The sequence below is a fragment of the Pseudomonas sp. LSJ-87 genome (assembly GCF_032971465.1).
Classification (GTDB): domain Bacteria; phylum Pseudomonadota; class Gammaproteobacteria; order Pseudomonadales; family Pseudomonadaceae; genus Aquipseudomonas; species Aquipseudomonas putida_Z.
This window is the reverse complement of sequence record NZ_JAWJYQ010000012.1, coordinates 1-56,887: the sequence shown is the minus strand read 5'-3', so window position 1 is coordinate 56,887 and position 56,887 is coordinate 1. Positions and strand designations below refer to the sequence as shown.

Genomic DNA, 56,887 nt, shown 5'->3' with positions numbered 1-56,887 from the left:
TCACGCGGGAACGACCACATCAGCATGGTCACCGGGCCGGTCAGCATGCCCTTCATCACCTTGCTGGTCAGGCCCTGGGCGTACTTTATCCATTCCACGGTCATGGCCTTCGGCCGGCTCAGGTCGCCAACGATCACCGCAGGCTTCACGCAGCGCGAACCATAGCTCTGCACCCAGCCGAAGCGGGTGAACACATAGCCATCGATCTGCTCGGCGAAGTACTCGACCATGTCGTTGCGCTCAGCCTCGCCGTGCACCAGCACATCCAGGCCCAGGTCCTCCTGGGTTTTCACCGCATGGCGGATCTCGCTGTGCATGGCCTCGACGTAATCGGCCTCGGTCAGCTTGCCCTGCCTGTAGGCCTGGCGTGCCAGGCGAATCGCCGAGGTCTGCGGGAACGAACCGATGGTGGTGGTCGGGAACGCCGGCAGGTCGAGCCCCGCACGTTGCTTGACGATACGTTGGGCAAACGCCGACTGACGCTGGCTATCAGCGGGCTTGATGGCCGCCAGGCGGGCCTGCACGGCCGGCTTGTGAATACGCGGCGAAGCGGCGCGGCTGGCCTGCACAGCCTGGCTCTGGGCCAATGCGGCGGCCACGTCGTCGGCTTGTGGGGCATTGATGGCCTTGGCCAGCAGCGCTACTTCCTGGCATTTCTGCACGGCGAAGGCAAGCCAGCTGTGCAGTTCGGCATCGAGCTGGTCTTCACGGTCCAGGTCCACCGGGCTGTGCAGCAGCGAGCAGGATGGCGCCACCCACAGCCGCTCACCCAGGCGCTCATGGGCATGGCGCAGTACCTCCAGCGCCGTTTCCAGGTCGCAGCGCCAGACGTTGCGGCCGTTGACCAGGCCCAGCGACAGCACCTTGTAGGCCGGCAGGCGGTCGAGGATGGTCGGGTACTGCTCAGGCGCACGTACCAGGTCGATGTGCAGGCCATCGACCGGCAGGTTGGCGGCCAGGCCCAGGTTGTCTTCCAGGCCGCCGAAGTAGGTGGCGATCAGCTTCTTCAGTGGCGCCCGCTGAAGGATGTTGTAGACGCGCTCGTAGGCATTCTTCCAGTCCTGAGGCAGGTCCAGGGCCAGGATCGGCTCATCGATCTGCACCCATTCCACGCCTTGGGCAGCCAGGCGGTTGAGGATCTGGTCATACAGCGGCAGCAGGCGGTCGAGCAGCTCCAGCTTGTCGAAATCGTCACCCTTGGCCTTGCCCAGCCACAGGTAGGTCAGCGGGCCGATAACCACCGGCTTGACCGCGTGGCCCAGGGCCTGGGCTTCTGCCACTTCTTCGAACAGCTGCTCCCAGCTCAGGGCGAACTGCTGGTCGGCGGTGAATTCGGGGACCAGGTAGTGGTAGTTGGTGTCGAACCACTTGGTCATTTCCTGGGCGTGCGCGCCGCCGCAGCAGCTGTCACCCACAGCGCCACGGGCCATGGCGAACAGGGTCTGCAGGGTGGGCCCGGCAGCGTCGTGGCTGCGAAAGCGCTGCGGGATCACGCCGAAGGTCAGCGAGTGGGTCAGCACCTGGTCGTACCAGGCGAAGTCGCCGACCGGCAGCAGTTCGATGCCGGCGTCTTTCTGCACCTGCCAGTGGCGGGCACGCAGCTCGCGGCCGACGGCACGCAGGCCGGCTTCGTCGAGTTCACCCTTCCAGAAGGCTTCCTGGGCCTTTTTCAGCTCGCGGTCGCGGCCGATACGTGGAAAGCCCAGGTTGTGTGCCAGTGCCATGTCTTGTCCCTCAGCATGCATAAATGAATGAGGGGATTTTCCGGGCGCTGGCATCTTGAGACAAACTCATTAAATTTGAGATGAACTCAAGGTTTTCTCATGTTCATGTTGTTGTGCTGCCTGTGCCGGCCCTTTCGCGGCTAAAGCCGCTCCTACAGGTACCGCGCCACCCTGTGGGAGCGGCTTTAGCCGCGAAAGGGCCGGCACAGGCAAACCCGGATGTCTCATTCAGAGCACCACCCTGCGCATCCGGACATGACCCCACCCGTCTTCTGCCGCACAATGCCACCCTGACCAAACCAGGTACCCGGCCCCATGAGCCTGCTGAAAACCGCGCTGCGCGAAAACACCTTCGTCTGCGTCATGGAGTTCGTTCCCAAGCCCTCCGCAGAACGCTTCGCCGCCATGGACGCGATCCTGGCCCGTGCGCACCTGTGTGGCTGGCCGATGACCGTGGCCATCGGCGACCGCGTCGGCAGCCCGCTGGACATGTCGCCACTGGACGCCCTCGCATCGTTCAGCAACCGGGTACCCGCCCTGCCGCACTTCTCCGGCAAGGACCGCGAACGCCACCACCTGCTCGCCCAACTGCAACGCATGGATGCCGCCGGCCTCGACCAGCTGTTGCTGCTCACCGGTGACCGCCTGCCGGGCCACCAGCCCGGCCAGCGGCCGGTGCGCTACCTGGAATCGGTCGCAGCCCTGCAGATCGCCCGCCAGGCCTGCCCGCACTGGCTGCTTGGCGCTGCGCTCAACCCGTTCAAGTACTGCGAGGAAGAAGGCGGCGCGCAATACTTCAAGGCCGAGAAAAAACTGGCGGCGGGCGCCGACTTCCTCACCCTGCAACTGGGTTTCGATGCCAGCAAACACCAGGAAGCCATGCACTGGATGAACCGCCAGGCCGCGCCCAGGCCGATGCTGGCCTGCCTGATGAGCCTCACCCACGGGCGTGCGACGATGCTCGAACACGTGGCCGGCGTGACCGTCACGCCGTCCATGCGCGACATGCTGGAAGCGGAAGCGGCGCAGTCCAAGGCCTTTGCCCAGGCGCGCAGCGTCGACCGCCTGGCCTTGCAGATCATCGGCGTGAAGCTGATGGGCTACGCCGGCGTGCATCTGTCGGGGGTTCACGAACTCAAGCAACTGCTGGCCCTGGAGGCACGCATCGAGCATTGGCAGGCGCAAATCCACACACTGGAACAATGGGAGCCGGCCTGGCAGGCCAGCTGGCAGATGCCCGGCCTGCCGGCAGTCAGCTTCCATCCGCCGCAGGCAAGCTGGCGCCAGGGCGAGTCACGGGTCGATGCCTCGTTCAAGGAGAAAGCGCGCTATCACCTGATGCACGGCATGCATTCGCTGCTGTTCAGCCGCCGCAATGGCCTGAGCAAGGCATTTGGCTGGGCCGTGCGCCAACCGATGTGGGCTACCCGCCTTGGCGCGCAGGTGCTGCACAAGGTGGAGCACGCGGTGAAGCACCCGCTGGTAGGCTGCGACACCTGCGGCCGCTGCCGCCTCGAAGACACCCTGTACATCTGCCCGGAAACCTGCCCCAAGGGCCTGGCCAACGGCCCCTGCGGCGGCACCGCGCTGAACCGCTGCGAGTTCGGCGACCGTGAGTGCATCCACAGCGTCAAGTACCGCACCGCCAAGGCGGTGCAGCAGACGGCGCTGCTGACCGAGCGCCTGATCCCGTGCATCGAACTCGAGACACGCCACCGCAGCTCATGGCCGCAGTGGTTCCAGGCCCAGACGCCGCGTCAGCTCAGCCCGCAGCCAGCGCCTCGAACCCAGCCCGAATCGTAGCTTCGGGCAGTTCGTCGGCGATGAACACCATCACGCTCTCGCGGGTTTCACCCTCGGCCCATTCGGCGTCCCAGTCGAAGCCATAGAGTTTGAGCACACCCTGGAACACCAGCTTGCGCGCTTCACCGGCAATGTTCAGCACGCCCTTGTAGCGCAGCAGCTGCTTGCCGTGGGTTTCCAGCAGTTCGTTCATGAAGTCGCTGAGGCGGTCGATGTCCAGCGCGCTTTCCGTGCGCAGCACCAAGGTGGAGATCCGGTCCGGAATAGCGGGCTTGAGCAGCGGGCGTAGCGCTGGCTTCAGGTTCGCGCCCAGATCGGGGTTGAGGTTGAAACCACGCACATCCAGCAACTCGGCCAGGTCGATGCGACCATGCTCGACCACGCGGATCGCAGCCCGGCCATTGATGCGGGCCAGGCGCTCGCGCAGGGCCTCGACCGCAGCGGGCTCGACCAGGTCGGTCTTGCTCAGCAGCAGGCGATCGGCAAAGCCGACCTGGGCCTGGGCGATGGTCTGGGTCAGGTGCAGCTCGGCGTGGGCGGCATCGACCAGGGTGATGATGCCGTCGAGGATGTAGCGCTCACGCAGCTCTTCGTCGATGAAGAAGGTCTGTGCCACTGGCGCCGGGTCGGCCAGGCCGGTGCATTCGATTACCAGGCGGTCGAAGGCGATCTCGCCGGCATCCAGGCGTTCGAGCAGCAGGTACAAGGCGCGGGTCAGGTCGCCGTGGATGCTGCAGCACACGCAGCCATTGGCCAGGGTCATCACCTGCACCGGCTCGTCGCCCAGCAGCTGGCTGTCGATGCCGGCCTCGCTGAATTCGTTTTCGATCACGGCGATCTTCAGGCCGTGCTCGGCCTTGAGCATGTGCTTGAGCAAGGTCGTCTTGCCGGCACCGAGGAAGCCAGTGAGTACGGTTACGGGAATAGGCGTCTGCACGCAGAACATCTCCTGTGCGGAAAAAACACTGGCCTCATCGCCGGCAAGCCAGCTCCCACAGGTACCGCACAGACCTTGAGGCCTGTGGAGTACCTGTGGGAGCCGGCTTGCCGGCGATGAGGCCGGGACAGGTTAACGCTTGAGGCTCAACAGCACTTGGGCCCGGACTTGCCGCCATAACGCGCTTCCTGGCGTTCGCGGAAGAACTCCTCGTACGTCATGACCGGCTTGTCCGGGTGCTTGGTCTGCATGTGCTCGACGTAGTTGTCGTAGTCGGGCATGCCGATCATCAGGCGGGCTGCCTGCCCCAGGTATTTACCCAGTCGACCCAGGTCGTTGAACATCGCAGCAGTCCTCTCAAGCGTCAGGCAGGGCCTGGAACGGGGTTTCCTTGTCGGTGCGCTCCTTGCGGCCGAGGGCGGCGAAACCGACCTTGACAGCGAAGAACAGCACGCTGAACACCACCACCAGGAACAGCACGGTCAGGCCGGCGTTGGTGTAGGCGTTGAAGATCACGTGCTGCATCTGCCCGATGTCCTTGGCCGGGGCCAGTACCTGGCCGGCGTCCAGCGCGGTGCTGTACTTCTTGGCCAGGGCCAGGAAGCCGACTGCCGGGTTCGGGTCGAACAGCTTGATCAAGCCTGCGGTGGTGGTGCAGATCAGCAGCCACACGGCCGGCAGCAGGGTGACCCAGACGTAGCGCTGACGCTTCATCTTGATCAGCACCACGGTGCCGAGCATCAGGGCGATACCGGCCAGCATCTGGTTGGAGATACCGAACAGCGGCCACAGGGTGTTGATGCCACCCAGCGGGTCGATCACGCCCTGGTACAGCAGGTAGCCCCACAGGGCCACGCAGCCGGCAGTACCGATCAGGTTGGCAGTCCACGACTCGGTGCGCTTGAGCGCCGGCACGAAGCTGCCCAGCAGGTCCTGCAGCATGAAGCGCCCGGCACGGGTGCCGGCGTCTACCGCGGTGAGGATGAACAGCGCCTCGAACAGGATCGCGAAGTGGTACCAGAAGGCCATGGTGTTTTCACCCGGCAGCACCTGGTGCAGGATCTGCGCGATACCCACGGCCAGGGTCGGCGCACCACCGGCACGGGCCAGCACGGTGTGCTCGCCAATGTCGCGGGCGGTGGCCTCGAGCTGCTCAGGGGTGATCAGGAAGCCCCAGCTGCTCACCGTTTGCGCAACCGACGCCACGTCTGCACCGACCACTGCGGCCGGGCTGTTCATGGCGAAGTACACGCCTGGCTCGATCACCGAGGCGGCGACCATGGCCATGATGGCAACGAACGATTCCATCAGCATGCCGCCGTAGCCGATGTAGCGGGCGTTGGTTTCGTTGTCCAGCAGCTTCGGCGTGGTCCCCGAGGAGATCAACGCGTGGAAGCCGGACACCGCGCCACAGGCAATGGTGATGAACAGGAACGGGAACAGGGTGCCCTTCCACACCGGGCCGGTGCCGTCGGTGAACTGGGTCAGCGCCGGCATCTTCAGCTCGGGCGCGATGATCAGGATACCGATGGCCAGGCCGACGATGGTGCCGATCTTGAGGAAGGTCGACAGGTAGTCACGTGGCGCCAGTACCAGCCATACCGGCAGTACCGCGGCGACAAAGCCATAGCCCACCAGCATCCAGGTGATCTGCACGCCGGTGAAGGTGAACGCCGGGCCCCAGGTCGGGTCTGCGGCAATCTGGCCCCCCAGCCAGATCGAAGCCAGCAGCAGCACCACGCCGATGACCGAGATCTCACCGATATGGCCCGGGCGGATGTAGCGCATGTAGATGCCCATGAACATCGCGATCGGGATGGTCGCCATCACCGTGAACATGCCCCACGGGCTTTCGGCCAGGGCCTTGACCACGATCAGCGCCAGCACCGCGAGGATGATGATCATGATCAGGAAGCAGCCGAACAGGGCGATGGTACCCGGGATGCGGCCCATCTCCTCGCGCACCATGTCGCCCAGCGAACGGCCGTTGCGGCGGGTGGACAGGAACAGGACCATGAAGTCCTGCACCGCACCAGCCAGCACCACGCCGGCGATCAGCCACAGCGTACCGGGCAGGTAGCCCATCTGCGCGGCGAGTACCGGGCCGACCAAGGGCCCTGCACCAGCGATGGCGGCGAAGTGGTGACCGAAGAGGATGTGTTTGTTGGTCGGGACGTAGTCCAGGCCGTCGTTGTTGAGCACCGCCGGGGTGGCACGGCGTGGGTCGAGCTGCATCACCTTGGTGGCGATGAACAGGCTGTAGTAGCGATAGGCGACCAGGTAGATGGCCACTGCCGCGACCACGATCCACAAGGCATTGATCGCCTCGCCGCGACGCAGGGCAACCACACCCAGCGCACAGGCTCCTATGACTGCCAGCGCCAACCACGGAATGTGGCGTAGCAGGCTATTATTGTTGTTCATGGTTTGCTTCCAGCTGGTGGATTGGAAAAGACCGCCCATCGAGTCTAGGGCGAGTCATCGCGCATTGCCACACTTGCTTTGGTCTAGAGCCTCTGCGGCCAGATTGCGGTACCTGATGTACATACCACTCTAACTATAGTCAGGATGTCACCTGAGGACCTATGCGAGGATCTACCCCATGAGCGATCACGACGAACGCCGCCGTTTCCAGCGCATCCAGTTCGACGCCCCGACAAAGCTGTGCCAGGGCGAACGTTGCTGGGAGGTGAAACTGCTCGATCTGTCCCTCAAAGGCCTGTTGGTCGAATGCCCCGAACCTTGGGATGCCGATCTGACCCAGGATTTCGAAGCGTACATCCTGCTCAACGACGAAGTGACCGAGGTACAGATGCAGGTCGAACTGCGCCACGAAGAACCCCACCGCCTGGGCTTCATCTGCCTGTACATCGACCTTGAGTCGATGAGCCATTTGCACCGTCTTGTGGAATTGAACGTGGCCGACAGCACCGAAATGATGCGTGAGCTGCGCGAACTCATCGAATAATGAAATCTCTTAGCTAGCTAATGGCTTCCCCACCTTGTGTTTCCTGTCTACCCAGACAGCTTTAAGCCTGGGTAGCAGCGTTTTGTACACACCCCTCTAGCACAGCCTCTGACGAGTTGGTACGCCTTCTGCATTGGGTTCTCGCACACCTTGCGGGCGCTCTTGTGCGCGCTCCGATCAAAATATTGTATACAATTCTTGTGGCAATCATTTGTAGGAAGTGTCTACAGTAGCACCACAACAATAAACAGAGAGCCTGCTCCATGACTACGTCCCCTAGCACGTCTCCCGCCAAGCGCCCCGAGGATGAAAACCTCGGCCTTGGTGCCAACCTGGCCTATGGTCTGCAGCATGTGCTGACCATGTACGGGGGGATCGTCGCGGTACCCCTGATCCTGGGGCAGGCCGCGGGCCTGAACGGTGCCGAAATCGGCATGCTGATCGCCGCTTCGTTGTTTGCCGGTGGCCTGGCCACCCTGCTGCAAACCCTCGGCCTGCCGTTCTTCGGCTGCCAGTTGCCGCTGGTGCAGGGCGTGTCGTTCGCCGGTGTGGCAACCATGGGTGCAATCCTCAGCAGCGAGGGCGGCGGTGGCCTGCCGGGCGTGCTCGGCGCGGTCATGGCGGCGTCGCTGATCGGCTTTCTGATCACCCCGGTGTTCTCGCGCATCACCAAGTTCTTCCCGCCGCTGGTAACCGGCATCGTCATCACCACCATCGGCCTGACCCTGATGCCCGTGGCCGCTCGCTGGGTGATGGGTGGCAACAGCGCCTCGCCGGAATTCGGCAGCGTGGCCAACATCGGCCTGGCAGCCCTGACCTTCGCCATCGTGCTGCTGCTGAGCAAGCTGGGCAGCGCGACGATCTCGCGCCTGTCGATCCTGCTGGCCATGGTGGTCGGCACCCTGATCGCCTGGGCGCTGGGCATGGCCGACTTCAGCAAGGTCACCGAGGGCCCGATGCTCGCCTTCCCCACGCCGTTCCATTTCGGCATGCCGGAATTCCACATCGCCGCGATCCTGTCGATGTGCATCGTGATCATGGTGACCCTGGTGGAAACCTCGGCCGACATCCTCGCCGTGGGTGAGATCATCGATACCAAGGTCGACTCAAAGCGCCTGGGCAACGGCCTGCGCGCCGACATGGCCTCGAGCATCCTGGCGCCGATCTTCGGCTCGTTCACCCAGAGCGCGTTCGCCCAGAACGTCGGCCTGGTAGCCGTGACCGGGGTCAAGAGCCGCTACGTGGTGGCCACAGGTGGCGTGATCCTGGTGGTGCTCGGCCTGCTGCCGATCATGGGCCGGGTGATTGCCGCAGTCCCTACTCCGGTACTGGGTGGCGCGGGCATCGTGCTGTTCGGCACCGTGGCGGCCAGCGGTATCCGCACCCTGTCCAAGGTCAGCTACAAGAACAACGTCAACCTGATCATCGTCGCCGCCTCGCTGGGCTTCGGCATGATCCCGATTGCCGCACCGACCTTCTACCACCACTTCCCGAACTGGTTCGAGACCATCTTCCACTCGGGCATCAGCTCGGCGGCGATCATGGCCATCCTGCTGAACCTGATCTTCAACCACTTCACCGCCGGCAACTCGGACCAGCAGTCGGTGTTTGCCGCCGCGTACGAGCGCACCATCCAGTACTCGGACATTTCAGCGCTGCGTGATGGCGACTACTTCAAGGATGGCAAGCTGTTCGATGCCGAGGGTAATGAAGTGCCGATGCTGGAACTGGACGAGCATGGCAATGAAACGGTCAGGCGCAGTGCGGTTGCCGAGCATTGACTGCTGACTGAGCGGTGAGGTGGGGGGCCGACGCGCATCGTCGGCCCCTTTTTCATTTTGCCTGTGCCGGCCCTTTCGCGGGTAAACCCGCTCCCACAGGGTTTGCGCAATCCTGAAGCTGATGCGGTACCTGTGGGAGCGGGTTTACCCGCGAAGAGGCCGGTACAGGCCACGAATTATTCGAACAGCGCATCCAGGGCCTGCTCCAGCCGGGTAACGGCAATCACCTGCAACCCTGCCGGAGCCTCTTTCGGCGCATTGCCCTTGGGCACGATGGCCCGCTTGAAACCATGCTTGGCGGCTTCCTTCAAACGCTCCTGGCCACTGGGCACCGGCCGCACCTCGCCCGACAGGCCGATCTCGCCAAACACCAGCAGGCCATGGGCCAGAGGCCGGTTGCGCAGACTGGACATCACCGCCGCCAGCAGCGCCAGGTCCGAGGCGGTTTCCAGCACCTTCACCCCGCCCACCACGTTGAGGAACACATCCTGGTCATGGGTGGGAATACCGCCGTGGCGGTGCAGCACTGCCAGCAACATGGCCAGGCGGTTCTGGTCCAGGCCCAGGGTCACCCGGCGCGGGTTGGCCAGGTGGCTGTCGTCGACCAGCGCCTGCACCTCCACCAGCATCGGCCGGGTGCCCTCCCAGGTCGCCATCACCACGCTGCCCGGTACTTCCTCCTGGGTGCGGTTGAGGAAGATCGCCGAGGGGTTGGACACCTCCTTCAGGCCGCGGTCGGTCATGCCGAACACACCCAGCTCGTTGACCGCGCCAAAGCGGTTCTTCACCGCCCGCAGCAGGCGCAGGCGGCCATCGGACTCGCCCTCGAAATACAGCACGGTGTCCACCATGTGCTCGAGTACCCGCGGGCCGGCCAGCGAGCCTTCCTTGGTCACGTGGCCGACCAGGAAGATCGCCGTGCCGCTCTGCTTGGCGTAGCGCACCAGCAACGCCGTGCTTTCGCGCACCTGGGCCACGCCGCCGGGTGCCGATTGCAGCTGCTCGGTGAAAATGGTCTGGATCGAGTCGATCACCATGACCCGCGGTTTCTCGACGCGGGCCGTGGCGATGATGGTCTCGATGCAGGTTTCGGTCATGACCTTGAGCTGGTCCTGGGGCAGGCCCAGGCGCCGGGAGCGCATGGCCACCTGCTGCTGCGACTCCTCGCCGGTGACATACAGCGCCGGCATGCCCACGGCAATGTTGCACAAGGTCTGCAGCAGGATGGTCGACTTGCCGATGCCGGGGTCACCACCGATCAACACCACCGAGCCATCCACCAGGCCACCGCCCAGCACGCGGTCCAGTTCGGTGCTGCTGGTGGTGAAGCGCGGGATTTCCTCGACGCTGACTTCAGCCAGGGTCTTGATCTGCGCCTGCTGCCCGGTCCAGCCGGCACGGCCGCTACTGGGTGCAGCTGCGCCGCCGCTTTCGATCATGGTCTCGACCAAGGTGTTCCAGGCGCCGCATTCGCCACACTGGCCGGCCCATTTGGGGAAGGTCGCACCGCACTCGGTGCAGCCATACAAGCGCTTGGCCTTGGCCATGGCTGGGGTCTCCTGGAAAAAAACCGCCATGATAGCCGAGCCGGACGTGCCTCGAACGCCTCGGGATGCGACAAAACTATTCGTTCTAACAGCAGTCTGTGGCCCTGAGCACAACGCATGAAGCGTTTGAGTGGCTTACACTGCGTAAACCTTACCTTTTGTTACAAGGAACCAAACATGGGCATGATCAGTGAATTCAAGGCCTTCGCGGTCAAAGGCAATGTCGTCGACATGGCGGTTGGTATCATCATCGGTGCGGCCTTCGGCAAGATCGTCTCGTCTTTCGTCGGTGACGTGGTCATGCCGCCACTGGGCCTGTTGATCGGTGGCGTGGACTTCAGCGACCTGGCAATTACTCTGAAGGCTGCCGAAGGTGACATTCCGGCCGTGGTGCTGGCGTATGGCAAGTTCATCCAGACCGTGATCGACTTCGTGATCGTGGCCTTTGCCATCTTCATGGGGGTGAAGGCGATCAACCAGCTCAAGCGTGAAGAGGCCGTGGCGCCGACTGCACCGCCTGTGCCGACTGCAGAAGAGACCTTGCTGACCGAGATCCGCGACTTGCTCAAGGCGCAGAACCAGAACCGCTTGCCCTGAGGCTGTATAGGGAACGCTGTGGGAGCGGCCTTGTGTCGCGAAAGGGCCGCAACGCGGCCCCAGGATTGATGCGCAACAGGGATATTTCTGGGGCTGCTTTGCAGCCCTTTCGCGACACAAGGCCGCTCCCACAGATACAGCGACAATTTCGAAATCAACGCTGTACCTGTGGGCTTGTGTCGCGATGGGCCGCAAAGCGGCCCCAACGGCCTTACCAGTAGTTCTCCACAGCCACCTGCCCCGGCCGCTTGCTCAGGCTCAATTGCAGGTCGCGCGCCTTCAGTACCTTGCGCGTTTCATCAATCATCTCCGGGTTGCCACACAGCATCACCCGCGAATGTTCCGGCGACAGCTCCAGCCCCGCCGCCTTCTCCAGCCCGCCATTCTCGATCAGCGTGGTAATCCGCTGGTTCAACGCCCCAGGGTGCGGTTCACGGGTCACCACCGGAATGAACTGCAACTTGCCGGCGAATTCGGCCAGGTAATCGCGCTGCTCCAGCCCGGCGATCTCATCCACATAGGCCAGCTCTTTAGCTTCGCGCACTGAGTACACCAGCTTGATGTTGTCGAAACGCTCCCAGGCCTCGAAGTCCTGCAGGATCGACATGAACGGCGCAATGCCAGTACCGGTCGCCAGCAACCACAGGTCGCGGCCACCAACGAAGCGGTCGAGGGTAAGGAAGCCGAAGGCCTGGCGGTCGATCAGCAGGGTATCGCCTGCCCCCAACCGGCTCAGCTCACTGGTGAACTCCCCACCTGGCACCACGATGGAGAAGAAGTCGAGGTGCTCGTCATGCGGCGCGCTGACCATGGAATAGGCGCGCCACACCACGCTGCCATCGGCCTTGGTCACGCCAAGGCGGGCAAACTGGCCGGAACGGAAGCGGAACCCCGCATCGCGCGTAACCCGCAGGCTGAAGAGGTTCGGCGTGAGTGGCTGAACATCGAGCAGGGTCTGGCGGGTGAACTTTTCGGCGCTAGCGGTCATATCGGGCTCCAGGTTTGGCGTGCGCACAGTGTCGCGCAAAGTGGCGCGGATAAAAACCACTGCTTTGTAGGGCCTCATCTGCGGCGATCCTGCCGAAGTCGCATCGTATCCTGACCGCTATAACAAAAAAATCTCAGCACATTGGTAGGTCTTTTCCTACAATCATGCGGGCACCCAAACGGACTGGACCTGAGGCTCAAGGAGTATTTCAGATGCGCCACTGGAAACCCGAGTATCTTCGTGCGTTCGCCGACGAACGCTGCCCACAGGAGCTGTTCGGCATGGCCGTGCATATGGCGCAGGATCTGGGCATGGAGTACCTGGGGCTGAACATTCGCATCCAGATCGCTACGCAAACACCCCATCTGTTCATGTACAGCAATTACCCCCAGGAATGGATCGAGCGCTACCAGCGCGATGACCTCTACAAGCAGGATTCAGCCGCCAATGCGAGCCACGGCTCGACCATGCCAGTGCTGTGGACCGATGATCTTTATCGCGAGGCTCCGCAATTTCGTAAAGCTGCCTGCCAGAGCGGTTTGCGCCATGGCTGGACGCAGTCATTGCACGACCAGCAGCACAACGAAAGCCAGATAAGCGTGGCCAGGTCCACCAAGCCCATCAGTATTGTCGAACTCTACAGAAAGGCCGGCAGTGTGCAGTGGCTGAGTCACACACTGCATGAGGTGATCAGCGCACATCACCTCACTGCACTATGCCCGCCGCAGCCGAAAATGAGCGAGCGGGAGCTGGAAGTGCTGAAATGGTCGGCCGCCGGCAAGACCGCCGCCGACGTTGCCTGCATCCTGTCACTGTCGCAAAGCACGGTAAACTTCCATATCCGCAGTGTCATCACCAAGACCAACGCCGCCAACAAGGCCGCCGCCATCGCCATCGCCGTCATGCGTGGCTGGATCTGACCTTCAAACCTGCGACCTTGGGCAAAGCCCTGTAGAATCGCCCGGCAAAGCCCGGGGCGAACCGCAACGGGCAGTTTCGTACCCGAGCCAGACGCCATGCCCCTGTTGACCACCCCCTACGCCGAACTCGACCTGATCCGCCAGCCGGAACAGGCCAACGACCCGCTGCAGGCTTTCGATGCCGCCGATGAGTACCTGCTTGCGCAGCTGCACGAACAGGCCCCAGGGGCCAACTGCCGGGTGCTGGTGCTCAATGACAGCTTCGGCGCCCTGGCCGCCAGCCTGGCGGGCAAGCTGCAGGTAGTCAGCAGTGGCGATTCGCACCTGGCGCACCTGGCCCTGGAAAAGAACCTGGCACGCAACGGCCTGCCATTTGACAGTGTGCCGTTCGTGCCGGCCAGCGAGCAGTGGCAAGGCCCGTTCGACCGGGTACTGGTGCGCGTGCCCAAGACCCTGGCCCTGCTCGAAGAACAACTGATCCGCCTGCAAGGTCACCTGGCGCCCGGTGCGCAGGTGATTGCAGGGGCGATGATCAAGCACCTGCCACGGGCGGCCGGTGACCTGATGGAGAAGTACATCGGCCCGGTGCAGGCCTCGCTGGCGCAGAAAAAGGCCCGCTTGCTGACCGCGACGGTGGCCGAACGGCCGGTCGCCCGCTCGCCCTACCCTAGCCGCTACCGCCTCGACGCGCCGGCGCTGGAGCTGCTCAACCACGCCAACGTGTTCTGCCGAGAGGGGCTGGATATCGGCACGCGGGCGTTCCTGCCGCACCTGCCCCGCGAACTGGGCCGCGCGCGGGTGGCGGACCTGGGCTGTGGCAACGGCGTGCTGGCGATCGCCAGCGCCCTGGCCAACCCGGATGCCCAGTACACCCTGGTCGACGAGTCGTACATGGCGGTGCAATCGGCGCGGGAGAACTGGCAGGCCGCGCTGGGCGAGCGCCCGGCGGTGTTCGAGGCAGCCGATGGGTTGGCGGGGGTAGAGAAGCAGTCGCTGGACGTGGTGCTGTGCAATCCGCCGTTCCACCAGCAGCAGGTGGTGGGCGATTTCCTCGCCTGGCGCATGTTCCAGCAGGCGCGTGAAGCGTTGGTGGTGGGCGGGGCGCTGTATATCGTGGGCAACCGACACCTGGGCTATCACAGCAAGCTGGCGCGGTTGTTCCGGGGGGTGGAGCAGGTGGCGGCAACGCCCAAGTTCGTTATCCTGAAAGCCCGCAAGTAAGCCTGTACCGGCCCTATCGCCGGCAAGCCAGCTCCCACAGGTACTCCACTGCATTCAAGGGCAGTGACTTACCTGTGGGAGCTGGCTTGCCGGCGATAGGGCCAGAGCAGGCTTACCTCAATGGGTGGTCAGCCCCGCAGCCCCCATGAACAGGCGCATCACGTAGGCCGCCACGCCCAGGGCCGCCACGCTCATCGCCCAGATCAGCAGCAGCCAGCCCAGCCGCTGCCACAGGGGTTTCTTCTCGTCGAAGCCATGCTTGCCGGTCATCATGCACCCCTCCTAGTGATAGCCGTCTTCATGGGTCACCTTGCCGCGGAACACGTAGTAGCTCCAGAAGGTATACATGAGGATGAACGGCAGGATGAACAGTGTGCCCACCAGCATGAAGCCCTGGCTCTGCGGAGGCGCCGCGGCATCCCAGATCGAAATCGACGGCGGGATGATGTTCGGCCACAGGCTGATGCCCAGGCCGCTGTAACCGAGGAAGATCAGCACCAACGTCAGCAGGAACGGCGTGTAGTGCGCATTGCGCGCCACCGCCTTGAGCAACCCGTAGAAGGTCACCAGCACCAGGATCGGCACCGGCATGAACCAGACCAGGTTAGGCATGCTGAACCAGCGGTCGGCGATCTGCGGGTAGGCGATCGGTGTCCACAGGCTGACGATGCCGATCACTACCAGCAGCACCAGCGCCAGCGGCCGGGCGATGTCGTGCATCTTCTGCTGCAGCGACCCTTCGGTCTTCATGATCAGCCAGGTGCAGCCCAGCAGGGTGTAGGCAACGATCAGCCCCAGGCCACAGAACAGGCTGAACGGGGTCAGCCAGTCAAGGGTGCCACCGGCGAAATGCCGGTCGACCACCTTGAAGCCTTCGAGGAAGGCACCCAGCGCCACGCCCTGGAAGAAAGTGGCGATCAACGAACCCCAGATGAACGCCTTGTCCCAGATGTGGCGCTTGTCGGCCTTGGCCTTGAAGCGGAACTCGAAGGCCACGCCGCGGAAGATCAGGCCGATCAGCATCAGGATCAATGGCAGGTACAGGGCCTCCAGCACTACCGAGTAAGCCATCGGGAACGCCCCGAACAGCCCGGCACCGCCCAGCACCAGCCAGGTCTCGTTACCGTCCCACACGGGGGCGACGGTGTTCATCATCACATCTCGGTCCTGCTCGCCCTTGACGAACGGGAAGAGCATGCCGATCCCCAGGTCGAAACCATCCATCACCACGTACATCATGACGCCGAAGATGATGATCACGGCCCAGATCAGCGAAAGGTCGATACCCATGGCTCAGTTCCCCTTGCTCAGGCTGGCGGAGTTGGCCTCTCGGCCATCATCGGCGGCGGACAGCGGCCGCGCCGGAGTGCGTTTGGTGCCAGGGCCACCAGGTTTGTGCTCGTCACCCTCACCGGTCTGCGGCCCTTTGCGCACCAGGCGCATCATGTAGCCAAGGCCGGTGCCGAACAGGGCGAAGTACACCACCACGAAGGCCACCAGGGTGAAGCCGAGCTGGGCGTAACTGTGGTTGGACACACCGTCTGCCGTGCGCATCAGGCCATACACCACCCAGGGCTGGCGGCCGATTTCGGTGGTGAACCAGCCGGCCAGCAGCGCGATCAGCCCGGAAGGGCCCATCCACAGGGCCAGGTACAGGAACGGCCGCGAGGTGTAGAGCGTGCCGCGCTTGCGCAGCCAGAGGCTCCACAGGCCGACGAAGATCATCAGGAAGCCCAGCCCGACCATGATCCGGAACGACCAGAAGACGATGGTCGAGTTGGGCCGGTCTTCGGGCGGGAACTCCTTCATCGCCGGCACCTGCTTGTCCAGGCTGTGGGTCAGGATCAGGCTGCCGAGCGCCGGGATCTCGAGCTTGAAGCGGGTGGTTTCGGCCTGCATGTCGGGAATGCCGAACAAGATCAGCGGGGTCGGCTCACCGGGCACGTTCTCCCAGTGGCCTTCGATCGCGGCGATTTTCACCGGCTGGTGCTTGAGCGTGTTGAGGCCATGGAAGTCACCGATCACCGCCTGGATCGGGGCGACGATCAGCGCCATCCACATGGCCATCGACAGCATCTTGCGCACCGCCGGGTTGTCACGCCCGCGCAGCAGGTGCCAGGCCGCCGAGGCACCGACGAAGAACGCGGTGGCAACGAACGCGGCCGTGGCCATGTGCATCAGGCGGTAAGGGAACGAGGGGTTGAATACCACCGCCAGCCAGTCCACCGGCACCACCCGGCCATCGATGATCTCGTGGCCTTGCGGGGTCTGCATCCAACTGTTGGAGGCGAGGATCCAGAAGGTCGAGACCAGGGTGCCGAGCGCCACCATCACCGTGGAAAAGAAGTGCAGGCCACGGCCGACGCGGTTCCAGCCAAACAGCATGACCCCCAGGAAGCCAGCCTCGAGGAAGAACGCGGTCAGCACCTCGTAGGTGAGCAGCGGACCGGTAATGGCGCCGGCGAAGTCCGAGAAGCGGCTCCAGTTGGTACCGAACTGGTAGGCCATGACCAGGCCGGAAACCACCCCCATGCCGAAGTTGACGGCGAAGATTTTCGACCAGAAGTGATAAAGGTCACGGTAGACCTGGTTGTTGGTCCGCAGCCAGAGGCCTTCGAGGACTGCCAGGTAGCTCGCCAGGCCAATGGTGATGGCCGGGAACAGGATATGGAACGACACGGTAAAGGCGAACTGCATTCGGGCGAGCTCTAAGGCCTCTATTCCGAACATGGTGCTTCCTCTTCAGATAATCCGGCGTCCGGGCCGCTGGCCCCGTCGCCCACTGCCCCCACGGTAGTCGAGTGCGGCGCGTTGGAATTGTTCTGTTCGATCGCAGGGATTTCGGCCCAAGGGCCCGATCGTTACATCTGGAACGATTGACCCAGATCAACGATTGCTAGGAAGCATAGTCCTGAATGGCCCGCCGGGCCGTGTGGTTGATTGCCGCGTGACCGGTTGCCCCACCCCCTTTCATGACGCGCGAAAAAGTGCCGACCCCGGCAAACAGTAACCGTTTGTTACAAACAGATGATACGCTGCGCACCCCTCTACTGCGCCGAGGCCCCTGGTTTCCGATGTCCGATTCCGCACCGCAGTTGTTGCGTCACCACCGCCCTTTCCTGGCCTTCTGGCTGGCCCGCGTGTTCACCGCCAGCGGCTTCCAGATGCTCACCGTGGCCATTGGCTGGCACCTCTACCAATTGACCGGCAATGTGCTGGACCTGGGCCTGGTCGGCCTGGTCGAGTTCGCCCCAAGGGTGCTGTTCATGCTGCACACCGGGCATGTCGCCGACCGCTATGACCGGCGCAAGGTCGCTGCGCTGTGCCAGAGCCTGCAGGGGCTGATAGCCCTGGCACTGGCGCTGGGCAGTGCCACCGACAACGTCACCCGCGAGCTGATCTTCGCCCTCGCCTTCCTGCTCGGTGCCACGCGTTCGTTCGAAATGCCGGCGACCCAGGCGCTGCTGCCCAACGTGGTACCGGCCGGGCTGTTCCCACGCGCGGTGGCGGCTTCGGCCTCGGCCACCCAGTCGGCAACCATTGTGGCGCCGGCGGTGGGCGGCTTCCTGTATGCCTTCGGCAGCATCTGGGTATACGGCCCCACCGTGGCCCTGTACGCCATCGCCTGCGTGCTGACCCTGAGCCTGCAGGCACGCGGCCAGGTGGCCCAGCGCGGGCGCGCCAGCATCGAATCGCTGCTGGCCGGCATCCGCTTCATTCGCAGCCGGCCGGACATCCTCGGCGCCATCTCGCTGGACCTGTTCGCCGTATTGCTGGGTGGGGCCACCGCGCTGCTGCCGGTGTTCGCCAAGGACATCCTGCTGACCGGCCCGCTGGGCCTCGGCCTGCTGCGCTCGGCGCCAGCGGTGGGGGCGTTGCTGATGTCGCTGTGGCTGGCGCGCTTCCCGTTCGAGCGCAACGTGGGGCGGACCATGTTCACGGCAGTGGGCGTGTTCGGCGTGGCGACCATCGCCTTCGGCCTGTCGACCTCGTTCTGGTTCTCGCTGGCAGTGCTGGTGGTGCTGGGTGCGGCAGACATGATCAGCATGGTCATCCGCGGCGCCTTCGTGCAGCTGGAGACGCCGGATGAAATGCGCGGGCGGGTGAGTGCGGTGAACGGCTTGTTCATTGGTGCCTCGAATCAGCTCGGCGAGTTCGAATCGGGGGTGACCGCGCACTGGTTTGGCACAGTGCCGGCGGTGGTGCTGGGTGGGGTGGGTACGTTGGTGGTGACTGGGGTGTGGATAAAGCTGTTCCCGACACTGGCCAAGCGGGACCGGTTGCATAACGGTTGATCTGTAGCCTGTACCGGCCCTTTCGCGGGTAAACCCGCTCCCACAAGGACCGCGCCGCCATCAGGCCTGGTGGAGTACCTGTGGGAGCGGGTTCACCCGCGAAGAGGCCGGCACAGGGAAAAAATTACCATTCCCCAACGGCCATAGGCCCCCGCCAAGCATGCTGGTATGATGCGCGGCTTTTTTCCGCCCCACACAAAACCACGGCAACCGGTACGGTCTGTGCTTTGCTGATGGGGTCGATACATTCATGGCGCCGGGGGCGCCTCGGGGAGCGGGCATGCTGGAAAGGCTGTTTCAACTAAAAGCACACAACACCAATGTGCGCACCGAGATTCTCGCGGGCGTCACCACCTTCCTGGCCATGGCCTACATCCTGTTCGTCAACCCGAGCATCCTCGGCGAGACCGGCATGGACAAGGGCGCGATCTTCGTCGCCACCTGCCTGGCCGCGGCCATCGGCTCGGTGACCATGGGCCTGATCGCCAACTACCCGATCGCCCTGGCGCCGGGCATGGGCCTGAACGCGTTCTTCACCTACACCGTGGTCCTGCACATGGGCCACACCTGGCAGGTGGCACTGGGTGCGGTGTTCCTGTCGGCGGTGATGTTCTTCCTGCTGTCGATCTTCCGCATCCGCGAATGGATCGTGAACAGCATCCCGCTGCCGCTGCGTTCGGCCATTGCCGCGGGTATCGGCCTGTTCCTGGCACTGATCGCCCTGCATAACGCAGGCATCGTAGTCGATAACCCGGCCACCCTGGTGGGCCTGGGCGACCTCAAGCAGCCGGCACCGATCCTCGCCACCCTGGGCTTCTTCCTGATCGTCGGCCTCGAGTCGCTGAAAGTGCGCGGCGCCGTGCTGATCGGCATTCTCGCCGTAACCATCGCCTCGATCCTGATGGGCGTGACGCCCTTCGGCGGCGTGGTCTCGATGCCGCCATCGCTGGCCCCGACCTTCCTGCAGCTGGACATCGCCGGCGCGCTGGACGTGGGCCTGGTCAGCGTGATCTTCGCCTTCCTGTTCGTCGACCTGTTCGACAACTCCGGCACCCTGATCGGCGTGGCCAAGCGCGCCGGGCTGATGGGCAAGGACGGCCACATGCCGAAGATGGGCCGTGCCCTGATCGCCGACAGTACCGCAGCCATGGCCGGCTCCCTGCTGGGCACCTCGACCACCACCAGCTACATCGAATCCGCCGCCGGCGTGAGCGCCGGTGGCCGCACCGGCCTCACCGCCATCGTGGTCGCCGTGCTGTTCCTGCTGGCGCTGTTCTTCGCCCCGCTGGCCGGTAGCGTGCCGGCCTTCGCCACCGCCCCGGCGCTGCTGTTCGTCGCGGTGCTGATGGCCTCGGGCCTGGCAGAAATAAACTGGGACGACGTCACCGAAGCCGCACCGGTGGTAGTGACCGCCCTGGCCATGCCGCTGACCTACTCGATCGCCAACGGCATCGCCTTCGGCTTCATTTCCTGGACCGCCGTCAAGCTGATCTCCGGCCGCCACCGCGACCTGAACCCGGCCCTGGTGATCCTTTCCATCCTGTTCGTCATCAAGCTGGGCTGGTTCAACGCATGAGTGCTGCTTTCGACCCCTCCTCCTACACCACCCAGCTGGACGCCAAGGTGGCCCGGCTGCGCGAGCTGCTGGCGCCGTTCGGCGCGCCGGAGCCGGCTGTTTTCGACTCGCCGCGCGAGCATTACCGCCTGCGCGCCGAATTCCGCCTGTGGCGCGAGGATGGCCAGCGCCACTACGCCATGTTCGCCCCGGGCGAGAAGCACAAGGCGATCCTGATCGACGACTTCCCCATCGCCAGCCAGCGCATCAATGCACTGATGCCGCGCCTGAAGGCGGCCTGGCAGGCCAGCGAGGAACTGGGCAACCGCCTGTTCCAGGTGGAATTCCTCACCACCCTGGCTGGCGATGCCATGGTCACCCTGTGCTACCACCGCCCGCTGGACGAGGCCTGGGAAACGGCCGCACGGCAGCTGGCCGAGGACCTGGGCGTGAGCATCATCGGCCGCTCCAAGGGCAAGCGACTGGTCATCGGCCGTGACTACGCGGTGGAAAAACTCGACGTCGCTGGCCGTGTGTTCAGCTACCGCCAGCCGGAAGGCGCGTTCACCCAGCCCAACGGCGCGGTGAACCAGAAGATGCTGAGCTGGGCCTTCGAGGCCATCGGCGAGCGCGACGACGACCTGCTGGAGCTGTACTGCGGCAACGGCAACTTCACCCTGCCGCTGGCCACCCGCGTGCGCCAGGTGCTGGCCACGGAAATCAGCAAGACCTCGGTCAATGCCGCGCTGAGCAACCTCGACGAGAACGCTGTGGATAACGTGCGGCTGGTACGCCTGTCGGCAGAAGAGCTGACCCAGGCGCTGAATGAGGTGCGGCCATTCCGCCGGCTGGAAGGCATCGACCTGAAGAGCTACGAGTTCGGTACGGTGTTCGTCGACCCGCCGCGGGCGGGGATGGACCCGGATACCTGCGAGCTGACCCGGCGTTTCGAGCGGATCCTGTACATCTCGTGCAACCCGGAGACGCTGGCGGCGAACATTGCCCAGCTGCAGGACACCCACCGCATCGAACGGTGTGCGTTGTTTGACCAGTTCCCGTATACCCACCATATGGAGAGTGGGGTTTTGCTGGTTCGGCGCTGACGGTTGAAAGTGACTGGGGCCGCTCTGCGGCCCTTTCGCGACACAAGGCCGCTCCCACAAAGACCTGCGTACACCGATCAATGTGGGAGCGGCCTTGCGTCGCGATGGGCTGCAAAGCAGCCCCCAGACTCGACTCAGAAGTCGAAGAACACTGTCTCCCCTTCCCCCTGAATACGGATATCGAAGCGATACGCCGTCTTCCCGTCCACCTCGCAACGCTTGGCCACCAGGGTCTCGCGCCGCTGCGGCTGCTCGATCAGGTTGAGCACCGGGCACTTGGCATTGGCCTCGGCCTCGTCATCGAAATACAGCCGCGTGTGCAGGTGGATGTTGATCCCCCGGGCAGACAGGCTGATGTTGATGTGCGGCGCCATCGGCACGCCCGCAGCGTTGTTCACCACGCCCGGCTTGACCGTGTGCAGGGTCCACTCACCGGCATCGAAGGTGGTGGCGGTGCGGCCGAAGCTGTTGAAGGCGTTTTCCAGGTTGTAGGCATCCTGGTACTCGCCGTTGGCATCGGCTTGCCACACTTCCAGGAACGAGTCGCGCACCAGGTGGCCGTTACCGTCATACACCTGGCCGATCAGCAGGATGTGCTCGCCCGGCGCGTCCGGCTTGGCCAGGCGGTTCCAGATTTCCTGGTCGCGGGTCGGGTTGCCGGCCGCTTCCAGGGCCAGGCCGATGTGCACGTAGGGGCCGGCGGTCTGCGAAGGGGTTTCCGGCAGCAGTTCGATTGGCATGGCGGGGTCCTCAGCAGTTTTCGAAGTGGGTCTTGCGCTGGCCGCGCAGCACGATGTCGAAGCGATAGGCCAGGCAGTCCATCGGGTTGGCGTTGCTCATGTCGAGCTTGGCGATCAACTGCTGCACGGCTTGCGGGTTGGCGATCGACTTGACGATCGGGCACATCGGGATCAGCGGGTCACCCTCGAAGTACAGCTGGGTGATCAGCTTGGTGGCGATCGACGGGCCGCTGATGGCGAAGTGGATGTGCGCCGGGCGCCAGTCGTTCGGGCCGTTGCGCCATGGGTAAGGGCCCGGCTTGATGGTGCGGAAGCTGTAGTAGCCATCACGGTCGGTCAGGCAACGGCCGACGCCACCGAAGTTCGGGTCCAGCGGCGCCAGGTAGCGGTCGTTCTTGTGACGGTAACGGCCGCCGGCGTTGGCCTGCCACATTTCCACCAGGGTATTCGGCACAGGCTTGCCGTACTGGTCGACGACACGGCCGGCGACGATGATGCGCTCGCCGATCGGCAAGCCGCCGTTGTTGAAGTTCAGCAGCAGGTCATGGTCATGGGCGCCGAAGCCCAGGTGGGAAAAGTCCGGGCCGGTGGTTTCGCTGATCGACTGCGGGATGCTGACCAGTGCCTGGCGTGGCGAGCGGGCAATGGACGTCTTGTAGTCAGGCGTAAGGGCTTTCGGGTGCCAGTTGCGATCACGGATCACGAAGCGGCTGTTGTCCTGGGCGGGCATGCCGGTTTCCTCTCTTGGAATTATGGAAATGCGCGGGGGGTTATTTGAAACCCTGTCGCGGGCAAGCCCGCTCCCACATGCAGTTTCAGGCAGGTAGCGTGCAATGAATATTGAAATCAGCCACATCAAACATAACCATGTGGTTATGCATAAGCACCTTGGCCTGACACTCGCCGCCGTCGTGGACTAATCTTTGTCTTCTTGTTTCACGCTCCGGAGAGCATTCATGGATTGGCGAAAAGGCCGACGCAGCGACAATGTGGTCGATGCCCGAGGCGAAGGTGGTGGCGGCGGCATGCGTTTCGGCGGCGGCAAGGGGCTGGGGCTTGGAGCGGTGCTGCTGATTGTCGGCATCGGCTGGCTCACCGGCCAGGACCCGTTGCAGATTCTTGGCCAGCTCGCCGGCCAGATGGAGCAGCAACAACAGCAGGCACCCAGCAGCGCGGGCGGCAAGGCCCCGCCGGCCAACGACCAGCAGGCCGAGTTCGTCGCCTCGATCCTGGGCGACACCGAAGACACCTGGAAAGCCCTGTTCGCCGAGGGCGGCAAGCAGTACCGCGACCCCAAGCTGGTGCTGTTCAGCGGCCAGGTCAATTCGGCCTGTGGCTTTGCCTCGGCGGCGGTGGGGCCCTTCTACTGCCCGGCAGACCAGCGGGTCTACCTGGACATGTCGTTCTTCCGCGAAATGGAAACCCGCTTCGCCGCAGCCGGCGACTTTGCCCAGGCCTACGTGATTGCCCACGAAATCGGCCATCACGTACAGACCCTGCTGGGCGTGTCGGCCAAGGTCGATGCCGCGCGTCGTAGTGGCCAGCGCATGGAAGGCGACAATGGCCTGCTGGTGCGCCAAGAGCTGCAGGCCGACTGCCTGGCCGGGGTATGGGCCTACCAGGCGCAGAAGCGCCTGAACTGGCTGGAACCGGGCGACGTCGAAGAGGCGCTGAACGCGGCCAATGCCATTGGCGATGACCGCCTGCAGCAGCAAGGCCGCGGGCGCGTGGTACCAGACTCGTTCACCCACGGCACCTCGGCGCAGCGGGTGCGCTGGTTCAAGGCCGGGTTTGCCGAGGGCGAAGTGAACCGCTGCGATACCTTCAGTGCGCGCAACCTTTGAATAGCTTCCAAAACCGACGCGATCCCTGTAGGAGCGGCTTTAGCCGCGAACACCGGCAAAGCCGGTGCCATCCACCGCGTCGCCTGCTTCGCGGGCACGCCCGCTCCCACAGGTAAATCGCTGCCCTTGAAGTTGGCGCTATCCCTGTGGGAGCGGGCATGCCCGCGAAGGGCTGCAGAGCAGCCCCAATCAAGCCAGTTACAAATCTGCTGAAAAAGCGTTTCAGCTTCCTCCATCACTGCCGATAACCCCTGCACGAATCAGCGGGCATCCAGAACAACAACGCCTGGCGATCGAGATCAAGCGAGCGAAAACAACTTCTGGAGAGCGTGCATGAACAGCTGGTTCGCCAACATCAGCGTCAACCTCAAACTCGGCCTGGGCTTCGGCCTGGTACTGATCCTCACCGGCCTGCTGGCCCTGACCGGCTGGACCAGCCTGGGCAGCCTGATCGACCGCAGCAACTGGATGGGCGATATCGGCCAGCTCAACAAGGACCTGACCGACCTGCGCATTGCCCGCCTGCAGTACATGATCGCCAACGGCGACGATGCCGCCGCCGCCAACACCCAGACCAAGCTGGACGCCTTCAGCAAACAGCAGGCCTACCTGGCCAGCACCTTCAAGAGCCCGGAAAACATCAAGCTGCTGGGTGAACTGGGCGAGACCATCAGCGCCTACAAGGTGTCGCTGAACAAGATGCGCCAGGGCTACGACGCCACCCGCACCGCGCGCACGGCCATGGACGGTTCGGCCAGCCGCGCCGACCAAGCCATGGACGCCCTCAGCCAGGAAGTCATGGCGCGCCCCGAAGCCGACAGCGTGCGCCTGGCCCAGTACCAGCTGATCAGCAAGGCCCGCCAGCAACTGCTGCAGGTGCGCATCGACGTACGCGGCTACATTGCCGAAAACAGCGCTGCCAACGAGCAGGCCGCCCTGCGCCAGCTGGACGCCGCCCTGGCCGAAATCGACAACCTCAAGCGCCAGCTGCCGGCCGAAGACACGCGCCTGCAACAGTTCGAAGGCTCGGTGCTGGCCTACCGTGACGCCGTGCGCCAGTTCCGCGATGCGGTCGCCAACATCACCACTGCGCGCGCCGAAATGACCGTGCAGGGTGCCGACATCGTCAAGCGCAGCGACGCGCTGTACCAGATCCAGCTGCAGCGCCGCGACATCGAGAGCACCCAGGCTCGCAGCCTGCAGGCCATCGCCACGCTGCTGGCGCTGCTGGTCGGCGTGCTGGCGGCAGTGCTGATCACCCGGCAGATCACCCGTCCGCTGCGCGACACCATGGTGGCAGTGGAAAAGATCGCCAGCGGCGACCTCACCCAGCATCTGCGCGTCACCCGCCGCGACGAACTGGGCGTGCTGCAACAAGGCATCGCCCGCATGGGCACCACCTTGCGCGAGCTGATCAGCGGCATCCGCGACGGCGTCACCCAGATCGCCAGCGCTGCCGAGGAACTGTCGGCAGTGACCGAGCAGACCAGCGCCGGCGCCAACAGCCAGAAGGTAGAGACCGACCAGGTGGCCACCGCCATGCACGAAATGGCCGCTACCGTTCAGGAAGTGGCGCGCAATGCCGAACAGGCCTCGCATGCCGCCACCGGTGCCGATGACGAAGCCCGTGCCGGCGACCGCGTGGTGGGCGAAGCAATTGGTCAGATCGAGCGCCTGGCCGAGGACATGCACCGCTCCACCGAAGCCATGAACCTGCTGCAGCAGGAAAGCCAGAAGATCGGCAGCGTGATGGACGTGATCAAGTCGGTGGCCGAACAGACCAACCTGCTGGCGCTGAACGCAGCGATCGAGGCGGCGCGTGCCGGCGAGGCCGGCCGTGGTTTTGCCGTGGTCGCCGATGAGGTGCGTGGCCTGGCCCAGCGCACACAGAAATCCACCGAAGAGATCGAAGAACTGATCGCCAGCCTGCAGCATGGGACCCAGCAAGTGGCTACGGCCATGCACGGCAGCCGTACCCTGACCGACAGCAGCGTCGAGCTGGCGCGCAAGGCCGGGGCTTCGCTGGAGAGCATCACCAGCACGGTGTCGAGCATCCAGTCGATGAACCAGCAGATTGCCGCAGCGGCGGAACAGCAGAGTGCGGTGGCGGAGGAGATCAGCCGCAGCATCCTGAATGTGCGCGATGTGTCGGAGCAGACGGCGGCGGCCAGTGACGAGACGGCGGCGTCCAGCGTGGAGCTGGCGCGGTTGGGTGGGCAGTTGCAGACGTTGGTCAGCCAGTTCCGCGTCTGACCTGAAGACCCTGGGGCCGCTTTGCGGCCCATCGCCGGCAAGCCAGGCTCCCACAGGGATAGCACAGGCCTCGGGGCTGCGCCGTACCTGTGGGAGCTGGCTTGCCGGCGATAGGGCCGGAACTGACGATCGCTTACTTGACGACCATCCCTACCCCACGCCCACGCGGATCCGAAGCGGTCTCCAGCTTCGTCCCATCAACCCGGATCGCCTGGATATCCCCCATCTCCCAGCCCTGGTCCTCCAGCACATAGCCCATTTTCTTCAGTTCATCAGCCACCGGCCCGGTCAGCGGCGCATAGCTGTCGAAGTAGATGGTGTCCTTGGGCAGCAACTGATGGTGCACGCGCTGCGCCGCCACCGCCTTGTCCAGCGGCATGTCGTAGTCGTACAGGTTGTTCATCACCTGGAAGATCGAGGTGAAGATCCGCGAGCCACCCGGGGTACCGATGACCAGCTCGACCTTGCCATCACGGGTCATCAGGCTGGGGCTCATGGACGACAGCATGCGCTTGCCCGGGGCGATGGCATTGGCATCGCCGCCAACTACACCAAAGGCGTTCGCCGCCCCCGGCTTGGCGCTGAAATCGTCCATCTCGTCGTTGAGCAGGAAGCCGGCGCCTTTCACCACCACACCACTGCCGTAATCGAGGTTGAGGGTGTAGGTGTTGCTGACCGCATTGCCCTGCTTGTCGACGATCGAGAAGTGCGTGGTCTGGTGCGGTTCCAGGCCCGGCTTGACCTTGTCGGTGTCGGAAATGGCCTTCGGGTTGACCTGCGCGGCGCGCTTGGCCAGGTAGTCCTTGGCCACCAGCTGATCCACCGGCACTTTGGTGAAGGCCGGGTCGCCAAGGTAGTCGGCGCGGTCGGCGAACACACGCTTCTCGATCTCGGCCAACAGGTGTATGTACTGCGCCGAGTTGTGCGCCACACCCTTGAAGTCCGCCGCGCGGTTTTCCTTGATGCCCAGCAGTTGGGCCAGGGCGACGCCACCGGAGCTTGGCGGTGGCGCGGTATACACCACGTTGCCACGCCAGCTCACGGCCATCGGCTCACGCCAAACGGCCTTGTAGTCCTTGAGGTCCTGTTTGGTGATCAGGCCCTTGTCGGCCTGCATCTGCGCCACCAGCAGGTCGGCGGTCTTGCCCTGGTAGAACTCGCTCACGCCCTTGTCGGCGATGCGTTCCAAGGTCTGGGCCATTTCCGGTTGCTTGAACAGCTCGCCGACCTTCATGTTGCCGAAGTAGTCGTTGAAATTGGTGGCAGTCTTGAACATGCCCTGGGCATCGTTGCGGTACTGGTACTGCTTTGCGGCCACCTTGAAGCCGTTTTTCGCATAGCCGATGGCCGGGGTCAGCAGCTCGCTCCAGGGCAGCTTGCCGAACTTCTGGTGCGCCTCCCACAACCCCATCACCGTGCCCGGTACGCCAGCAGCGCGTGCCCCGACCAGGCTCAGGTTCTCGATGACCTCACCCTTTTCGTCCAGGTACATGTTGCGCGTGGCGGCCTGGGGCGCGACTTCGCGGTAGTCGAGGAAGTAGGGTTTGCCGTCGACGAACAGGGTCATGAACCCGCCACCGCCGATGTTGCCGGCCTCGGGATAAGTCACCGCCAGGGTGAAAGCCGTGGCCACTGCCGCATCCACCGCGTTGCCGCCTTTCTTGAGGATGTCGGCGGCCACCTGTGCACCATATTGATCGGGCGCGGCCACCGCGCCGCCCTCAAGGTTGGCGGCATGAACCGAGGAACAGCTCAGGATCGCGGCTGCGAGAGCCAGGTACTGGAACGGAGCAATACGCATGACACTTCCTTGGTGTTGTTTTTGTTGAGCAGTCAGTAAGGCCGAAGCGCTTCGACTGTGCAATCAACCGCAGGAAGTTTCGCCGCCCGTGGGCAGGATTTGTCGCGTTCAGGCAACTCAGCTGGCGTACATCGCCAACTTGCGCTGGATGAAATCGAGGAAGCACTGGATACGCAGCGCCAGCTGGGTGTTGCGGTAGTACACCGCATGGATCGGCTGACGGTAGCCGTTGTTGGCTTCGCTCAGCAGCACTTGCAGGCGCCCGGTGCGGATGTCCTCGTGGGTCATGAAGTGCGACAGGCTGACAATGCCCTCGCCAGCCAGCGCCAGTTGGCGCAAGGTCTCGCCGCTGGAGGCGATCAGCGCCGGGCGGATGCTCCAGCGGTCACCCTGGGCATGGCGCAGTGGCCAGTGGTTGAGCGATTCGGGCTGGCTGAAGCCAAGCAGGCAGTGGTTGGCCAGGTCCTCGACCCGCTGCGGCGTGCCGTGCTGCTCGAGGTAGGCCGGGCTGGCCAGCACCTGTACCGGGCTGCAACCCAGGCTGCGTGCGTGCAGGCTGGAGTCAGCCAGTTCGCCGATGCGGATCGCCACATCGGTGCTTTGCTCCAGCAGGTCGATGATCAGGTCGTCGGTATTGAGTTCCAGTTCGATGCCAGGGTATTGGCGGCGGAACTCGCCGATCCACGGCAGGATGGCATGCAGCATGAACGGCGCGGCGGCGTTGATGCGCAGGCGCCCGGTGGGGGTCTGGCGGTTCATCGACAGGCGCTCTTCCATCTCGTCCATCTGCTCCAGGATCAGCCGCGCGCGTTCGAGGAAGAAGCGGCCCTCCTCGGTCAGGTCCATGCGCCGAGTGGTGCGGTTGACCAGCGTGGTACCCAGCTTGCCCTCAAGGCGCGACAGGGTACGGCTGACGGCGGACGGGGTCTGGCCCATCTGCTCGGCAGCAGCGGAAATCGAGCCGCAGTCGATGACGGCGACGAATACCTGGAGTTCTTCGGATCGGGTTTTCACATCTGCGCCTGTGGTTGGTCTCTGCAGGGATTAGATAGCCGCTTGTCGAGGCCAAGTCCAGCGGTGCCTGTACGGGCCTCTTCGCGGGCTTGCCCGCTCCCACAGGGATCACAAAGATTTCAAGGACTGTGGAGTACCTGTGGGAGCGGGCAAGCCCGCGAAGAGGCCGGCACAGAGAAAACCTTACTGTGCCTTGCCGAACACCTTGTCCAGATGCGCCTCATAGGCCGCCAAAGCAGCCGGCACATCCGGCCGCTTCATCACATCCACGGCCAGGAAAGTCGGCAGCCCGGTCATGCCGAGGAACTGGTTGGCCTTGTGGAACGGGAAGTACACCGCATCCACCCCTTTGCCCTCGAAGAAATCGCTTGGGTCGTCGAATGCCTGCTGCGGTGCATTCCAGGTCAGCGAAAGCATGTACTGCTTGCCGTGCACCAGGCCACCGCTGCCGTACTTCTGCGAGTAGTCCGCACGGGTACGGCCGTCGTTGGCATACAGGCTGCCGTGGCCTGCGGTGAACACCTCGTCGATGTACTTCTTCACGGTCCATGGCGCACCCATCCACCAGCCAGGCATCTGGTAAATCACCACATCGGCCCAGAGGAACTTCTCCACCTCTTCCCGGGCGTCGTAGCCGCCGTCGATGAAGGTCTGGCGCACATCGAAACCGGCCCGGTCCAGGTGAGCGATGGCCGCTTCGTGCAAGGTCGCGTTGAGGCGACCGCCGGAGTGAGCGAACTGTTTACCACCGTTGAGCAAAAGGATCTCCTTCATGCGGGCCTCGCGGAAAATTCAGGCCGGCAGGTTAGGGGCTCGCGGGCGCGGGATACAGTAATGCATGGGCAAAATACAATTGACCTGAAGTCACGAATGAACAATACATTATTGCCTTAGAATCGCATCACCTCCCATCAACGAGTAGCGACCCATGAGTGAGCAGTACGCCTTCATCCTCAAAGCCAAGACCCGCCCGGAAATGGCTGAAGCGTTCGAAACCCTGTTCCGCGCCTACGTCGAGCCAAGCCGCCAGGAGCCGGGCTGCATCGAGTACCACATGCTGCGCGACAAGCAGGACCCGAGCCTGTTCGTGTTTTTCGAGGTCTGGGCCGACAAGGCCGCGCTGGATGTGCATTCGGCCCTGCCGCACATGACAGCGTTCTTCGAAAAACGCATGGACTACCTGGAACGCGACTTCGACATCCAGATGATCGACATGCTCAGCGCATCAAGCGCTAACCGCTGATCAGCAAATGGCCGCCGAGTGCGGCCAGGCCGATGAAGAAGCAGCGTTTGAACAGCAGCGCGCTGATGCGCTGACGCAGCCACTGGCCGGCCAGCATGCCGAGCAAGGCCGGCGCCAGCATCAGCAGCGAAGCACCCAGTGCCTGGCCACCCAGGGCATCCTGCCCGGCCAGGCCAACGGCCAAGGCCAGGGTCGAAACCGTGAATGACAGGCCCAGGGCCTGGATCATCTGTTCCCGGCTCAAACCCAAGCTCTGCAGGTAGGGCACCGCCGGTATCACGAATACCCCGGTCGCCGCCGTGACCACGCCCGTAACCAGCCCGCAAAGCGGCCCCGACCAACGCTCCCGCCCGGGTGCCAGGCGCAAGCCCGGGCCGACCAGCCCGTACAGCGCATACACCACCAAGGCCGCGCCCAGTGCATGTACGGCCCAAGGGCCGCTGTTGATCCCCAGCCAGGCACTGCCCAGCAAGGTACCGACGAAGATCATCGCCAGCATCGGCCACAGGCGCACCAGCAACCCCCGCAGGTGCCCACCGCTGGCCAGCTGCCACAGGTTGGTGAGGGTCGACGGCACGATCAGCAATGCCGCAGCCTGCGCCGGTGACATAGCCAGGCCCAGCAGGCCCATGGCGATCGTTGGCAGGCCGAGGCCGATCACACCCTTCACCGCACCGGCCAGCAGGAAGGTCAGTACCACCAGCAGCGACAGCGCTGGGCCAATGTTCTGGTAGAAAGCGAGCAAGGTATTCATGGGCCGATGATGGCGTACGCCGGCCGGGCTGAAAATCTGCCATATACTCAGCCAGACTCTTGCCAGGACAGAGCCACATGCATCTCGACCTGATCGACCTCAGGCTGTTCCAGCACACCCTGGAGTGCGGCAACATCACCGCCGGTGCCAGCCGCAGCCATCTGTCGCTGGCAGCAGCCAGTGCGCGCATCCGCGCCATGGAGGCATCGCTGGGCATCCCTTTGTTGGAACGCAACCGCCGTGGCGTACAAGCAACTCCGGCCGGCCAGGCACTGCTGCAGCATGCCCGGCTGATATCGCAGCAGGTCGAACGCCTGCAGTTCGACCTGGGCCAGTACGCACAAGGGCAGCAGGGCCAGGTGCGCCTGCTGTGCAACACGGCTGCGCTCACGGAGTACCTGCCGGAACTGCTGGCCGGCTACCTGGCTGAAAACCCTGGAGTCAGCGTGGATGTGCAGGAGTTGCCGAGCCTGCGCATCGTGCAATCGATTACCCAGGGCATGGCAGACCTGGGCATCGTTTCGACCGCCGCACCCAGCGCGCACCTGCAGACCCGGCCGTTTCGCGAAGACCCATTGGTGCTGGTAACGCCGCAGCGCCACCCGCTGGCCAACGAGGTCGCGCCGAGCTTCATCGATAGCCTGACCCATGGCTATGTCGGCCTGGGGGCTGGCAGTGCACTGGCGTTGTACCTGGAAGAGCAGGCACTGCGCGAGGGACGGCGCATGCGGGTTCGGGTGCGTGCCGAAGGGTTCGATGGCGTGATCCGCATGGTCGCGGGCGGGGCCGGGGTGGGGGTGGTGCCGCTGGCTGCGGTGAAGCGTTGGCAAGGGGTGTTGCCGTTGCACTGGGTGGCGCTGACGGAACCATGGGCCAATCGCCGGTTGCTGGTGTGTGCACGCGATTTTGCGGCATTGCCGGGGTATGCCGCAGGGTTGGTAACCACCCTCACCCGCTGACGCGATCAGTATGTTGCCTGTGCTGCGCATGATCTGAAGCCCATGCGGTCGATGTGGGAGCGGCCTTGCGTCGCGAAAGGGTCGCGAAGCGGCCCCAGATTTTCAGCGTTGCAGCAGAAATTGCCGGGGCTGCTACGCAGCCCTTTCGCGACACAAGGCCGCTCCCACACAGTAAGTGCATTTTTTCGGCCGCTCGCACACAATCCTCCCATCGCACCACCGAAAAGGACTTTCCAGTGGCATCGATCTACCAGCTCAAACCGCGCTTCCAGGCCATGCTCCGCCCTGCTGTCCAGCGCCTCTACGACCGCAAGGTCACCGCCAACCAAGTCACTGTCGCCGCCGCCCTGCTGTCGATCCTGCTGGGCCTGCTGCTGGCCGCCCTGCCCCATCTCACCTGGCTGTTCATCCTGATTCCAGTCTGGATGCTGCTGCGCATGGCACTGAACGCCGTCGACGGCATGCTCGCCCGGGAGTTCGGCCAGCAATCCACCCTCGGCGCCTACCTCAACGAACTGTGCGACGTGATCGCCGATGCCGCGCTGTACCTGCCCTTCGCCCTGCTGGCGGGTGTATCGCCAACCTTGGTCGTACTCGTGGTGCTTAGCGCCACCTTCAGTGAATACGCCGGTGTCATGGGCCCGCTGGCCGGCGCCTCACGGCGCTACGACGGCCCCATGGGCAAGAGCGACCGGGCCTTCGCCTTCGGCGTGCTGGGTACCGGCGTCGCCTTCGGCGTGCTGAACGGCGCCTGGATCAACGGCCTGTTGCTGGTCATCCTCGCACTCTCGCTCTATACCCTCTACAACCGGGTTCGCCAGGGGCTGGCCGAAACCCGCTGAGCCCACTGCCGTCGTAAAAGGATGTCGACCATGCGCCAAGCGCAAGCGCTGCACTTCTCCACCCATGACGGCGTCGAGCTGCACTACCGTCACTGGCCTGCCACCCGTAACCAACACCAACCACGCCGGGCCGTGGTGATGTTCCACCGCGGCCACGAACACGGCGGGCGCATGGCCCACCTGGCCGATGAGCTGGATATGCCGGGCTACGATTTCTTCGCCTGGGATGCCCGTGGCCACGGCCAGTCGCCGGGCGCGCGCGGCGACAGCCCGGGGTTCGCCACCAGCGTGCGCGATGTGCAGACCTTCATCGAGCACATCCAGGCCCGCCATGGCATTGCCGAACAGGACCTGGTGGTGCTGGCGCAAAGTGTCGGGGCCGTGCTGGTCGCCACCTGGGCCCACGACTACGCGCCGAAGGTGCGCTGCCTGGTGCTGGCCTCGCCAGCGTTCAAGGTCAAACTGTACGTGCCGTTCGCCCGCCCCGGCCTGAAACTGCTGAAGGCCTTGCGCGGCAACTTCTTCGTCAACAGCTACGTAAAGCCTCGCCTGCTCACCCACGACCCCGAACGGGTCATGTCGTACGTGGCCGACCCGCTGATCAGCCGGCCGATTTCGGTAACCATGCTGCTCGGCCTGTACGAAGCCGCCGACCGGGTGGTGGCGGATGCCCAGGCCATCCAGCTGCCGACCCAGCTGCTGGTGTCCGGTGCCGACTTCGTGGTCGAACGCCAGCCGCAGGAACGCTTCTTCGAACGCCTGGGCAGTGCGCGCAAGGAAATGCACATCCTGCCAGGCTTCTTCCACGACACCCTTGGCGAGCGTGATCGGGCCCAGGCCTTGCGGCGTATCGAGCGGTTCGTCGAACATTGCTTCGCCAGCCCCGCCGCCCTGCCGTCACTGCTCGATGCCGACAAGACCGGCGCCACCTGCGCCGAGGCCGAAAGCCTGGCCGCACCGCTGCCGCGCAACTCGCCCCGTGACCTTTACTGGCGTGCCACCCGCGCCGGGCTGCACCTGGGCAAGGGGCTGTCCGAAGGTGTGAAGCTGGGTTTCGATACCGGTTTCGATTCGGGCAGTACCCTGGACTACGTGTACCGCAACCAGCCGACCGGCAAAGGCAAGCTCGGCCGCCTGGTCGACCAGAACTACCTCGACGCCATCGGCTGGCGCGGCATCCGCCAACGCAAGCTGCACGTAGAGGAACTGCTGCGCCTGGCCATCGCCCGCCTGCGCGAACAGCAGCGGCCGGTGCACATCGTCGATATCGCCGCCGGCCATGGCCGCTACATCCTCGAGGCCCTGCAGGGACTCGGACAACTGCCGGACTCGATCCTGCTGCGCGACTACAGCGAACTGAACGTGCAGCAAGGCAGCGCATTGATTGCCGAAAAGGGCCTGGCCGACATCACCCGCTTCGTCCAGGGCGATGCCTTCGACCGCCAGAGCCTGGCCACCCTGGAACAACCACCGACCCTGGCCGTGGTCTCCGGCCTGTACGAACTGTTCGCCAGCAACCAGTTGGTAGGCAACTCGCTGGCCGGCCTGGCCGATGCGCTGGAAGATGGCGGTTACCTGGTCTACACCGGCCAGCCGTGGCACCCGCAACTGGAAATGATCGCCCGCGCCCTCACCAGCCATCGCGGCGGCGAGGCCTGGGTGATGCGCCGCCGCAGCCAGGCCGAAATGGACCAGCTGGTAGAGGCGGCGGGGTTCCGCAAGCTGGCCCAGCGCATCGATGAATGGGGCATTTTCAGCGTCAGCCTGGCACAACGGGTGCGCTGAATGAGCCCATCACGCGAGCCCGGGCTGATCCGCCGGGGCGTATTCTGGCTTCTGCTGCTGGGGCCGCTGTTTTTCCTCAGCTACGGGCTGGCGAACAACCACACGGCCGGGCGCAGTGATGTCGGCAGCCTGGTGTTCGGCTGGGAAAGCCGCATGCCGTTGTGGCCGTGGACGATCATCCCGTACTGGTCGATCGACCTCCTCTACGGCTTGTCCTTCCTGCTGCCGCGCACGCGCCAGGAAATGGACCGGCACGCGCTGGCGCTGCTAACCGCGCAGCTGATCAGCGTCAGCTGCTTCCTGCTCTGGCCGCTGCGCTTCACCTTCGAGCGGCCGGAACTGGGCGGGGTGTTCGGCTGGATGTTCGATGTGCTGATGGGCTTCGACAAGCCGTTCAACCAGGCGCCTTCACTGCATATTGCCCTGCTGGTGATCATCTGGACGATGTTTGCCCGGCACGTACAACGCCAGCCCTGGCGTTGGCTGATGCATGGCTGGATGGCACTGATCGGGGTGTCGGTGCTGACCACCTGGCAGCACCATTTCATCGACGTGCCGACCGGGGCATTGGCGGGGTTCGTCTGCGTCTGGTTGTGGCCACATCAAGGGCAACTGCCCTGGCAGCACGTGCGCCTTGCGCGGGATGCCAAGCGTTGGCGGTTGGCGTTGTTCTATACAGTGGGTGCGCTGCTGTGCGCAGTGCCTGCCATTGCGTTGGGCGGCGCCTGGCTGTGGTTGACCTGGCCGGCCGTGTCGCTGGCTTTGGTGGCGCTGAACTATGGCGTGCTCGGTGCAGGCGGGTTCCAGAAAGGCGCCGATGGGCGCTTGTCGAATGCAACCAGCTGGCTGCTGGCGCCGTACCTGGTTGGGGCGTGGGTCAATTCGCGGTTGTGGACCTGGCGGCACCCGCAGGCCGATGAAGTGTGTGATGGCGTCTTCCTTGGGCGGATTCCAGGGCGTGGCGCGCAGTTCGCTGCGGTGGTCGATTTGTGCGCAGAGCTACCGTGCATTGTTGGCCGCCCTGTCGCGGACACTTGTGGGAGCGGCCTTGTGTCGCGAAAGGGCTGCGAAGCGGCCCCAGATTTTCAGCTTCGCAGCAGATATTGCTGGGTCCGCTTCGCGTCCCTTTCGCGACACAAGGCCGCTCCCACAGGGTCCGCGTCAGCCGGTCAGGCAGCGCATGGCTACGCATGTTTTCCTACCCTGGACCTGATCGCCCCGGAAAGCCCATTGCTGCACCAGGCCGCCATCGCCATCGAACGCCTGCGCTCCCAAGGCCCGGTGCTGGTCTGTTGCGCCCTGGGCTATTCGCGCAGTGCCAGCGCCGTGGCCGCCTGGCTGGTGCTCACGGGCCGCTGCACTGATGCTCGCCAGGCCGAGGCGCTGATCCGCAAGGCCCGCCCCGGCGTGGTCCTGCACAGCGCACACCGCCAGGCCTTGCAACAGCTAGGGACACAACCATGACGCTGTACGTGGTGGCCAGCCTGCTGGGCCGTGGCAAACAACTGGAACGCCTTTCGGACGGCCTCACCCTGCTGGCCCTGGCCTACGGCCTGGCGCCCTTGCTGGGTGCCCAGTTGCAACTGCTGGCCAGCCTGCTGTGCATTGTGCTGCTGGTACTAGGCGTGCTGCACAAGTACTGGGCCATTCGCGTGGCCCTGGATGCCGAACTGTTCGCCCGCCTCGCCGCCAGCCGCGACCTGGCGGCGGACACCCAGGCCCTGGACCTCGCCCTGTTCGAGCTGAAGCTCAAACCGCAGGCCACCGATTCCCGCGCCTGGCCTGCACGCAGCCAGGCCGCGCTGGCCCTGTTACGCCGCCAGGCAGTGTGCCTGGGCCTGCAGCTGTCGCTGGCCTTGGCTACCCTGCTGACACTGCCTTTGAAGGGATGACTACCGATCCATGCTCGCCAACCTGACTGCCTACCTCATCACGTCCGCCGCCCGCCTGATCACCGGCGCCCGCGCCCTGTGGCTGGGCTGCACGCCGCTGCCGGTGCAACGCCTGTATTTCGCCAACCACAGCAGCCATGGCGACTTCGTACTGCTGTGGGCCTCGCTGCCGCAACCGCTGCGCAAGCGTACCCGTCCGGTAGCCGGCGCCGATTACTGGGCCAAGCCGGGCATTCGCGACTTTCTCATCCGCAAGGTCTTCAATGGTGTGCTGATCAACCGGCAACACAGCGCCGGCCAGGGCAGCCCGTTGCAGCCGATCCTCGAAGCCGTGGCCCAGGGCGACTCGCTGATCTTCTTCCCGGAGGGCACTCGCAATCTCGGCGACGAGCCGCTGATGCCGTTCAGGAGCGGGCTGTACCACCTGGCAGCAGCCAACCCCGAAGTCGAACTGGTGCCGGTATGGATAGCCAACCTCAACCGGGTGATGCCCAAGGGCCGCGCCTTGCCATTGCCGTTGTTGTGCACGTTGAGCTTTGGCGAGCCGCTGCACCTGCAGGCGGATGAAAGCAAGCAAGCCTTTCTCGAGCGGGCCAGCCAGGCCCTGCTGAACCTGGCCCCCAAGGATGCCTGAGATGGACGACAACACCCTTTCCCTGTTCGCCGGCATCGGCGCCCTGCTGCTGCTCGCCAGCGTGATCGGCCGCCTGCTCAAATGGCGCGCCGGCCCGGCACCGCACGCGGTGATCGACAACCTCAACGCCCGCATCAACGCCTGGTGGGTGATGGTACTGGTGATCGGCATCGCCTTCCTGTTCGGCAAGTACGGCGTGATCGTGCTGTTCTACGGCGTATCGTTCTATGCCTTGCGCGAGTTCATGACGCTCACCCCGACCCGGCGCAGCGACTACCCGGCACTGGTGGCGGCGTTCTATGTGGCGCTGCCGGTGCAGTACGTGCTGATCGCCATGGACTGGTACGGGTTGTTCAGCATCTTCATCCCGGTGTACCTGTTCCTGTTGCTGCCGATCCTGGCCAGCTTCGGCGGCGACACCACGCGCTTTCTCGAGCGCGCCTCGAAGGTGCAGTGGGGGCTGATGATCGCGGTGTACTGCGTGTCGTCGGTACCGGCATTGATGACCCTGGACATCCCGGGTTACGAGGGCCGCAACCTGCTGCTGATTGCCTGGCTGATCCTGGTGGTGCAGATCAGCGACGTGCTGCAGTACGTGTGCGGCAAGTTGTTCGGCAAGCACAAGGTAGCGCCCAACCTGTCGCCATCCAAGACCGTCGAAGGCCTGGCCGGTGGCGTGGCACTGGCCACCCTGATCGGCGCCCTGCTGTGCTGGATCACCCCCTTCACCTTCTGGCAGGCCGCACTCATGGCGTTGGCGGTGAACGCCATGGGCTTCTTCGGCGGGTTGGTGATGTCGGCGATCAAGCGCGACCGTGGGGTGAAGGACTGGGGGCACATGATCGAAGGCCACGGCGGCATGCTCGACCGCATGGATTCGGTGTGCTTTGCCGCGCCGGTGTTCTTCCACTTTGTGCGGTATTGGTGGGCGTAATCATACCCCCTGGGGGTATAGGGGCCCCTGTAGGAGCGGCCTTGTGTCGCGAAAGGGCCGCAGAGCGGCCCCCGGACTCCAGCAGCGGTGCACAAATTGCTGGGGCGTGCCTACCCACCTAATTCACTTGAGGTACGACCGCAGCAACGTCGCCACCTTGTCCGCCTCGTCCTGCCGCTCCTCGGCACTCAGCCCGTCCGCCACCAGGTGTTCGCGGATATGCCCTTCCATCACTTCGGCCATCAGCCCGTTCACCGCACCGCGCACGGCGGCGATCTGCTGCAGTATCGCCAGGCAGTCCTTGTCCTGCTCCAGCGCTGTCTCCAGGGCGGTGGCCTGGCCTTTGATCTTGCGCACCCGGGTCAGCAGCTGCTTCTTGCTCTTCAGGGTATGTGCCATTGGGTTTCACACCATGCTAGGTATACTGGGGTATAGTATATTTCTCGACGTTCCGGGAGCATGATAAACCATGGCGACACAAACCTCAGACCGCTGGCAGCACAGTCACCAGTTCCATACCAGCAACCTGGGGGCCGAGCGCAAGACGCGCCTGGCCGTGTGGCTGACCGCCGTGATGATGGTGGCGGAAATTACCGGGGGCTGGTTCTTCAATTCCATGGCGTTGCTGGCCGACGGCTGGCACATGAGCTCCCACGCCCTGGCCCTGGGCCTGTCGCTGCTGGCCTATGCCGCCGCGCGGCGTTATGCCGGCGACCGGCGCTTTGCCTTCGGCACCTGGAAGATCGAGATTCTCGGTGGCTACTCCAGCGCCCTGCTGTTGCTGGGCGTGGCCGGGCTGATGGCATTCCAGTCGGTGGAGCGCCTGCTGGCACCGGGGCCGATCCGCTATGACGAGGCGATCTTCATCGCCGCCGTGGGCCTGGCCGTCAACCTGATCTGCGCCTGGCTGCTGCGCGACGACCATCACCATCACCATCATCATCACCATGACCACGGCCACCATCACCACGACCTGAACCTGCGCTCGGCCTACCTGCACGTGATGGCCGACGCAGCCACCTCGGTGCTGGCTATCGTCGCCCTGCTGGCCGGCAAGTACTGGGGCGCCGGCTGGCTCGACCCGGTCATGGGCCTGGTCAGTGCGCTGCTGGTGGCGCTGTGGGCCCGCGGGCTGCTGCGCGATACCGGGCGGGTGCTGCTGGATGCGGAGATGGACGCGCCGGTAGTGGAGGAAATCCGCGAGGTGGTCGCGCAGCTGCCGGTGCCGGCGAGCATCACCGACCTGCACGTGTGGCGCGTGGGCAAGGACCAGTACGCCTGCATTCTCGGCCTGGCCGCCCGGGCCGAACTCAGCGCCGACAGCGTGCGCAAGGCCCTGGGCGTACACGAAGAACTGGCGCACATCACCGTCGAGGTCAACCGCTTGGCATAGCGCGACCAGACAGCTGGACGTCGAGCCCAGGCAACTGCGGCTCGGCCGATGGCCCTATGGTGACGAGTCATTCAGTCAGTCACCAGGAGTTGTGCCATGTCCGATTTCATCACCGTCCTGCGCGAAACCTGCCCGACGCCGGTCGTGGACGCCACCAAGTGGAAGCGCATCGGCGGCGATCCGCACACCGTCAACCTCAACGCCTATCTGTCGGCTGACGGCAGCAAGATCATGGGCACCTGGATCTGCACCCCAGGCAAGTTCGAGGTCAACTACGAGAAGTGGGAGTTCTGCCACTTCCTCGATGGCTACTGCATCATCACCCCGGAAGGCGAAGAGCCGAAGCACCTGAAAGCGGGTGATGTGTTCGTGATCGAACCGGGGATGAAAGGCACCTGGGAAGTGGTCGAGACCGTGCGCAAGTACTTTGTCTTTGCTTGATTCATAAGCGGACTTTGCCTGGTCATGTGGGACAATTCACAAATCCCACATGACGCCACTCAGGTTCAAACATGATGATTAAAGGGTCCGCGAGTCGAACAAAATATCCTGCTGCAAGTATAACAGTGGCTTTCGGCGCATCGCCCTCGACTAGGAGTGGTCACTCTTCAAAGGTTTCACACCCTTCTGAGAAAGACAAACTACTCTGTAGTTGACTTTTTTTCGCGAGGTACGATCTTCGATAGCCCTCAGGAAACTTTCCGGGTCTGCCAGATTCAACTCTTTCAAGGTAGCGGTATCCAAATCCCACCACTCGCTGTCCATGAGCCTGGCAATGATGTCTTCAGCATGTCGATACTTGATGACTTTGGCCGGATTCCCACCCACGATCGCATACGGCGGCACATCACGCGACACCAAAGCCTTGGTCGCGATGATGGCTCCGGTCCCGACCTTCACGCCTGCAAGGACAGTGGCTCCGGCGCCAATCCATACGTCGTGGCCTATCTGGGCAAGCGCTTCATCAGCTCGGTACTCCAGATTTCCTCCATCTTCATACTGAAATGGATGGGTACTTACCCAGGAGGATGGGTGTGTGTGTTTCTCTTGACCGATGACACAATCGGAGCCAATGGAGCAGAATCGACCTATGGAAGATACAAATGAAAGATGGGTACCGCTTCTTATATAGGTGTAAGCACCAATTCCGACTTGGGAAGACCGGATTTTTATATGGCCGAGCTGAACATATTCCTCTAGATCAGCACTGGCATATTTACTGAATGTGGATGGCCCGGCAGCAATCTTACCCCCATGAGACCTGACTAGTCGTTTGTAACGAGCGGCTTTGATTGACTCTATTATTTTGAACATGAAGATGGCTCGGGCTTCGCTATCTGGAAACTATAGCAAATTGACATCTTGGGTTGAAGATGCTTGTTGCCTGCGCAAATGTAAGTAAATCCATCACAACACGCGGAATAAATCTGGCCGCCCGCCGGCAAAAAAAATCGCGGATCAGACGCCCTTCCCTCTGGTGCGCAGTTACAGAGGGAAGGCCGCCTGGCCCGCGATGAAGTCCTCGCTCGTCAATCTTTCTTGCGGTAACCCTCGACGATCGCCGAGAAGTCCTTGCCACCCTCGCCGCGCAGGCTCATGGCCTGGTATAGCTGCTGGGCCACAGCCCCCAGGATCACCGGTTGATGCGCCTGGCGTGCAGCCTCGGTGGCCAGCCCCAGGTCCTTGAGCATCAGCTCGGCGCCAAAGCCACCGGTATAGCCACGCGATGCCGGCGCGGTTTCGATGATGCCCGGCCACGGGTTGTAGGTGTCCGAGCTCCAGCAACGCCCGGTCGAACTGTTGATGATGCCGGCCAGCACCTTGGTGTCGATGCCCAGCGCATTGCCCAGGGCCATGGCCTCGGACACGCCTATCATCGAGATGCCCAGCAGCAGGTTGTTGCAGATCTTGGCGATCTGCCCTGTGCCCACTTCACCGCAGTGCACGATGTTGCGGCCCATCTGCTCCAGTACCGGCTTGAGGGTGGCAAACAGCTCGGTGCTGGCACCGACCATGAAGGTCAGGGTGCCTGCCGCCGCGCCGCCGGTGCCACCGGACACCGGTGCATCGCCCATGTCCACGCCCTTGGCCGCTGCGGCCTTGGACACATCACGCGCAGTCTGCGGGTCGATGGTGCTGCAATCCACGGTCGGCGTGCCGGGGCGAATGCCGGCCAGCACGCCATCTTCATTCAGGTACACGCTGCGCACATGGGTAGCAGCCGGCAGCATGGTGATCACCAGCTCGCTGTTGGCCGCCGCGTCCTTGGGCGAAGGGCTGATCTGCCCGCCCAGTTCTGCCAGCTCGGCCAGCACGGCCTTGTTCAGGTCGAACAGGTTCAGTTGGTGCCCGGCCTTGATCAGGTTGCGGGCCATGGGTGCGCCCATGTTGCCGAGCCCGATGAATGCGATACGCATGACTCTCTCCTTAGCGCAGGCTGATGGTGGTGTTCACACCGTCGTTGACGCTGTCATCATCGAACCAGCGGGCGGTGACGGTCTTGGTCTGAGTGTAGAACTGCACCACTTGCTTGCCGTACGGGCCGAGGTCGCCGAGCTTGGAGCCACGCGAGCCGGTGAAGCTGAAGAACGGTACCGGGACCGGGATCGGGATGTTGATGCCGACCTGGCCGATGTCGATTTCGCTCTGGAACTTGCGCGCTGCCGCACCGCTTTGGGTGAACAGGCCAGTGCCGTTGCCGAACGGGTTGGCGTTGACCAGGGCGATGGCCTCGTCGAGGGTATCGACTTCCAGGGTTACCAGCACGGGGCCGAAGATTTCCTGGGTGTAAACCTGCATGTCGGTCTTCACGCCCGAAAACAGGGTCGGGCCAATGAAGTTGCCTTGCTCGTAGCCGGGCACCGTGACGTCACGGCCGTCGAGTTCCAGCTTGGCGCCTTCCTTGATGCCACTTTCGATCAGGCCCAGCACACGCTCCTTGGCGCGCTTGGAAACCACCGGGCCCACATCGGTGCCTGGCTCGCAACCGGCATTGACCTTGAGCTTGCTGGCCGCGTCCTTGATATCCGGCAGCCATTCGCGGGCCTTGCCCACCAACACCGCCACCGAGGTGGCCATGCAGCGTTGGCCTGCTGCACCGAAAGCGGCACCGACCAGGGCGTTGACGGTTTGCGTGCGGTTGGCATCGGGCAGCACCACCGCGTGGTTCTTGGCGCCCATCATCGACTGCACGCGCTTGCCGTGCTGGCTGCCCAGGTTGTACACGTGCGTGCCCACTTCGGTGGAGCCAACGAAGGAAATCGCCTTTATGTCCTGGTGGGTGCAAATGGCATCCACCACTTGCTTGCCGCCATGCACCACGTTGAGCACGCCAGCCGGTATGCCGGCTTCCAGCGCCAGTTCGACCAGCAGCATGGTCGACAGCGGGTCTTGCTCGGACGGCTTGAGCACGAAGGTGTTGCCGCAGACGATGGCCATGGGGAACATCCACAGCGGGATCATCGCCGGGAAGTTGAACGGGGTGATGCCGGCGCACACGCCGATCGGCTGGCGCAGGGTGTAGGTATCGACGCCGCCGGCAACGTTCTCGGCGAATTCGCCCATCTGCAGGGTGCCGATGGAGGCGGCGTGCTCGACCACTTCCAGACCGCGGAAGATATCGCCTTCGGCGTCGGCCAGGGTCTTGCCCTGCTCGGCACTGAGGACTTGGGCGATGCGTTTGGTGTTTTCGCGGATCAGCGCCTGCAGCTTGAGCATGATGCGCATGCGCGCGCCGATCGGCGTGTTACGCCAGGTCTGGAAGGCACGTTGGGCAGCGGCCACGGCCGCGTCGACTTCTTCGACGGTGGCGAACGGTACGCGCGCCAGCACCTCTTGGGTGGCCGGGTTGACGATGTCGCGCCATTCGGTGGTCGTGGACTCGACCCATTGGCCGTCGATCAGCAGCTTGACCTGCTCGATTTTGGTCTGGTTAGGGGATTGCGGTGCGTTCATCTGCGTTCTCCTTGGAATTATTGTCGGGACGAGATCGCCAGCGCCGTGCAAACGCGAGGTGGCGTCCTGAGGCTTGTTTCGAGTATAGATGTGCAAACATCCAACAAGAACGCACAAAAAAACCGGATCATCATGCAAAAAGACCTCACATCCCTGAGCGCGCTCAACTGGGACGACCTGAAGTTCTTCCTTGAAGTGGCGCGTACGCGCAAGGCCAGCAGCGCCGCCAAGCGCCTGAGCGTGGACTACACCACGGTGTCGCGGCGCATCAGCTCGCTGGAGGGGGCGCTGGGCACCTTGCTGTTCGAGAAATCCCGGACCAACGGCTTTGTCCTCACCGCCGAGGGCCAGCGCCTGCTGGGCTATGCCGAGTCGATCGAGAGCACGCTGCACATGGCCTGCGAGCAGGTGTCCGGGTCGGGCGTGGCGTTGTCGGGGCATGTGCGCATGGGCTGCACCGAAGGCTTCGGCAGCTTCTTCGTCACCCCGCAGCTAAGTCACTTCGTCGATGCCTACCCGGCGATTTCGGTGGATATCCTGCCGCTGCCGCACTTCATCAGCCTGTCCAAGCGCGAGGCGGACATCGTCATCGCCCTGGAGCGGCCGGAGCATGGGCCTTATGTGTGCTGCAAGCTGTGCGACTACCGCTTGCGGCTGTACGCGACCCAGGGCTACCTGGACAGCCACGCACCGATCAACCAGATCGCGGACCTGGCCAGGCACCCGTTCATCAGCTACGTGGACGACCTGGCGTTCAGTTCGGAGCTACTGTACCTGGCCAACCTGATCCCCAGCGCCAGCGCGCATTTGCGCAGTACCAGCGTGATTGCGCAGTACACGGCAGCGTTGCAGGGGCGTGGGCTGGCGATCTTGCCGTGCTTCCTGGCGGCGCAGGACCCGCGGCTGGTGACGGTGTTGCCGGAGGAGATCGAGGTGACACGGCAGTTCTGGATGTATTGCCGGGAGGATTTGCGCAAGTTGAAGCGGATTACCCTGTTGTGGGATTACATTCGCGGGGTGACGGAGGCGAATGCGCCGTTGTTGATGGGCGAGACCCGAGAGATGCGGTTTGCTCAGGAATAAGGGGACTGCGTTGCAGCCCATCGCCGGCAAGCCAGCTCCCACGGGTGCAGCGTTGATCTCGAGGTTGTCGCTGTACCTGTAGGAGCGGCCTTGTGTCGCGAAAGGGCTGCAGAGCAGCCCCGGCAATTTGTGCATCTGCGCTGAAACCCCGGAGGTAACACAGATAATGTGGGAGCGGGTTTACCCGCGAAGCAGACAACTCGGTGCATGGCACCGGCTTCGCCGGTGTTCGCGGGTGAACCCGCTCCCACAGGGATATCTGATAGCCCGTAGGCTGTGGTCAGTAGGAAGCCACCACAATGGACACCCGCCGGTTCTCGGTACGCCCGGCGCTGGTGCGGTTGTTCGCCACCGGCTGGCTGCTGCCCAGCCCGCGGGACTGGATGTTCTGCGCCTGCATGCCTACCCCGACCAGCGCCCTGGCCACGCTCTGCGCCCGGCGCTCGGATAGCTGCTGGTTATACGCCGCCTTGCCGGACGAGTCGGCATGCCCATCCACCCGCACGCCCTGGATGCCAACACCGAGCAGCGCCTTGCCAATGCGTTCGACAATCGCCTGGCTCTGGCTGTTGAGGCTGTCCAGGTCGCTGCCGAACAGCACCTTGCCGGACAAATCGTAGGCCCAGCCTTCGTCGGTCGGGGTAAAGCCTTCACGCTTGAGCACGGCAATCTGCTCGGCGGTCAGGCCTTTGGGCGGAGCGCTCTGGCAGCCGGTCAGCGCCAGCACGGCGAGCAACAAGGCCCAAAGGGGGAAACGCAAAGCCTGTATCACGGGTTCAACTCCTGTTCTTGATTTCGCTGGCGGACCGTTCCGTCTGCGCCACTTGCCAATGACCACGGCGTTTGCGCTTGGCCTGGTACATCGCCGCATCGGCGGCATTCAGGAGACTGGCGGGGTCGGCGCCGTCATCCGGGTAATAGGCAATACCGACACTCAACGAGGTGGCGATACTGCGACCGCTGTCCAGCTGCACCGGCAACTTCATGCTGGCAACGATCTTCTCGGCAATGTGCTCGGCGTCCTGGCGCGAATGCAAAGGCGTCAGCAGCACGGCGAACTCATCGCCTCCCAGGCGCGCCACAAGGTCGTGCTCGCGCAGTTGGGCACGCACGCGGTCGGCCACGCTGATCAGCACTTCGTCGCCCACCGCATGGCCGAGGGTGTCGTTGATCTGCTTGAAGTGGTCGCTGTCGAGAAACAGCAGCGCCAGGTGATCTTGCTGCCGTTCTGCATTGCGCACGCTGCGGCTCAAGCGCCCCTCGAAGAAGGCGCGGTTGGGCAGGCCGGTCAGGCTGTCGTGGCTGGCCTGGTGGGCCAGGGTCTGGTTTTCGCTCTGCAGGTGGCTTTGCCACAACTCCAGTTCGTCCAGCAGGGCGTTGAAGTCATTGCCCAGCTCGTTGAGCTCGGCAATCGGCGCTTCCGGCACGCGCCGGTCGAAACTGCGCTCGCGGCGGGCGGCGTGGGCGACACTGGCCAGGCCACGCAGCGGGCGGACGATATCGCTGAGCAGTCGCCGTGACAGGTATTGGGCAGCCAGGGCGCTGAGCACCGTGCAGAACAGGATGCCGGCCAGCCCGCTGAACAGGAACAGCAACAGGCTACGCCCCTGGCCAACCAGCTCGATGCGCCCGACCTGCTGTTGCTGGTGCGTGATCGGCAGGTTGATCGGCTCATCCAGCAAGGCGGTGGCCACCTGCGCCTCCAGCCGCGCGAGCACGCCGGTATCGCTGCGCTGCCAATGCGCCAGCTGCTCGCCTTCGTTGTTGAAGACCCTGGCTTCGGCCACTTCCTCGGCACTGGCAATCAGCGCCAGCGATTCATTGGCCGCAGCGCTGTCGTCAAACACCACCGCCGCTTCCACGGTGTAGCTGATCGAGCGGGCGATCAGGTGCAGGTTGTCGTTGGCGTAGACACGCAGGGCGAGCACGCCCAGCAGGGTCAGGGATATGCCGGCCAGGCCCACGGCGAGCAAGGCGACGCTGAGATGGCCACGGCCCAGCACCGAGCGCAGGGTCGGGCGCACGCCGCGCTTGCGGGTTGGTTTCATGGTTGCACCGCCCGGCGCCGCGACAATTGCAGCACGCTGGGGTGAATGCGCACGCCGGAGCGTGCCACCGAGTCCAGGTTGACTTCAAAGGCTACCTGCTGGTCGCTGACCCGCAAGCAGAACAGGCTGCCGACCGTGCACGGGTCGTCCGCCTCGCTGATGCTCAGCACCGGGTGGCCACTGACGCGCTCGAACAGCCGGTCGCGCTGGCCCTGGTCGAGTTTGCCAATGTAGATGGCGTCGCATGCCTGGGCGAGCTGGCTATCGTCTGCCAGTAGTCGCCGCACTTGCAGCGGTCGGCCGGACTCCTGCACATGGCCTTTGATCAGGTCATCGGCGTATTCGGTCGGGCCGACCAGGCACAGGCGCAAGGGCGAGGGTTCGACGGGCCAGCGGGCGTAACTGAAGATGCCCAGCACCACCTGGGTGACGGCCTTGGCACGTTGCTGCGCCTGGGCGGCAGTTATGGCGGGGTCTGCCTGGGCCGGGCCTGCGGAAAGGAACAGGGCGGCCAGCAATAGCGAAAGCACACAGCTCGTCACTCGCCTTGCGGCCACTTTCATGTGGGAAATCTCTTAAGGTCCTTTCCGATATCGGCGCAACGATAGCACATGGCCGCATCAATGTAGGTACGAGCAGCTTTGTGCATGGGGATTGATGGCCCCATCGCCGGCAAGCCAGCTCCCACAAGGACTCCACAGCCCTTGCAAGCTGCACCTGTGGGAGCTGGCTTGCCGGCGATAGGGCCTTATCGGTCCTACACCTGCTCCAGCATCAACCCGGAAATTCGCCGTACCTTGCGCGCCACCGCCTCTTCGAAAATACCCTGGCGGGGCTCGACCAGGCTGAAGCAGTGCTTGGCGCGGGTGATGCCGGTGTATACCAGCTCCTTGGTCAGCACCGGGTTGAGCGCATCCGGTAGCACCAGCGCGGTGTGGCTGAACTCCGAGCCCTGGGACTTGTGCACGGTCATGGCGAATACCGTTTCCACTTCGTTCAGCCGGCTGGGCAGGACGAAGCGCACACCGCCGCTGCCGTCGTTACGCGGGAAGGCCACGCGCAACAGGGGTTCGCCGCGCTCGTCCGGCAGGCGCAGGGCGATGCCGATGTCACCGTTCATCAGGCCCAGGCCGTAATCGTTGCGGGTGACCAGCACCGGGCGCCCTTCGTACCAGGGCTGCTGGCTGTCGATCAGCCCGGCATTGTGCAGCACCCGCGCCACCCGCTCGTTGAGGCCTTCGACACCCCAGGCGCCGCGGCGTACCGCACACAGCAGCTGGAAGTCCTCGAAGCTGTGCAGCACCTTGCCTGCCCATTGCTCCCACGCGGGGTCGTCAACGGCGGTATCGAGTGCCGGGCGAAAACGGCCAAGGGTACGCAGGTAGCTGCGATAACCCTGCGGGCCGTCGCTGCCGCGGTTCAGGCCGTCGAGCAGCAGGCGGTCGAAGGCGCGGTCCTGTTCCTGCTTCAGGGCCAGGCTGTGCACATCGGGCGGCGGCGCGGCCAGTAAGTTGCGCGCCGCATGGGAGTCCTGGCGGTTGACCAGCCGGGCCAACTGGCCAATGCCGCTGCCTTCGCCGAAACGCCGCGAGAAGCGCAGCATCACCACCTGCTGGGCCAATGGGTTGCGTTGCTCATCGCCGGCCTTGAGGCCGCTGCCCGCCAGCGACTCGCCACCGGTCTGCTCCAGCCATGCCTCGGTCGCCGGCGAGTAACAGCCCTCCTCGGCATCTCGGCACAGGTCACCCAGTACCGCACCGGCTTCGACCGAGGCCAGCTGGTCCTTGTCGCCCAGCAGTACCAGACGTGCCCGTGGCGGCAGGGCATCGAGCAGGTTGGCCATCATCTCAAGGTCGATCATCGACGCTTCGTCGACCACCAGCACGTCCAACGGCAGCGGGTTGCCGGCATGGTGGCGGAAGTGCCGCGAACCGGGGCGGCTGCCGAGCAGGCGGTGCACGGTGCTGACCTCGGTGGGGATCTGCCCGCGCACCTCGGCGCTGACCTGCAGGCGCTCGACCTGTTGGCCAATGGATTCGGTCAGGCGCGCGGCCGCCTTGCCTGTCGGCGCGGCCAGGCGAATGCGCAATGGCCTGCCCTGCTCTACCGCCGGAGCCTGCAGCAAGGCCAGCAGGCGCACCACGGTAGTCGTCTTACCCGTGCCGGGGCCGCCGGTGATGATGCTGAAGCCTGCGCGGGTGGCCAGGGCGCAGGCGAGCTTCTGCCAGTCCACCTGGCCTGCCGGCGCACCACCGTCGAACAGTTGCGCCAGACGGCCAGGCAGGTCGGCCGGAGGCGCTTCGGCCTGGGTCAGGCGCTGGCGAAGGGTATGGTCGATGCGCCGCTCGTAACTCCAGTAACGGCGCAAGTACAAACGCTCGCCGCTTAGCACCAGAGGCCGCGCTTGCTGGCCCGGGGTATCCCCGGCGGCCACCAGCGGGCTGGAGGTAATGCGCTGGCGCCAGGCGTGCAGGTCGAGGTTGGCCAGCAACTGCGAGGGCAGCAGCAAAGGGCCGGTCAAGGCGTCACCTTCAGGCGGCAACGACAGGGCGAAATCGGGCTCGGCCAGGGTTTGCTGCAGGTCGAGGCAGACATGGCCGTGGCCCAGTTGGTGGCTGGCCAGGGCGGCGGCCAGCAACAGCAGGGGGTCGCTACCGGGTGCTCGCTCCTCCAGGAACGATACGAACGCACGGTCCAGGGCGCGCAGCCAGCCCCGCTCTACCCAGCGGTCGAGCAGTTGCAGCAGGTCACCGCTGTCATGCTGTGGCGCCAGTGCGAGCAGGTGCTCGGCGTGCAGCGGGGTGGGCAACAGATCGACTAGGCTTCGGCTCATATCACGGCTCCGGCAAACAGGTCCTGCTGTACGGGCGGATGCTCACCACGGAACAGCGCATCGAGGCTTTCGATCAGCTCACGCGGTGGCTTGGCGTGGTAAACGCCGTGGCCGCTGCTGCTGGCACCTCGCAGGAAGATGAACAGGGCGCCGCCGACATGGCGGTCGTAGTCGTAGTCAGGCAGGCGGGCGCGCAACTGGCGATGCAGGGCCAGCAGGTACAGCACGTACTGCAGGTCGTAGCGATGCTCGAGGATGGCCTTTTCCATGGCCTGGGCATCGTAGGCCTGGATATCCGGGCCCAGCCAGTTGGACTTGTAGTCGGTCACGTAGTAACGCCCGTCCAGCTCGAAGGCCAGGTCGATGAAACCTTTGAACATGCCATTGAGCACGGTCGGCTGCGCCGCCGGGCGTGCCAGGCCGGGGTGGGTGTGGCGTGCCACCAGGCGGTCGAGTTGTTCGGCATCGACCTGGTGGCTGGCGAACCAGAACTCCATTTCGATCTGGTAGTGGCGCAGCTGCCCGAGCGTCACACCGAGGTCGCTGCCCGGCAACGGCAGCGCTTCGCCCAGCAGGCGCTGCAGCCAATGCGTCAGGGTGGGGATCCAGCCGGTCCAGTCGCGACGGTTGCAGCGCTGGCCAACGGTTCGCTCGATCAGCCGTGCATTGCCGCTGACCTGGCTGAAGCCCTCGCGGCCAACCCATTCCAGCAAGCCATGCAGGAAGGTGCCGGGGTTGGGCCCGCGCGGGAAGCGGTGAATATCGCCACTGTCGGCCGGGACCTCGCGCAGCACCTGGGTATCGACCACTTCATCATCCAGTAACTGCTGGGCCTGGGAGCTGTCGGCACCGAGGGTCTGGTCGCCGACGCGCAGGGCACTGTACGAGGCAATCCACCAATGCTCGGCGCCCGCCGCGCGGCGCGGTTTGCGGGCAGGTAGCAGCTCATGCTCGGCGTGCGGCATGCGATATACCTGCTCGTCTGCCGGCGGCAGGCTCGGGCAAGAGATGTGCGGGCAGGTCTTGGCCAAGGCCTGCAACCAGTCCGTCAGTTGCTGCGAGCCCGGCAGGGCGAGGCCGCCACCCAGCAAGTAGCCGAACGCCGAGCGGTGCAGTTGCGAGCTCTTCTGGTTGCCCCGCTTGAGGTCGGCGACACCCAGCCAGCAGGCATGCTGGGCGCGGGTCAGGGCCACGTAGAGCAGGCGCAGGTCTTCGGCCAGGCGCTCGTCGTCGGCGCGGTCGATCTGTTCCTGGTCTGGTGTGAGGGTGAGATGGGCGTTGCCCTGGCTATCATGCCAGGCCAGCGGCAGGCGGCTGCCGTCCACTGGTTTGCTGGTGCAGATGAACGGCAGGTAGACCAAGGGGTATTCCAGGCCCTTGGATTTGTGGATGGTCACCACTTTCACCAGCTGCTCGTCACTCTCCAGGCGCAGGATCTGCTCTTCGCCAGCTTGGCCGGAGCTGGCCAGGTGCTCGGCCAGGTGGCGGATCAGCGCCTGTTCGCCGTCCAGTTCGCCGGCGGCCTGTTGCAGCAGCTCGGCCAGGTGCAGCAGGTTGGTCAGCACCCGCTCGCCATCGCTGCGGCGGATCAGCGTGCGCGGCAGCTGGAAGTCATGCAGCAGGTGCCGCAGCATCGGCAACACGCCCTGGCGCTGCCAGGTGTCGCGGTAACGGCGAAAACGCATGACCCAGTCTTCCCAGACCCGCTCGTCCTGGTTCAGGCGGTCCAGCGCAGCCAGCGACAGATCGAGGGTAAGGCTGGCAAGGGCAGCCTTGAGCAGGCGCTCCGAGTCGGGTTCGGCGCAGGCCTTTAGCCAGGCCAACAGGTCGTGGGCTTCCTGGGCGGCGAATACCGAGTCCTTGTCGGACAGGTACACACTTCGCACCTCGCGCGCGGCAAGCTCGGCGCGGACCATCTGCGCTTCATGGCCATCGCGCACCAGGATGGCGATGTCCGATGGCAGGCACGGGCGCAGTTCGCCCTCGGCATTCTGGAAACCAGCCGTGCCTTGCTGGCCGCCATTGAGCAAGGCGACGATATGGCTGGCGCAACTGGCTGCCAGCTGCTGCCGGTAAACGCTGCCGGAGACCGGCTCTTCGCTTTCCAGATGCCAGCATTGAAGGGCTGCGCAGGCTTCACCGTCGATCAACAGCTGCTCGCCACGGCCTTTGGCGCGGACCTCGATGAACGGCAGCGGGTTGTCATCGGCCTCGCGGAACAGGAATGCGCCACGCCCTGCCTCACGCGCCTCGGCCTGCAGGAACACCTGGTTGACCGCCGCGACCATGGCCTTGCTGGAGCGGTAGTTGGTGTCCAGGCTGTGCAGGCGCCCACTCGTGGCACGGCGGGCGGCAAGGTAGGTGTAGATATCGGCGCCACGGAAGGCATAAATCGCCTGCTTGGGGTCGCCGATCATGAACAGGCCGGTTTCGGCGCGGTTTTCGCTGATCTGGTAGATGCGCTCGAAGATGCCGTACTGCACCGGGTCGGTGTCCTGGAACTCGTCGATCAACGCCACCGGGAACTGTTCGCGGATCAGGCTGGCCAAGCGCTCGCCGGCCTCGCTGGCAAGGGCGTGCTGCAGGCGCAGGAGCATGTCGTCGAAACCCATTTCCGCACGCCGACGCTTCTCCACTTCGAAGCGTGCCGATACCCAGTTGGCGGCATGCTCGAGCAATGGGGCATCCGGGCTGTCCAGGGCTTGGAGCTGTTGCTGCAAGCTCTGCATGGCATTGAGGGCCGGGTGCTCGGGTGGCTCGCCCTTCCAGGCTTCGGCCATGCCCGCCGGGGTCAGGCGGGTAAAGCCGGTGCCCAGGTCGAGCTCCACCAGTTGTTCGTCTGCCGCCCAGGAACAGAGCTTGTCGAACCAGGGTTCGAAGTAACGGGCCTGCATCTTGCGGCCATCGACCTGTTTGGCGGCCAGTGCATCACGGCAGATCTGGCGCAACTCCTCGGCCCATTGCGCCCAAGGCGCCTTGAGCCGGGCCAACTGCTCGCCACGCTGCTGCAGCGATGCCTGGATCAGTGCCGCCGGCTCGGGCCCGTCGTGCTGGGCGCGCACGCGACCGAACAGCGGACGGATCCGCGGCAGCAACGCGTCGGGGCTGCCCCAGTGGCCACGCACCCAGGCCAGCGCGTCGCCTTGCATGCCGTAGCAGAAGCGCCGCCAGTAGTCGCGCATGACCTGGCCCAGCAGTTCGCTGTGGTCGGTTTCCAGGGTCTGGGTGAACAGGCTGCCGCTGTCGAAGGCATGTTCGCGCAGCATGCGCTGGCACCAGCCGTGGATGGTCGATACCGCGGCCTCGTCCATCCACTGCACGGCGATTTCCAGGCGCCCGGCACAGCGTGGCCAGGCTTCTTCCGGATAGTCGTCACGCAGCTGGTGCAGCAGCGGGTCGGCCGCCTCCAGCTCGCCACGGAAGAACCGCGCAGCTTCGGCCAGGCGGGCGCGGATACGTTCGCGCAGCTCTTTGGTGGCGGCGTCGGTGAAGGTCACCACGAGGATCTGCGGTGGTAGCAGCTCGCGGTCGAAGCCCTGCTCGCCACCGTGACCGAGGATCAGGCGCAGGTACAGCGCCGAAATGGTGAAGGTCTTGCCCGTGCCGGCGCTTGCCTCGATCAGCTGGCTGCCATGCAGGGGGAAACTCAGTGCCAGGGGGCGGTCCTGGGTCATGCGCCTTTCTCCGGGTTGCCCAGGGTCTGCCACGGGGCGTTGAACAATGGGCGGTACAAGGCTTCGCACCAGCCTTCGAAGGTTTCATCGGCGGTGAGCGCGGCAAAGTCGCGGAACTGCCGGGCCAGGGCGATGCTTTCACTGCGCTCGCCGAAGCTGGTGCGCTCGTCGCCTTCGTAGGCGCGGGCAGCAGCAGCCAGGGCTTTGTCGCTATCGTCCTGGGCCAGCCAGGCGAACGCGGTCTTGGCCGCGACCGGCAACGGCGCATTCATCGCCGCCTGGCGGGCTACCAGCAAGTCGCCCAGCAATTGCGCCGCCTGCTCTTGCGGCAGTGGCGCAAGCAGCAGGGTCAGGTCGCTGGCCACCAGCGCGCTGTTATAGGGGTAGCCCGCCGCGCAGGCCGCCAGGTGCGTGACCCAGGGCGCGATCAGGCGGTGCCACTTGAGGGCGTTACGCCCGGCACTGATGGTGTTGGGTACGGTGGTGATGCTGAGCAGGCTCTGGTCATCCGCCTGGAACACCCGCCCCAGCCAGCCTTCGAGGCGATGCTGGCCGTGCTCGAAATGCACTGGCAATGCCCCCTCGACCAGCTGCGGCCAGCGTTGCAATAGCTGGCGGTGGCGTTGCAGCAGGTCTGGCAGGGGCTCGATCAGCTCGCGCTGCAGCAGTTCGCCAAAGCCGGCCAGTGGCAGCACGCCACAGGCCTGCAAACGCCGGGCCTGCGCCTGCAGGGCCTGTTCGGCATTGTCCGGCTCGGCCAGCGCTGCACCCAGCAGGCTTTCACTGGCGCCGTACCGTTGCAGGGTATCGAGGACGAAGGGTTCCTCGTCCGGGGTCGGTGCTTCCAGCGCTTCGAAGTAGACTTTCAGACGCTGGCTGAAGAAGTGCCGCACCGGGTGGCGCAGGAAGTCATTCAGCTGGGTCAGGCTCAAGGCCTCATCGTCATGGTATGGCGGCAGGCCGGGGTCAGCCTGCTGGTCCTCCTGGCCCTGCTGGTGCAACACCTGCCATTCGTGGGCAAAGCTGAACAGCGGGCTGCCCTTCTGGAAGTAGCGTGGGCTGAACGGTTGCAGCGGGTGCTCCTGGGTCAGTGCGTGCAGCAATTGCTCGCCCGGTTCTGCCGGCTGCCCCTGCTCCGCGCCTGCCAGCTGCCAGCCGGCTGCAAGGTGATCGCGAAACTGGCCGATCAGTACCGAGGCCGGGCGTTCGCTGTTGTCGCGGATGCTGCGCCCGACCCAGCTGACATACAGTTGGTCGCGGGCCGACAACAATGCTTCGAGCAGCAGGTAGCGGTCATCCTCGCGGCGCGAGCGGTCACCGGGGCGGTAGTCGCTGGCCATCAGGTCGAAGTCCAGCGGCTGCTGAGCGCGGGGGTAATCGCCATCGTTCATGCCCAGCAGGCAGACCACCCGGAACGGGATGGCGCGCATCGGCATGAGGGTACAGAAGTTCACCGAGCCGGCGAGGAAACGCTGGGACAACTTGCCCTGGTCGAGGCCCGACAGCCAGGCTTCGCGCACTACGGTCAGCGGCAATGGGTCTTGCAGGCCGACGGCCTCGCACACTTCAAGCCAGCTATCACGCAGATCCTGCAACTGCATCAGCAGGAACTCGTCGTGCTCGCCCTCAGCCAGGAAAAACACTTGCAGCAAGGCATGCAGGCGCTCGCCCCACTGGCTGACAGTGGCAGGCTCGGACAGGGCCTGGCCGGCCACTTCGAGGGCGTCCAGCAAGGCGACCAGCGGGCCGATCAGTGCCGCATCCAGGCCACCGATTTCATCGTAGGGTTCGATGCCGTCACAGGCCTCACCTACGCCTACGGCATAACCCAGCAGCATGCGCCGCAGGCCGAACCGCCAGCTGTTCTGTTCCAGCCCGGCGGGCAAGCCCAGGCTGGCCCGCTGCTCGGCATTGAGGCCCCAACGGATGCCGGCCCCCTCGATCCAGCGGTGCAGCGTGGGCAGGTCGTTTTCGCGTATGCCGAAACGGGCGCGGACTGCCGGCACATCCAGCAGGTCGAGCACTTCGCTGACCGCGAAGCGGCTATCCGGTAGCTTGAGCAGGTGTTCGAGGGCAATCAGCAAGGGTTCGCGGCCACGCTGGCCCTGGTCGGTCAGGGTGAACGGGATGTAGCGCGGATCGTTGCGCTGCAACTGGCCGAATACGGCGCGAATATGCGGCGCATAGGTATCGATGGCCGGCAGCATGACGATCACGTCACGTGGGCGCAGGGTTGGGTCGGCGCTGAACCGGGCCAGTAACTGATCGTGGAGGATCTCCACTTCACGTTGCGGGCTGTGGGCGATGTGGAAGCGGATCGAGCGGTCCTTCGCCGGGTCGACTGGATGCCACTGCTCGCGGGTTTCTGCGAGCGGACGCAGTTCGAGGATGTCGTCCTGCAACTGGTTGAGCAGCGTGGTGGGCGAGCCGTCACTGAACAGGTCGATGCGACCGTCGCTGAACACGCCCTGGTAACTGCCGGGGTCATCGTAGCTGTCGAGCAGGTTGATGTAGTCGCGGCCTTGTTTGCCCCAGGCGGCCAGCAAAGGGTGGGCATGCTGGTGCAGCGACTGGTCGTCCAGTTGCAAGGGCATGCCCTGCTTGCGTTGCTGACGCTTGTACTGGTGGCGCAGCAGGTCCTTGTCGGCAACGATATCGGCCCAGTGGTGGCGGCAGGGGTTGTGCACGCACAGCAGCACCTGGCTGAAGCGTGCCAGGCCGGCCAGTGCCTCGAGGGCCTGGGCTGGCAGCGAGGAGATACCGAATACGATCACCCGGGCCGGCAGACCGGCAGGTGCCTGCTCCAGGCTGTTGATCCGTTCGATGAAGCGTTGATGTACGCCGGCACGGCTCTGCGCCATGCCCTGCTCGCCAACATCCTCCAGCAATGCACGCCACAACTCGGCCTGCCAGCGGTTGCCCGGGGGCAGCGCCTTGCGCTCACCGCGAGCGGTGTTGAGGATGTGCTCGCCAGCAGCCCAGTCCTTGAGCCAGTCGGCGCGGTAGACCTGATACTGGTCGAACAGGTCGGCCAGGCGCTCGGCGAGCTGATAGCGCTTGCGCAGGTCGCTGTCGTCGGTGAGGAAGCGTCGCAACGGCTCGAAATGCGGGCGTTCGATCAAGGCCGGGAGCAGACGCATCAGACGCCAGGTCAGCGGTGCCTTGTCGAGCAGGGAGACTTCGGGAATTTCGTCACGGCCCAGCACGCTGCGGTACAGCTGCCACATGAAGCTGCCTGGCAGTTGCACGTCGATGGCGGCGGCGATGCCACAACCACCCTGGTCATCGTCCTGAGGGTCTTCGGCAAGCGCCAGTTTGAGCCATTGGGCGATGCCATTGCTTTGCACCAGGGCGATTTCGTTTTCCAGAGGTGCCAAGGGATAGCGACGCATCCAGCTCACCACCAGGCTGCGCAGGTCGTCGAGGCGGTTGCCGTGGACGATCATGAAGCCGGGGTGGAGGTGGGTGGTGTTGGGCATCGGGAGGTCTCTGGCTGGTGCTGGGGGCTGAGGGGAAACGATATCACGTAGGTACGATGCGGAGAGTATGGCGCAGTGCCATTAGCCGATTGACAAGGCATCGGTGGAACCCTGTTAGCGGCCTTGCGCCGTCCCTGTGGGAGCGGCTTTAGCCGCGAAGCAAGCGACGCGGTGGATGGCACCGGCTATGCCGGTGTTCGCGGGTGAACCCGCTCCCACAGAGGAGGGTTGTGCAGGTCTGGGATTTATTGACCAGAAAGACAAAACCCCTACCTGCATGTGCAGATAG

47 protein-coding genes and 1 pseudogene (1 of these 48 cut by a window edge) are annotated in these 56,887 nt (G+C 64.4%); 23 read left to right on the top strand and 25 right to left on the bottom strand.

The features are described from left to right. Positions 1–1,724: the 5' portion of a 5-methyltetrahydropteroyltriglutamate--homocysteine S-methyltransferase gene (gene metE, locus RYH74_RS09170; RefSeq protein ID WP_317409297.1), read on the bottom strand. 568 nt of this gene lie to the left of the window's left edge; only the first 1,724 of its 2,292 coding nucleotides appear in the window; the start codon lies at positions 1,722–1,724; its stop codon lies off the left edge, out of view. Between the two features lie 315 nt (positions 1,725–2,039). Between metE and RYH74_RS09165 the strand changes: the two genes are divergently transcribed. Beyond that, on the top strand, positions 2,040–3,527 hold the full coding sequence (locus tag RYH74_RS09165) for a methylenetetrahydrofolate reductase C-terminal domain-containing protein (protein WP_317409296.1): 1,488 nt from the start codon (positions 2,040–2,042) through the stop codon (positions 3,525–3,527). Here the strand turns inward: RYH74_RS09165 and yjiA are convergent. The 3 genes from yjiA to RYH74_RS09150 all read right to left on the bottom strand — a co-directional run bounded on the left by yjiA (position 3,487) and on the right by RYH74_RS09150 (position 6,888). Beyond that, a complete protein-coding gene (yjiA, locus tag RYH74_RS09160; protein ID WP_084785352.1) occupies positions 3,487–4,464 on the bottom strand; it encodes a GTPase in 978 nt (325 codons plus the stop codon). The two genes, RYH74_RS09165 and yjiA, sit on opposite strands and share 41 nt — an antisense overlap. A gap of 146 nt (positions 4,465–4,610) precedes the next feature. Then, positions 4,611–4,808, bottom strand: coding sequence for a YbdD/YjiX family protein (locus RYH74_RS09155; protein ID WP_286100568.1), 198 nt, complete (start codon positions 4,806–4,808; stop codon positions 4,611–4,613). Positions 4,809–4,821: 13 nt separating this feature from the next. Further along, positions 4,822–6,888 carry a carbon starvation CstA family protein gene (locus RYH74_RS09150; protein ID WP_024087740.1) on the bottom strand — a complete coding sequence of 689 codons (2,067 nt, stop codon included), beginning with the start codon at positions 6,886–6,888 and terminating at the stop codon, positions 4,822–4,824. Between the two features lie 178 nt (positions 6,889–7,066). Between RYH74_RS09150 and RYH74_RS09145 the strand changes: the two genes are divergently transcribed. Together RYH74_RS09145 and RYH74_RS09140 are read left to right on the top strand one after the other, a co-directional pair. Continuing rightward, the gene (locus tag RYH74_RS09145) at positions 7,067–7,432 is read left to right on the top strand and encodes a PilZ domain-containing protein (protein ID WP_075046373.1); all 366 of its coding nucleotides are present in this window, start codon (positions 7,067–7,069) and stop codon (positions 7,430–7,432) included. A 263-nt stretch (positions 7,433–7,695) separates the two neighbouring features. Further along, positions 7,696–9,213, top strand: a complete 1,518-nt coding sequence (locus RYH74_RS09140) for a nucleobase:cation symporter-2 family protein (RefSeq protein ID WP_075046374.1) — start codon at positions 7,696–7,698, stop codon at positions 9,211–9,213. A 176-nt stretch (positions 9,214–9,389) separates the two neighbouring features. Here RYH74_RS09140 and radA read toward each other — a convergent pair whose 3' ends face one another. Then, positions 9,390–10,760: a DNA repair protein RadA gene (radA, locus tag RYH74_RS09135; RefSeq protein WP_003251626.1), complete on the bottom strand. Its 1,371-nt coding sequence runs from the start codon at positions 10,758–10,760 to the stop codon at positions 9,390–9,392. 177 nt (positions 10,761–10,937) lie between these two features. Between radA and mscL the strand changes: the two genes are divergently transcribed. Next, positions 10,938–11,357: a large-conductance mechanosensitive channel protein MscL gene (gene mscL, locus RYH74_RS09130; RefSeq protein ID WP_025340640.1), complete on the top strand. Its 420-nt coding sequence runs from the start codon at positions 10,938–10,940 to the stop codon at positions 11,355–11,357. A 211-nt stretch (positions 11,358–11,568) separates the two neighbouring features. Here mscL and RYH74_RS09125 read toward each other — a convergent pair whose 3' ends face one another. After that, entirely contained in the window at positions 11,569–12,345 is a 777-nt protein-coding gene (locus RYH74_RS09125; RefSeq protein ID WP_286100569.1) for a ferredoxin--NADP reductase, read from the bottom strand. Positions 12,346–12,557: 212 nt separating this feature from the next. On the opposite strand from RYH74_RS09125, the gene RYH74_RS09120 reads away from it, so the two are divergent. Both RYH74_RS09120 and RYH74_RS09115 read left to right on the top strand, forming a co-directional pair. Beyond that, positions 12,558–13,265, top strand: a complete 708-nt coding sequence (locus RYH74_RS09120; RefSeq protein ID WP_075046376.1) for an autoinducer binding domain-containing protein — start codon at positions 12,558–12,560, stop codon at positions 13,263–13,265. Positions 13,266–13,361: 96 nt separating this feature from the next. After that, the gene (locus RYH74_RS09115; protein ID WP_317409295.1) at positions 13,362–14,486 is read left to right on the top strand and encodes a methyltransferase; all 1,125 of its coding nucleotides are present in this window, start codon (positions 13,362–13,364) and stop codon (positions 14,484–14,486) included. 117 nt (positions 14,487–14,603) lie between these two features. Here RYH74_RS09115 and RYH74_RS09110 read toward each other — a convergent pair whose 3' ends face one another. The 3 genes from RYH74_RS09110 to RYH74_RS09100 are packed head-to-tail and all read right to left on the bottom strand — an operon-like array spanning position 14,604 to position 17,216. Further along, complete coding sequence (locus RYH74_RS09110) at positions 14,604–14,759, bottom strand: DUF2474 domain-containing protein (RefSeq protein WP_075046378.1); 156 nt, start codon at positions 14,757–14,759, stop codon at positions 14,604–14,606. A gap of 9 nt (positions 14,760–14,768) precedes the next feature. Then, positions 14,769–15,776: a cytochrome d ubiquinol oxidase subunit II gene (gene cydB, locus RYH74_RS09105; RefSeq protein WP_025340644.1), complete on the bottom strand. Its 1,008-nt coding sequence runs from the start codon at positions 15,774–15,776 to the stop codon at positions 14,769–14,771. A gap of 3 nt (positions 15,777–15,779) precedes the next feature. After that, entirely contained in the window at positions 15,780–17,216 is a 1,437-nt protein-coding gene (locus tag RYH74_RS09100) for a cytochrome ubiquinol oxidase subunit I (protein WP_025340645.1), read from the bottom strand. Positions 17,217–17,560: 344 nt separating this feature from the next. Here RYH74_RS09100 and RYH74_RS09095 point away from each other — a divergent pair, with 344 nt between their 5' ends. The 3 genes from RYH74_RS09095 to trmA all read left to right on the top strand — a co-directional run bounded on the left by RYH74_RS09095 (position 17,561) and on the right by trmA (position 21,439). Next, on the top strand, positions 17,561–18,781 hold the full coding sequence (locus RYH74_RS09095; RefSeq protein WP_025340646.1) for an MFS transporter: 1,221 nt from the start codon (positions 17,561–17,563) through the stop codon (positions 18,779–18,781). Between the two features lie 280 nt (positions 18,782–19,061). Next, positions 19,062–20,357 (top strand): NCS2 family permease, encoded by a 1,296-nt coding sequence (locus RYH74_RS09090; RefSeq protein WP_015271803.1) that lies wholly within the window; start codon positions 19,062–19,064, stop codon positions 20,355–20,357. After that, positions 20,354–21,439 carry a tRNA (uridine(54)-C5)-methyltransferase TrmA gene (gene trmA / locus RYH74_RS09085; protein WP_075046380.1) on the top strand — a complete coding sequence of 362 codons (1,086 nt, stop codon included), beginning with the start codon at positions 20,354–20,356 and terminating at the stop codon, positions 21,437–21,439. Before RYH74_RS09090 ends, trmA begins: the two co-directional genes overlap by 4 nt. 134 nt (positions 21,440–21,573) lie before the next feature. Here trmA and pcaG read toward each other — a convergent pair whose 3' ends face one another. After that, positions 21,574–22,179, bottom strand: coding sequence for a protocatechuate 3,4-dioxygenase subunit alpha (gene pcaG / locus RYH74_RS09080; protein ID WP_317409292.1), 606 nt, complete (start codon positions 22,177–22,179; stop codon positions 21,574–21,576). A 10-nt stretch (positions 22,180–22,189) separates the two neighbouring features. Then, positions 22,190–22,909 carry a protocatechuate 3,4-dioxygenase subunit beta gene (gene pcaH / locus RYH74_RS09075; protein WP_003251597.1) on the bottom strand — a complete coding sequence of 240 codons (720 nt, stop codon included), beginning with the start codon at positions 22,907–22,909 and terminating at the stop codon, positions 22,190–22,192. A gap of 226 nt (positions 22,910–23,135) precedes the next feature. Between pcaH and RYH74_RS09070 the strand changes: the two genes are divergently transcribed. From RYH74_RS09070 to RYH74_RS26465, 3 genes and pseudogenes are all read left to right on the top strand, one after another. Beyond that, on the top strand, positions 23,136–24,023 hold the full coding sequence (locus RYH74_RS09070; protein WP_025340648.1) for a neutral zinc metallopeptidase: 888 nt from the start codon (positions 23,136–23,138) through the stop codon (positions 24,021–24,023). A gap of 333 nt (positions 24,024–24,356) precedes the next feature. Further along, positions 24,357–25,421 (top strand): annotated as a pseudogene (locus RYH74_RS26470) (methyl-accepting chemotaxis protein); the annotation flags it as partial. Beyond that, complete coding sequence (locus tag RYH74_RS26465; RefSeq protein WP_408003946.1) at positions 25,413–26,276, top strand: methyl-accepting chemotaxis protein; 864 nt, start codon at positions 25,413–25,415, stop codon at positions 26,274–26,276. The pseudogene RYH74_RS26470 and the gene RYH74_RS26465, both read left to right, overlap by 9 nt. A gap of 133 nt (positions 26,277–26,409) precedes the next feature. Here RYH74_RS26465 and ggt read toward each other — a convergent pair whose 3' ends face one another. The 3 genes from ggt to RYH74_RS09050 all read right to left on the bottom strand — a co-directional run bounded on the left by ggt (position 26,410) and on the right by RYH74_RS09050 (position 29,865). After that, positions 26,410–28,077: a gamma-glutamyltransferase gene (gene ggt / locus RYH74_RS09060; protein ID WP_075046383.1), complete on the bottom strand. Its 1,668-nt coding sequence runs from the start codon at positions 28,075–28,077 to the stop codon at positions 26,410–26,412. A gap of 117 nt (positions 28,078–28,194) precedes the next feature. Further along, positions 28,195–29,091: a LysR family transcriptional regulator gene (locus RYH74_RS09055; protein WP_025340651.1), complete on the bottom strand. Its 897-nt coding sequence runs from the start codon at positions 29,089–29,091 to the stop codon at positions 28,195–28,197. A gap of 183 nt (positions 29,092–29,274) precedes the next feature. Beyond that, on the bottom strand, positions 29,275–29,865 hold the full coding sequence (locus RYH74_RS09050; RefSeq protein ID WP_317409291.1) for an NAD(P)H-dependent oxidoreductase: 591 nt from the start codon (positions 29,863–29,865) through the stop codon (positions 29,275–29,277). Positions 29,866–30,019: 154 nt separating this feature from the next. Here RYH74_RS09050 and RYH74_RS09045 point away from each other — a divergent pair, with 154 nt between their 5' ends. Then, positions 30,020–30,334, top strand: a complete 315-nt coding sequence (locus RYH74_RS09045) for a putative quinol monooxygenase (RefSeq protein ID WP_003258316.1) — start codon at positions 30,020–30,022, stop codon at positions 30,332–30,334. On the opposite strand, the gene RYH74_RS09040 is transcribed toward RYH74_RS09045, so the two are convergent. Further along, positions 30,324–31,088, bottom strand: coding sequence for a sulfite exporter TauE/SafE family protein (locus RYH74_RS09040; RefSeq protein WP_317409290.1), 765 nt, complete (start codon positions 31,086–31,088; stop codon positions 30,324–30,326). The genes RYH74_RS09045 and RYH74_RS09040 overlap by 11 nt on opposite strands. Before the next feature lie 77 nt (positions 31,089–31,165). Here RYH74_RS09040 and RYH74_RS09035 point away from each other — a divergent pair, with 77 nt between their 5' ends. From RYH74_RS09035 to RYH74_RS09005, 7 genes are all read left to right on the top strand, one after another. Continuing rightward, the gene (locus RYH74_RS09035) at positions 31,166–32,047 is read left to right on the top strand and encodes a LysR substrate-binding domain-containing protein (RefSeq protein ID WP_317409289.1); all 882 of its coding nucleotides are present in this window, start codon (positions 31,166–31,168) and stop codon (positions 32,045–32,047) included. A gap of 236 nt (positions 32,048–32,283) precedes the next feature. Beyond that, positions 32,284–32,889, top strand: coding sequence for a CDP-alcohol phosphatidyltransferase family protein (locus RYH74_RS09030; protein WP_317409288.1), 606 nt, complete (start codon positions 32,284–32,286; stop codon positions 32,887–32,889). A 30-nt stretch (positions 32,890–32,919) separates the two neighbouring features. Then, positions 32,920–34,674, top strand: coding sequence for a bifunctional alpha/beta hydrolase/class I SAM-dependent methyltransferase (locus RYH74_RS09025; protein ID WP_317409287.1), 1,755 nt, complete (start codon positions 32,920–32,922; stop codon positions 34,672–34,674). Continuing rightward, positions 34,675–36,138 carry a phosphatase PAP2/dual specificity phosphatase family protein gene (locus tag RYH74_RS09020; protein WP_317409286.1) on the top strand — a complete coding sequence of 488 codons (1,464 nt, stop codon included), beginning with the start codon at positions 34,675–34,677 and terminating at the stop codon, positions 36,136–36,138. Further along, entirely contained in the window at positions 36,135–36,566 is a 432-nt protein-coding gene (locus RYH74_RS09015) for a hypothetical protein (RefSeq protein ID WP_317409285.1), read from the top strand. The genes RYH74_RS09020 and RYH74_RS09015 overlap by 4 nt, the downstream gene beginning before the upstream one ends. Before the next feature lie 10 nt (positions 36,567–36,576). Beyond that, complete coding sequence (locus RYH74_RS09010; RefSeq protein WP_025340660.1) at positions 36,577–37,200, top strand: lysophospholipid acyltransferase family protein; 624 nt, start codon at positions 36,577–36,579, stop codon at positions 37,198–37,200. A 1-nt stretch (position 37,201) separates the two neighbouring features. After that, complete coding sequence (locus tag RYH74_RS09005; protein ID WP_015271818.1) at positions 37,202–38,134, top strand: phosphatidate cytidylyltransferase; 933 nt, start codon at positions 37,202–37,204, stop codon at positions 38,132–38,134. Between the two features lie 123 nt (positions 38,135–38,257). Here RYH74_RS09005 and RYH74_RS09000 read toward each other — a convergent pair whose 3' ends face one another. Then, entirely contained in the window at positions 38,258–38,533 is a 276-nt protein-coding gene (locus tag RYH74_RS09000; RefSeq protein ID WP_286100582.1) for a metal/formaldehyde-sensitive transcriptional repressor, read from the bottom strand. A gap of 70 nt (positions 38,534–38,603) precedes the next feature. On the opposite strand from RYH74_RS09000, the gene dmeF reads away from it, so the two are divergent. Both dmeF and RYH74_RS08990 read left to right on the top strand, forming a co-directional pair. Then, entirely contained in the window at positions 38,604–39,527 is a 924-nt protein-coding gene (gene dmeF, locus RYH74_RS08995; RefSeq protein WP_317409284.1) for a CDF family Co(II)/Ni(II) efflux transporter DmeF, read from the top strand. A 96-nt stretch (positions 39,528–39,623) separates the two neighbouring features. Continuing rightward, complete coding sequence (locus tag RYH74_RS08990) at positions 39,624–39,968, top strand: cupin domain-containing protein (protein ID WP_003258412.1); 345 nt, start codon at positions 39,624–39,626, stop codon at positions 39,966–39,968. Between the two features lie 150 nt (positions 39,969–40,118). Here RYH74_RS08990 and RYH74_RS08985 read toward each other — a convergent pair whose 3' ends face one another. From RYH74_RS08985 to RYH74_RS08975, 3 genes are all read right to left on the bottom strand, one after another. Continuing rightward, complete coding sequence (locus RYH74_RS08985) at positions 40,119–40,841, bottom strand: CatB-related O-acetyltransferase (protein WP_286100584.1); 723 nt, start codon at positions 40,839–40,841, stop codon at positions 40,119–40,121. 215 nt (positions 40,842–41,056) lie between these two features. After that, entirely contained in the window at positions 41,057–41,944 is an 888-nt protein-coding gene (mmsB, locus tag RYH74_RS08980) for a 3-hydroxyisobutyrate dehydrogenase (protein WP_075046396.1), read from the bottom strand. A 10-nt stretch (positions 41,945–41,954) separates the two neighbouring features. After that, complete coding sequence (locus RYH74_RS08975) at positions 41,955–43,481, bottom strand: CoA-acylating methylmalonate-semialdehyde dehydrogenase (RefSeq protein ID WP_075046397.1); 1,527 nt, start codon at positions 43,479–43,481, stop codon at positions 41,955–41,957. Between the two features lie 132 nt (positions 43,482–43,613). Between RYH74_RS08975 and RYH74_RS08970 the strand changes: the two genes are divergently transcribed. Further along, on the top strand, positions 43,614–44,564 hold the full coding sequence (locus RYH74_RS08970) for a LysR family transcriptional regulator (protein WP_025340665.1): 951 nt from the start codon (positions 43,614–43,616) through the stop codon (positions 44,562–44,564). Between the two features lie 280 nt (positions 44,565–44,844). Here the strand turns inward: RYH74_RS08970 and RYH74_RS08965 are convergent, their stop codons facing one another. The 6 genes from RYH74_RS08965 to recC form a co-directional block, all read right to left on the bottom strand. Next, on the bottom strand, positions 44,845–45,336 hold the full coding sequence (locus RYH74_RS08965; protein ID WP_137162427.1) for an OmpA family protein: 492 nt from the start codon (positions 45,334–45,336) through the stop codon (positions 44,845–44,847). A gap of 4 nt (positions 45,337–45,340) precedes the next feature. Then, the gene (locus RYH74_RS08960; protein WP_286100585.1) at positions 45,341–46,612 is read right to left on the bottom strand and encodes a diguanylate cyclase domain-containing protein; all 1,272 of its coding nucleotides are present in this window, start codon (positions 46,610–46,612) and stop codon (positions 45,341–45,343) included. After that, positions 46,609–47,175: a YfiR family protein gene (locus tag RYH74_RS08955; protein WP_286100586.1), complete on the bottom strand. Its 567-nt coding sequence runs from the start codon at positions 47,173–47,175 to the stop codon at positions 46,609–46,611. The genes RYH74_RS08960 and RYH74_RS08955 overlap by 4 nt, the downstream gene beginning before the upstream one ends. Positions 47,176–47,369: 194 nt before the next feature. Beyond that, positions 47,370–49,445, bottom strand: coding sequence for an exodeoxyribonuclease V subunit alpha (gene recD, locus RYH74_RS08950; protein WP_317409283.1), 2,076 nt, complete (start codon positions 49,443–49,445; stop codon positions 47,370–47,372). Continuing rightward, positions 49,442–53,119, bottom strand: coding sequence for an exodeoxyribonuclease V subunit beta (gene recB, locus RYH74_RS08945; protein ID WP_317409282.1), 3,678 nt, complete (start codon positions 53,117–53,119; stop codon positions 49,442–49,444). Before recB ends, recD begins: the two co-directional genes overlap by 4 nt. Further along, positions 53,116–56,598: an exodeoxyribonuclease V subunit gamma gene (gene recC, locus RYH74_RS08940; protein WP_317409281.1), complete on the bottom strand. Its 3,483-nt coding sequence runs from the start codon at positions 56,596–56,598 to the stop codon at positions 53,116–53,118. The genes recB and recC overlap by 4 nt, the downstream gene beginning before the upstream one ends. Between the last annotated feature and the right edge of the window lie 289 nt (positions 56,599–56,887).

What these genes read in the sequence shown, in the direction of transcription:
- RYH74_RS09020 (WP_317409286.1), top strand. Translation starts at nt 34,675, where the DNA reads ATGAGCCCATCACGCGAGCCCGGGCTGATCCGCCGGGGCGTATTCTGG.
- RYH74_RS08975 (WP_075046397.1), bottom strand. Translation starts at nt 43,481, where the DNA reads ATGAACGCACCGCAATCCCCTAACCAGACCAAAATCGAGCAGGTCAAG.
- mmsB (WP_075046396.1), bottom strand. Translation starts at nt 41,944, where the DNA reads ATGCGTATCGCATTCATCGGGCTCGGCAACATGGGCGCACCCATGGCC.
- RYH74_RS09140 (WP_075046374.1), top strand. Translation starts at nt 7,696, where the DNA reads ATGACTACGTCCCCTAGCACGTCTCCCGCCAAGCGCCCCGAGGATGAA.
- RYH74_RS08970 (WP_025340665.1), top strand. Translation starts at nt 43,614, where the DNA reads ATGCAAAAAGACCTCACATCCCTGAGCGCGCTCAACTGGGACGACCTG.
- RYH74_RS09090 (WP_015271803.1), top strand. Translation starts at nt 19,062, where the DNA reads ATGCTGGAAAGGCTGTTTCAACTAAAAGCACACAACACCAATGTGCGC.
- RYH74_RS09095 (WP_025340646.1), top strand. Translation starts at nt 17,561, where the DNA reads ATGTCCGATTCCGCACCGCAGTTGTTGCGTCACCACCGCCCTTTCCTG.
- dmeF (WP_317409284.1), top strand. Translation starts at nt 38,604, where the DNA reads ATGGCGACACAAACCTCAGACCGCTGGCAGCACAGTCACCAGTTCCAT.
- RYH74_RS09145 (WP_075046373.1), top strand. Translation starts at nt 7,067, where the DNA reads ATGAGCGATCACGACGAACGCCGCCGTTTCCAGCGCATCCAGTTCGAC.
- radA (WP_003251626.1), bottom strand. Translation starts at nt 10,760, where the DNA reads ATGGCCAAGGCCAAGCGCTTGTATGGCTGCACCGAGTGCGGTGCGACC.
- recC (WP_317409281.1), bottom strand. Translation starts at nt 56,598, where the DNA reads ATGCCCAACACCACCCACCTCCACCCCGGCTTCATGATCGTCCACGGC.
- RYH74_RS08990 (WP_003258412.1), top strand. Translation starts at nt 39,624, where the DNA reads ATGTCCGATTTCATCACCGTCCTGCGCGAAACCTGCCCGACGCCGGTC.
- RYH74_RS09040 (WP_317409290.1), bottom strand. Translation starts at nt 31,088, where the DNA reads ATGAATACCTTGCTCGCTTTCTACCAGAACATTGGCCCAGCGCTGTCG.
- RYH74_RS09165 (WP_317409296.1), top strand. Translation starts at nt 2,040, where the DNA reads ATGAGCCTGCTGAAAACCGCGCTGCGCGAAAACACCTTCGTCTGCGTC.
- RYH74_RS08960 (WP_286100585.1), bottom strand. Translation starts at nt 46,612, where the DNA reads ATGAAACCAACCCGCAAGCGCGGCGTGCGCCCGACCCTGCGCTCGGTG.
- RYH74_RS09010 (WP_025340660.1), top strand. Translation starts at nt 36,577, where the DNA reads ATGCTCGCCAACCTGACTGCCTACCTCATCACGTCCGCCGCCCGCCTG.
- RYH74_RS09100 (WP_025340645.1), bottom strand. Translation starts at nt 17,216, where the DNA reads ATGTTCGGAATAGAGGCCTTAGAGCTCGCCCGAATGCAGTTCGCCTTT.
- RYH74_RS09125 (WP_286100569.1), bottom strand. Translation starts at nt 12,345, where the DNA reads ATGACCGCTAGCGCCGAAAAGTTCACCCGCCAGACCCTGCTCGATGTT.
- RYH74_RS09150 (WP_024087740.1), bottom strand. Translation starts at nt 6,888, where the DNA reads ATGAACAACAATAATAGCCTGCTACGCCACATTCCGTGGTTGGCGCTG.
- recD (WP_317409283.1), bottom strand. Translation starts at nt 49,445, where the DNA reads ATGAGCCGAAGCCTAGTCGATCTGTTGCCCACCCCGCTGCACGCCGAG.
- RYH74_RS09155 (WP_286100568.1), bottom strand. Translation starts at nt 4,808, where the DNA reads ATGTTCAACGACCTGGGTCGACTGGGTAAATACCTGGGGCAGGCAGCC.
- RYH74_RS09115 (WP_317409295.1), top strand. Translation starts at nt 13,362, where the DNA reads ATGCCCCTGTTGACCACCCCCTACGCCGAACTCGACCTGATCCGCCAG.
- RYH74_RS09035 (WP_317409289.1), top strand. Translation starts at nt 31,166, where the DNA reads ATGCATCTCGACCTGATCGACCTCAGGCTGTTCCAGCACACCCTGGAG.
- RYH74_RS09015 (WP_317409285.1), top strand. Translation starts at nt 36,135, where the DNA reads ATGACGCTGTACGTGGTGGCCAGCCTGCTGGGCCGTGGCAAACAACTG.
- trmA (WP_075046380.1), top strand. Translation starts at nt 20,354, where the DNA reads ATGAGTGCTGCTTTCGACCCCTCCTCCTACACCACCCAGCTGGACGCC.
- RYH74_RS08955 (WP_286100586.1), bottom strand. Translation starts at nt 47,175, where the DNA reads ATGAAAGTGGCCGCAAGGCGAGTGACGAGCTGTGTGCTTTCGCTATTG.
- RYH74_RS26465 (WP_408003946.1), top strand. Translation starts at nt 25,413, where the DNA reads ATGGGCACCACCTTGCGCGAGCTGATCAGCGGCATCCGCGACGGCGTC.
- pcaH (WP_003251597.1), bottom strand. Translation starts at nt 22,909, where the DNA reads ATGCCCGCCCAGGACAACAGCCGCTTCGTGATCCGTGATCGCAACTGG.
- pcaG (WP_317409292.1), bottom strand. Translation starts at nt 22,179, where the DNA reads ATGCCAATCGAACTGCTGCCGGAAACCCCTTCGCAGACCGCCGGCCCC.
- RYH74_RS09045 (WP_003258316.1), top strand. Translation starts at nt 30,020, where the DNA reads ATGAGTGAGCAGTACGCCTTCATCCTCAAAGCCAAGACCCGCCCGGAA.
- RYH74_RS09070 (WP_025340648.1), top strand. Translation starts at nt 23,136, where the DNA reads ATGGATTGGCGAAAAGGCCGACGCAGCGACAATGTGGTCGATGCCCGA.
- RYH74_RS09110 (WP_075046378.1), bottom strand. Translation starts at nt 14,759, where the DNA reads ATGATGACCGGCAAGCATGGCTTCGACGAGAAGAAACCCCTGTGGCAG.
- RYH74_RS09000 (WP_286100582.1), bottom strand. Translation starts at nt 38,533, where the DNA reads ATGGCACATACCCTGAAGAGCAAGAAGCAGCTGCTGACCCGGGTGCGC.
- ggt (WP_075046383.1), bottom strand. Translation starts at nt 28,077, where the DNA reads ATGCGTATTGCTCCGTTCCAGTACCTGGCTCTCGCAGCCGCGATCCTG.
- RYH74_RS09005 (WP_015271818.1), top strand. Translation starts at nt 37,202, where the DNA reads ATGGACGACAACACCCTTTCCCTGTTCGCCGGCATCGGCGCCCTGCTG.
- RYH74_RS09120 (WP_075046376.1), top strand. Translation starts at nt 12,558, where the DNA reads ATGCGCCACTGGAAACCCGAGTATCTTCGTGCGTTCGCCGACGAACGC.
- cydB (WP_025340644.1), bottom strand. Translation starts at nt 15,776, where the DNA reads ATGGGTATCGACCTTTCGCTGATCTGGGCCGTGATCATCATCTTCGGC.
- RYH74_RS09050 (WP_317409291.1), bottom strand. Translation starts at nt 29,865, where the DNA reads ATGAAGGAGATCCTTTTGCTCAACGGTGGTAAACAGTTCGCTCACTCC.
- RYH74_RS08985 (WP_286100584.1), bottom strand. Translation starts at nt 40,841, where the DNA reads ATGTTCAAAATAATAGAGTCAATCAAAGCCGCTCGTTACAAACGACTA.
- RYH74_RS09025 (WP_317409287.1), top strand. Translation starts at nt 32,920, where the DNA reads ATGCGCCAAGCGCAAGCGCTGCACTTCTCCACCCATGACGGCGTCGAG.
- recB (WP_317409282.1), bottom strand. Translation starts at nt 53,119, where the DNA reads ATGACCCAGGACCGCCCCCTGGCACTGAGTTTCCCCCTGCATGGCAGC.
- mscL (WP_025340640.1), top strand. Translation starts at nt 10,938, where the DNA reads ATGGGCATGATCAGTGAATTCAAGGCCTTCGCGGTCAAAGGCAATGTC.